The sequence below is a fragment of the Laspinema olomoucense D3b genome (assembly GCF_025370785.1).
GTDB classification, from domain to species: domain Bacteria; phylum Cyanobacteriota; class Cyanobacteriia; order Cyanobacteriales; family Laspinemataceae; genus Laspinema; species Laspinema olomoucense.
This window is the reverse complement of record NZ_JAMXFA010000040.1, coordinates 1-57671: the sequence shown is the minus strand read 5'-3', so window position 1 is coordinate 57671 and position 57671 is coordinate 1. Positions and strand designations below refer to the sequence as shown.

Sequence of the window (57671 nt, the reverse complement as noted above, 5' to 3'; positions counted from 1 at the left end):
GCTTAATAAGGCGGTTCCGGATACTCAAACTCATCCTCATACACATAAGCTTGATTCTCTCCGGGACTTGTGGGGGTTGATAAGCCCCCTTTTGGCCCTTCTACTTTCACAATTTCCTGACCAAAATCTTTATAGTCTTCAAAGGTTTCACAAACCAAATTAGACTCCTCTGAATTGGAGGGAATCATATAATCGGCTAAATTGCTGGCTGTAGGATGTTCATAATCAACCGTATCCGCCACCCATGCAGTATTGCTACCCGCGCCTTTTTCCACCGCCTCAAAGGTTGGGCAGAAAATCCCATGAGCATGAAATAGCGGGCCTTTGGGTGCAAAGGCTTGTCTGCGAAAATCTGCGTAGGCTTGTTCCAATTCAGCAGTAAATCCAGCAAGTTGTCCCATTTTTGAAGACCGATAAGCAATCCCAAATCCGGCTCCAACGGAACCACTTAAGGTCAAGCGTAAGGGCGTTTGATGAAGTAATTTTTGGTCTTGTCCCACCAAGAAAATCAGATACCGGGTGAAGGTTTTATATTTGGGGCGATCGGCTTTAAATTGTTCAGAAAAATCTGAAAATCGTCCTAAAATATCCCCACTCATCCGGTCTTTAACACAAAGCGGACCCCTGCGAACAATCAACATTCTGGGTGTCGTCGTCATCAGCAGGGTTTCGATCGCCCCCGTACTAAATTCATGTTCCACTGGCTGCCAATTTTCATCCGGTGTAAACCCCGATGCCTTGGCTTGATCCAGCTTAATGCCTAACCCGTAGGGTTTGAGTCCATCCAGATGCAAGCTGGGGTTAATCATCTGACACCAAGGCAACAATTTAGATGGGGGTGCCTTAAATTTTTCATCCTCGAAATCAAAAGTCGCAGAAGTCTTCATGGTTTTTATCATATTAATCGCTTCTCATTCAGTTTACTGGGTCTCGTCATCGTGAAAAGGGGAGAGTCTATGTCAGGGTCAACTCGCTATAGTAGAATACGGGATGAGTCAATTGGGGTTCTTGATCCAGATCGAACCGATCGGTGGAGCAGCTCTCGCATTCAACGATTGCACCCCCGTACTCGATACTCTGAAAAATTTAAGATTTTCGCGATCGCCAACGTTCATGATCAACCCCTCCCCCACCTGGACCTGTAGCCACACCCTCACCGCCCATTCTGCCGCCATCCTCGACCTGGCTTTTAGTCCCGATGGACATACCTTAGCCAGTGCCTCTCTCGATACTACTATCGTCCTGTGGAATCCCCATACCGGCGATGAAAGTCAGACCCTCATCGGTCATACGGATTTTGTCAATGCGATCGCCTTCCGCAGTGATGGCAAAGTCCTCGTCAGTGGGTCCCTGGACCAAACCCTGCGAATCTGGTCGCTTCGCACTGGGGAGGTCACCCGGATCCTAGAAGGTCATCGCAAACCTATCGAATCTGTCGCCATTTCCCCCGATGGTCAAACCTTAGCCAGTGGCAGTTGGGACCGCACGATTAAACTCTGGGATGCGAACACGGGTCAGGCTTTGCAAACGCTCAGGGGTCATGAAAAACCCACAGTTACCGTTGCATTTAGTCCCGATGGCAGGGCTTTAGTCAGTGGCAGTTGGGACCGCACGATTAAACTCTGGAACGTGGCGATCGGGGAAAGTTATCGCACCATTCAGGCTCATTCTAATCCCATTGAATGTGTCAAATTCAGCCCCGATGGAGAAATGTTAGCCAGCAGCAGTCTCGATTCAACAGTGAAAGTTTGGAATACCCAAACAGGGGAATTAATCCATACCTTGACGGGACATACCGATGGAATTCGTTCCGTGGTTTTTAGTCCCGATGGTCGCTATTTAGCCAGTGCCAGCAGCGATAAAACCATTAAGATTTGGTCAGTAGAAACCGGGGAAGAATTGGCCACATTGCGAGACCATTCTAGCTATGTCTTTGCGATCGCCTTCAGTCCCGATGGACGGACTCTAGCCACCGGCGGCGATGATAAAACTATTAAACTCTGGCGCATTCACCCCCCCTATCAGCAGCAGTAACCCTCAGTTCATCCCCCAGTTATTCCCTCGCTTTATCCCCCTTTAGTTGCTGTTCTCCTTCCGCCTCCAAGTATTCATAATTCGGATAGTCCGTGATCGGGGCCTGGGTTTGAGCCTCGATTCCCTCTTGGGTAAACAGGGTTTTCAATCCCCCCACAACCCCGGCTACTAACGCATTATAATTCCCCACAGACTGGCTCAGATTCTGGGAGTTGCGGCTGTTCCAATATCCCCCCTCATCATGAACCGATTCTAAAATTCCCAGTTCCTGAGCTATATCTAACATTTGAATGACCAATCCGTGACATTTAAGAAAATTTTTCATTCCTCCATATTCCGGATTGCTGGCATACTGAGTTTTGCAAAAATTCGACCAAGACCAAGGGGGCAAATTCGTGGGTATAGTAAGAATCTCTACTTTCGTCTCATCTATTTTTCCCGTTCTTTTTTCTTCAATACTTCTTTGAAAATCCTCCCAACCCCAGGGTTTTATCTCCTGTCGTCCTGCACCGGGTTCAGGTTTTCTCAGTTTCACTTCCGTCGTTTCTGGAAACAGGGCGAGTCCAAAATTAGCACATTCGCATCCCTGTCCCGGCCACACCGTAAAGGCAATCAACTGCACTGCATCTACAAAAAAGTAGGCGTTTTCGTATTCTATTCCCCGTGCCGCCTCTAATTTTAAAAACCGATGGATATCCTCGGGTTTATTCCGCTGATATCGGCATTCCTCCCCTACTAATTCTACCACTTCACTTACTTTCTCGAAGGGTAAATTAACAGCAGCTTGGTGCAAGGCGTGGATTTTTTCCCGGGCGAGTTCAATGGAGTTGATCCCTAAATTAAAATCATAACTGATAGTTAGCCCCATAATGTTAAGTCCTGATTGATAAAAAGGTCAAGGGTCCTCAATCTGATTTGTTAATTGTAGGCGATCGCCCTCTATTTTGCCCAATCCGGGACCCGTCTCTCCCTTGCCTTTACTCCCAGATCATCTTACCCCTTCTCCCACAGCTCAATTGTCAGGGTAATTTAAACTTACCCTGACAATGCGGCTGTGGGATTGTGGAGTCTATTTCTACAAACTCCCCCGGATTTATCGAATCAATTTAAGCTGTTGATTCACTTCATCGAGTTGAAATACTTCCGGGTCAAAATCTTCCTTCACCCATTCGCGGGTTTCTGCATAGTCTGGATCTTCAGGATTTTTGAGGATTTCTAACACCTCCCCATACCCGCGAATGCCGCCACATTCTTCAGGAGGGCAAGCGCGATCGCCCGCCACACACCGGGGATAATGTACCCCAGGAGTCGGTTCCAGAATTTTTTCGACTGTAATTTCATGCATCCAGCTATCATCTAAATTATATTCATAGAGAAAGCTGGCATTCTCTTCCGGCACTAATTCATCTAATCTCGCCCTGCGCTCGGTTTTCATTTCTAAACCATATTCCGGGTGAGATTGACCGTAACAAGTTCCATCAATGGTGAACTGATGCAAATGGGTATTTCCCCATCCCATCACCACTTGTAAAATCCGCTGGAGTTTATACAGGGTAATGTGACTGCGAACCTGAATTTCCCTCCAAATCGGAGGTTCACTTTCTTTGATGGTGACTTTTAACTGATAAATTGACTCATGCTCGTTGGGTTTTGTCTGGTTCATGGCGATACAACCGGGTTAACTTTTAATTAGGCATCGTTTGCGTGCTGTTAACCGATAATCATAAAGAGCCGTCGCTCTAAAACGTTAAAATAGCAACAAACACTTGTCCTCTAATATATTATCATGATCATCCAATCCGACTTCATTCAAATTGTTAAGTTTTAAGAAATCAACCCACTGACCAAACTAATTGAGAAACATTTTTTAAAACCCTCTCCCCATTAGCGCCCAATCAGGCCCAAAAACCGGGTTTGGGGTCCTCTGACCCTAATTCCCACCCCCGTCTGAAATAATGACGATATGTCTGTATCTGCGATCGCCTCCTAAAATCCTCATGGAAACCCAACCCTCAACCCCCACCCGTCCCCATCTCGCCGTCACCCTAGGAGACCCTGCCGGAATCGGTCCGGAAGTCATCCTCAAAGCCCTTGCAGACCCCGAAATCGCCCAAAATTGTCAAATCACCCTCGTCGGCAGTCGGAAACTGCTGCACGCGTGTTATCAACAACTCAAACCCCAGACTGCGATCGCCGACCCTGAAGCATTTCCGATCCTAGATATTGACCTAAACGAAGAGGCGATCGCCGTTGGGACCGGCAATGCCGCATCTGGTGGCGCGAGTTTTGCTTATATGAAAGAGGCGATCGCCCGAACCCTTGCCGGAGACTACCAGGCGATCGTCACCGGACCCATCGCCAAAACCTGCTGGAAAGCAGCCGGACATCCCTATCCCGGACAAACCGAACTCCTCGCCGAAAGCGCCCAAATCAAACGCTTCGGAATGCTATTCGTCGCCAAATCCCCCCACAGCGGCTGGACCCTGCGCACCCTCCTCGCCACCACCCACATTCCCCTGCGCCAAGTCCCCGACGCCCTCACCCCGGAACTTCTTACCTGGAAACTAGACCTATTAATCGAATGCCTGCGCCAAGACTTCGGCATAGAAAACCCCCGCATTGCCATCTCCGGACTCAACCCCCACAGCGGAGAAAATGGACAACTTGGAACCGAAGAAAAAGACTGGTTAATTCCCTGGATTAAACAACAACAAAACATCCATCCTCAAGCCATAATCGATGGACCAATCCCCCCAGATACCCTCTGGGTAAACCCGGGCCAAGCCTGGTTTGGAACCGCTACAAACGCCCATGATGCCTATCTCGCCCTCTACCATGACCAAGGCTTAATTCCCGTCAAATTAATGGCCTTCGATAAAGCCGTCAACACCACCATCGGTTTACCCTTTATCCGCACCTCCCCCGACCACGGCACCGCCTTCGATATCGCCGGAAAAGGCATCGCCGATTCTGCTAGTATGAAATCAGCTTTATGGTTAGCTGCTGAGTTAGGAAGTCAGAGAATGAATGGGGGTCAAAGATAAACCTTAGACACAAAATGATGCTATCTTGTCATATTGATTGAGGGTTCCTCTATTGGCAATTATTCACCCCTAATAATCGGCTGCTTACAATGGAACCTGGACGAATCTGGACTAACCAGCGATCGGATGTCCCGATGAGCTGAATCAGCTATTGCTGTACATGGCAAAAAAAGTTAACCAACTCCACCCGAGACTTTTCTCAAGTCTCGGCCAAAGGGAAAGAGGGCGATCGCCACTAATTTTATATGCGGTTGGGCAAAGGGTAACCCCTGATTTCATGGATTTTTAACCACTGATTTCACGGATTTTCACTGAGGGATTGCTGGATTTTTCTTTTTTTACAAAAATTTACAGAATTTTGCTAAAAAAGGGCAGATTGGACTAGACAAGGGGGATTGACTTTGTTAAAATTCATTTTATAATGGGAATCTGTGCAAAAATATTATTGAAGTCACTATCCCATTGTGAATATAATATCGAATTAAGTCAAGAAATACAACCCCCTGGGCGAACTTTTTTTGGCCGCGCCGGTTGGGGTGATAGTAATTAAGGAAATAAAACTATGAATAAACCAGCGATCGCCCTGTTGGGAATAGCCCTGATTGCAGTAATCGGAATTGCAGTGGTTCTCGGCAACCCAGAAAATTCTAACTCTGTGACTCCAGGACAAGGTAGTGAGATTGTGCAAATGGAGGGGACTCAGAACCAGTCTGGGCCGATCGCTGAGTTACCGGAAGGAATTAGGGAGAAAGTCTTAGATGCAGTGGCCGAACAAAGCGGGGAAGAGCGATCGCAATTTGAAATTGTGGCAGCGCAGCGACGCAGTTGGCCCGATGGCTGTTTAGGACTGACGGAACCGGGGAGTTTTTGCACCCAAATCGTCGTGTCTGGGTGGGAAGTCACGGTGAGCAAGGCCAAAGAAACTTGGGTGTATCGGACTGATAGGAATGGGTCCCAGGTGATGCTAGATACCGCAGCCAGTAGCGGTTACAAGTGAAGAGAACCCTAACCAATTTTGATGGGACTAGGCCCAGGAGAGGCAAAAATCCGCCAACTTATGCTACTGTATCTCGGACAAGGGATGCGGTCCATCGTATTTTAGAGGCAAGAGTTGGGAATCCTCCCAAATCCGGTTGTCAAAACTCGGTTTTCTCTTTTAGCCTGCGTAGGCAGGCTTCGTCCGTATAGCCCCACCCTTCAGGGTGCGGGTTTGTAAAAACCGATGATTACCGGATGGGGAATCCAGGCATGGATTGCCACTCTAACGGCTAAAATCACCAAGGTTAAAAGGGGTCAACAATGGCTAAGTTGCGGGTGGGATTATTATTTGGCGGTCGTTCCGGAGAACATGAGGTCTCCATCATTTCGGCAAGGGCGATCGCCAAGGCATTGGCAGGGGAATCGAATGCTCAGAAATACGAAACTCTGCCCTTTTATATCGACAAGGACGGGTTATGGCACTCCCCAGCAGTGGCGCAACAGGTGCTAGATGCGGGAGTTCCCCGGAATGAGGGGGGAGAGACTGGCGATCGGGCCAAATTGTGGCAATTTCCAGCAGAAGCGGGGACTGTCGAGGTGTGGTTTCCGATTCTGCATGGTCCGAATGGGGAAGATGGAACAATTCAAGGTTTGCTGACATTAATGCAGGTCCCCTTTGTCGGGACTGGGGTGATGGGGTCCGCCGTGGGGATGGACAAATTGGCGATGAAAACGGCGTTTAGTCGGGCAGATTTGCCCCAGGTGAAGTATATGGCCGTCACGCGATCGCAGGTTTGGTCCAACCCTTGTGTGTTTCCGAAACTCTGTGATGAAATTGAGCAAAATTTGGGTTATCCCTGCTTTGTGAAACCGGCTAATTTAGGCTCATCTGTGGGCATTTCCAAGGTGCGATCGCGCAGTGAATTAGAGGCCGCTTTGGATAGTGCCGCCAGTTACGATCGCCGTCTGATTGTAGAGGCGGGAGTTGTAGCGCGGGAAGTGGAATGTGCAGTTTTAGGGAATGATAATGCCAAGGCTTCTGTGGTTGGAGAAATTACTTATGAAAGTGATTTTTACGACTATGAAACCAAATACACCGACGGCAAAGCCTCCTTGTTCATTCCGGCTGAATTACCCGAGTCAGTCGCCACTCAAGTACAGGAAATGGCAATTCGAGCCTTTGAAGCCGTTGATGGGGCTGGATTGAGTCGGGTAGACTTTTTCTATGTGGAAGCAACCGGCGAGATTTTTATTAATGAAATTAATACCTTACCCGGTTTTACAGCCTTGAGTATGTACCCGCAACTCTGGGCCAAAACCGGGGTTTCTTTTACGGAATTAGTAGACCGCTTGATTGAGTTAGCCATAGAGCGGCATACTGATAAAAGTAAGGAATAAGGTTGCTTGATTAAAGGGAATGGGCGGCAACCAGAACTCACTCAGGTTGGGGATTCGAGGAGCATTGTATGAGTTCGAGACTATTTAAACCGTTTACGGTATCGGATCGGCGACAGATTAATCGGTTACGCGCTTTTATGCCAAACCGGGAGAGTCAGTTGGCCCGATTGCGAGAGTTAAGCGGGACTCAGGATGCTCATCTGGATTATTTGAGGCGGTTGAGGGAACAAGGCCCTGGCCCCCTGTTGCCCCAGGGGCAGGGGTCGGGGAGTCATCTGCCCCAGGTACGCCCGGTGAGGAAACAATCGGCTTCTGAGTCTCTGGTGCGATTCCTACAGAGGCAGCCCTGGGTATTGGGACTTTTGGCCTGGGTGCTGTTGATGGGGATGGCTTGGAGTTCTTGGAAGGTGTTGGTCAGTCCTGGGTTTACAGAGGTTCCAGAAGTTCAGGAGAACGAGTGATTTGGAATGGGGATGCGGTTCTGGGGGAAGATGTTTGTAGAGACGCGAGATTTTGCGTCTTTACGAAGTGAAGATAACGACTTCAGTTGTTACTAAGAAATGAAAAGAACCACTGAAGCCGTTACTACCTTTCCTCTCCTGTTCAGCCTGCCTTCCCAGGCTTCGTCGGTGTAGTCCCACCCTTGAGGGTGTGGGTTTTTATAGACTTTAGGACTATGGGGATTGCTCTGGCGTCATGAGGAGCGATCGCCAATCTTCTAGGGCGGATTCGGGCCACATCCAGTCGGTTGCTAGGGCGTCGGGTTGGAAACCCAAGGGATCGGCGTTGAGGACGATTTTGCGCAGTTTAATCGCTTTACTCAGGACTTGAGCCCGATCGCCTGGGGGTAAGTCCGATGCAGAACGACTCAGAACTAGGGAAAATCCCGCATAGGCTGTGAGTGCATCATAACTTTCCAGGGGAGCAGTTTCTGGAGTGGTGGAATTTTTTGCCCCCATTACAGGCATTTTTTCGAGTATTTTTAACGATTCCATCCAAGCATCTTCGGCTTTTTTGAAGTTGCCATCGGCGTAGTAGGCAAATCCTAGAGCATTGTAGTAGGTGGGATTATTGGGTTCTTGTTGGACAGCGCGAGTCCAATAGCGGCGCACATCATCCAAACTATATTTAGGATTGCCCGAGAGCACCGCTTGCCACGCGAGGCGACCCCATAAGAAGGTGATGCTGGAGTCAAATTTATGAGGTTCGGGAACGCCACTGAGGACCGCTTCGGCATAATTGAGGGCGCTGCGTTGGGGTTGGAGGAGTTCTTCAACCGCTTTTTGACCGGCGATCGCATCCCCTTCGTTAAAATAAGCAAAGGCTAATTTACCCACTTCTGGGGTTTGTAATTGACTAAAATTGGCCTGATTGCCAGGAGATAAAGGAGACTCCACGGCGATCGAAGCCGTGGGGGGAAATACGGCCCCCGGTCCTGGAGTGGTGGCGGAAAAGCGAGTTTGCCCGGTCCAGAATCCGGCCCCGGCAATGGCGATCGCCACGGCTGCGCCGATCGCCACACGCCATTTATACCCAAAAGATTTGACGGCGCTTAACGTCTTATGCCGTGGGGGTTGACTCAGAGGCGCATCCGTTGCCGGTAACGGCCAATTTTCGGCGGTGTAAGGGGGAATCTTAGCGGTTGGGGGTAATTCCTCCTCCGTGAGCGTTTCTTCGAGGATATCAAACGCCTTTTGGACTTGGCTGTTCTGACGATGCACCGCATCAGCTTCGGGGTCCGTCTCACCTACCATTTCTCGGAACAACTCCGACACCACGGAGACGGCCTCATCCTCATCGAGTTCGTCATACATGATATCTTCATATACCCCTTCCAGGTCTCCCTCATCGAACAACTCGGCCTCATCCTCGGCAAAAGCGTTGGGCACCGTTATTGTTCCCGTGCGGGAGGGGGGGATGGTGCTGAAATCGATCGCCTCGCGGGTGTGAGAATTGCTCGGAGGGGAGAAGGCGGCTAGGGAACTGGCAGCAGCGATTTCCTGGGGAATCGGGGAAGTTTGACGGGGAAGGGGGCGATCGCCCACCGTGGTGCGCGGATTCCCGGTGGTTTCTGGGTTTGATGTGAGATATCCATCAAATTCCGGATGGAGATACAGCACCGGCAGTGCCCAGTAGAGTTCGTGAGAACCATAAGCCGACATCAACCCCTGTCTAGCGCGATTCAGGCTGAGGTCTACGGGATAACCTTGTTTGATGTTGTAATAAAATAACCGGGTCAGGGTCAAGGCCACATCATCGGTAATCCGTTCCGCCATTGCCAGAACCCCAGGGACACCCCGCTTGACCAGGACCTCGGCTAGAGACCGTCTGCCGGTGGCATCGGTGGGGTCAGAACTGGCAGTATAGGCCCCGCGACAGGAGTTAAAGACGGCCATACGAATTCCGGCATTGACTAACAATCCGGCGAGGTCATTGCCCGTGAGAACTTCGCTTAAGCCGGTTTTCCGGTTGACGAGATACAGTTCACCGCCACCGGCACCCACATCGCTATGGCCGGAGTAATGTAAGACTTGGTAATGATTTTGTTCTAAGGCGCGGGTGAGTTCTTCTCGGTTAGGTTGTTCCAGGATATCCAGTTGGATTTGTGGGGGTTTGCCGGTGACGGGAGTGCCACTACGCCACCGCGCTTTGAGGTCTTCCTGGAGGTGAACCGCTTCCCGTTTCAGGGCGAGATTTTCTCGGTCTGTCGGTGCAGCCAAAACCATTAAAATTTTAACCCGATCTCCCGTATTTCCGGGGAGGGCGACGGGGGCGAGGGTGGGTTGATAGCGGGAGAATACCAGGTCTTTCCCCGTGGCGATCGCCCGGGTATCTTCATGAATCACCTCCCAAGGTAAACGAGGCAGGTGAGGGCCTTTAAGTCCCAGGCGTAATCGCAGCACATTCCCTTGGTTATGGGCGATCGCTTGGGCCGAAGTCAGGCGATCGAGTAAGCTGCCTTGAAACAACGCCTGATACAGTTCCTGACCCAGTTCTACTAAGTTTCCTAACGTAATCCGTTCTGAATTGCCCCTTGGGGAGTCCGAGGAAGAATGGGGTTGATCATTTAAGCGCATCAACATCAATAAAGGATCTTCCATCAGCTTAGTAGCTTGGCTCAACCATCCCTCTACCGGCCAGACAACTTGTTCCTCAGCCGGTAGCACACCTTTTGGTGCTTGTTCGGTCCGTACCAGATACTTATCGTCCCCAACTGGGGTTACAGAAATATGTAATTCTTCAAATTTCTGGCTCACAGTTTCACTGCACTCCTGCTCACTGTTTATATTTAATCTTTGGGGCTGACCTGCGGTTAGGTTGAGGCTGGCCCCCTTTATTTTTAACTCTACTTTTAAGGGGATAAAGTGGATAACTGGCTAGAAAATTTTACAAGAAATCGCCAGATATTTGCTCAGTTTCCCGGTTTCCTTTCCCTCAGTTTATCCCCTGTTTAAATCGTAACTTTATAGATGAACCCTCAACTTTTTCCCCGAGTTAGAGGAATGTTAGTATAGAGTCTTTCCGGATAGACGAACCGGCTCTGGAAAAGTTACCCGACGCAAGAAACTTTTTCATTCTCCAATCAAAATTGGCTGTTAACCCCCTAAACAAGCACTGCAAAAAATTTCCGAGGAAATGCTGGCAACTGTCCGGAATGCATCAGCTCTATCGAGAACAATAGAGTGGTAGATGCACCCTGATGGATATATCCCGGCACCAAAACGCCGGGAATTTTTTAAGCTTTTGGCCATTAAGTTGCTGACTATTGAGACATTCCCCGGTGCGATCGGCTTAAAACAAAGAGAGAATCAGCCCGCTCAAATTGCGGACTGTTTACCTCAAGCCTTCAACCCCAATCAATATTAAACGGGTTACAGATATCCTTTCCCTTGATCCGGTTAAGCTGAAAAATAGGAGAAAGAGCAAGTATAGATGCACTCAAAAGTCGATCCCTAGTTGTTAGGAGCTAGGGATTTTTTTAATGGTTTGTGGAGGAGCGATCGCCCGGATGGGGATCCTTCAGATGCACCGCTGAATCGCTCCTGAAAGCCGAATCCCTTCCCCTGATTGACGGGACAGACACATAACAGAACCCGATGGGCCGGAGAGGAACGCACCCTAATTGACGTTTCCTCTCCCTTGCAAATGTAGTGACAGCCTGATGGCGCAGGTTCGATTTGTGCCTGCTTAGTCTCTAGTTTAGCAATAATTTTCCGGATTGCAGGAGTCTTTCCAGAAGAAAGCAAAGGTAGATGCACCCTGATTGACGTTTCCCGGCTCTTTTGAGCCGGTTTTTTTTTCTCAAAATTTTTGACCCACCCTAGTCCGAGGGTAACCCAGGTGTTAGAAACTGGGTTTCTTTACAAAATTTCTGGTTATTATCGTAAATCTGGGTCAGAAACCCGGTTTCTTGCGCCGGTGACGGTGTACCCCTGGCGTTAGAAACCGGGTTTCTTTACAAAATTTCTGGTTATTATCGTAAATCTGGGTCAGAAACCGGGTTTCTTCTGCCTGAAATCGATGAAAAAGGCGCACAATCTAATTGTGCGCCTTTTTTAGATGAATTGTCCAGTTAATCTAATCGGAGGCGATCGCCTCAAAAGATTTCACCTCTAAAACCGGGCCAATCATTGCCATTGTCATCACATCATCGCGGACCTGACCTTTGACTTTGACCTTCTGACCCGCTTTTAACAAATCCGCCGGTGCACCTTGATAAATCTCGTAGGTTTCACCGCTATCAGAAACCAATGCCCAAGCACCCGGTCCGATATTTTTGCGTTCGATTGTCCCTTTTACATTAATACTCATGCAATTTGTCCCTCATCCTTCATCGCTAGACGGGCAAGTGCCAAGCACAAGAAGGCATTCACCAGTAAAAAGGCCCTCGCACCGATGCCACTGCCAATCCATAATAAGGTGGGGGCCGGTGCTAAGACTGCACTAATTCCTAGACAGGTTGCCACCCCAATAGTGGAACCGATCGCAAACCATTTCCAGTGGGGATGTCCCAACAGCAACAGAACCAGGACCGCAGGAATCGCCACACTGGCAAAAATGGGATTGAAGGCGCTACTTCCAGAGATCGAAGTTCCCAGTTCCGGAATCGAACTGCCCAGGATCCGGAAGGGCCACTGCGGTAAGTCATAGATATAGAATCCACGGAAGACGAATAATCCAGAACTTCCGGCAACCAATCCACTCGCCAGACTCCAAGTCCAACTGAAGGGGAAATACATCTTCAGTAACCAGGCAATCAGGTAGGACCCGACAACCATTAAGACTTTGGGTAACAAGGCGTAGACGCCGCCATCAATCCAGAAACGCGGGTTGAGATAGCCGTTATCGCGCAACCAGCGGAAGAAGTCACTAAAAAAGTGACCAAAATCAAATTGACCGGCTTTAGCTAGGGCTACGGCACTAGCAGCATCCAAATGACCGGCCCCAAAGTGGTTGAGGGGGTCTTCTTTCACCTGCCGCGCTGATTCTTTGAGGATGGCGGTAATTTTTTCGGGGTCGGTGACGCCAGAGGCTTTAATCAAGGCAGCGACACCGGCAACATGAGGGGCCGCCATACTGGTGCCTTGATAGGCGCGGAAGGCAAAACCGGGGAGATTCGTATCGGGGTCAAAGGAGAGGGTTTCTTGGAGGATACCGCCTTCATCACCGTTGGTGGTATCGCCACCGGGGGCGGAAATATCCACACCGGCCCCAAAGTTAGAATAGGGGGCTTTTTGTCCGTTGGCATCAATCGCCGCCACGCCGATGACGTGGGCATAGCGGGCAGGATAGGAGGCACTGTTGCGTTGTTCGTTTCCAGCAGCCGCAATAATTACCACACCTTTGCTATGGGCATAGGCGACTGCCTCTTTCATGGCGCTACTTTCACCAGCCCCACCCAAGCTCATGTTAATGATATCGGCCCCGTTATCGGCTGCAAATTTAATCGCTTCTGCGATATCGGCAACGTTGCCCCCGCCACTGGCGCTTAAGACTTTCAGGGGCATGATGTTGGCTTCATAAGCGACCCCAGCGACGCCGTAGCCATTATTGGTGGTTTGGGCGATGGTTCCAGCAACGTGGGTACCATGTCCGTTATCATCATCGGCGATTTCGCGATTATTGACGAAATCGTATCCTTTGACAAATTTGGTATTTTTTAAGTCGGGAACGCGACTGACTCCGGTATCAATCACTGCTACAGTGATGCCACTGCCTTTGGTGTCACTCCACGCTTTTTCTACGTTGATGCTACGGAGATTCCACTGTTGGGCGTAGAATGGGTCGTTAGGAATATCTAGGGTGTGATATTCGTAAGCTGGCTCAATGTATTCTGTGTATTGAGAAACCTCAGATTTTTTGAGGGTCTTGAGCAGTTGGCGATCGCCGTTGACGATATAGAAGTGATCATCCACGGAAAACTCGGAGTTGAGACGGGGGGAAACCCCATACTCCGAGGCGATCGCCTTGATTTGTTGGTTGACCTGAACTAAGGGAAGATCATCCCGAAAGTCGAGGACAATGGACTCGAAAGTGCCTTGATTGGCCAAACCCTTGAAGTTAAACAGGGCAAAGCTCAAACCCACTATAAATAAGGAGAGGAGCAGAAGTTTTTTCATAGAACTTTCCAGCGTAGCGCCAGTTATCTCACCACGATAACTCATCATTATCCAATTTTGGGGAAATGTTTCAGGATTTTAATAGACTCCAAGGGAAAGGGACCCAGGTTAAGTGGCGATCGCCGAACCTCTGGAACCCCTAAACCCTGGGGTTTCGTCGCCGTTAAACATTTGACTTCGGACTCCCTAAATCACCGGGTATTTTCCCCTAGACTCTCCGCTGGCCGGGTTCCCCATCTATGGCATTATGTAAACTGTTCCCTAGTTTTGTTCGATATCATGATCATGGCAAGTTACCCAGCCCAAAGTTTATTTCCTGGCTTTTTCCGAAGGATAATTGCAGCGGTAATTGATTTTATTTTAATTGCCCTGGTTTGGTTTGGCCTAGGGTTGGGAATTGATTTTTTGCCGATTCCCGGTGAAAACAGTATTACATTTGTCGCCGTAGATTTATCTAAAGTTTTTATTGTATTTTTAGCTTTTCTCGGATATTTTACCCTCTTAGAAGCGCTGTTCGGTTGGACCCTCGGTAAGCTGATTTTTCAACAAGAAGTGGTGACGGTTAGGGGACGCCGACCCACTCTAGTCCAAGCCCTGATTAGAACTCTTTTCAAACCGCTGGATATGTTGTTGCTCCTATCTCCCCTGTTAATGTCGCCCAAAAACCAAACTTTGGGCGATCGCTATGCCAGAACCCTTGTGATTAATCGGGATGCGGGGGTTCCGGGCATCATTGTGGAAGATCGATATATTTTTAGCTTTAAAAAAATCATCGGCATCCTGTTGCTCCTATTGAGTTTAGCGGGGTTGGGGGGCGGCTTTTATTTTGTAAAAACTTATTTGCCTGAAATCCGGTCTGTGAATCAAGCGGCCCATGCCCATTTTATGCGTTTAGAAAAAGGCAAACAACTGAAGAACAATTATCAGGCGGCTTATGAAAATGCTTCGCGACAAGTTCGGGAACAGGAGACTTTAGAAGAGTATCAGCAAAAGTTAGAAGGAAATCCGGTACTAGATTTGGTGTTGGAGAAACGAAATAATATTAAATTTAATAAATGGATTTTTCAAGGAAAAAATGAGCGGGCAGCAGCGGTGGTGTACGGCCAGCTAGAAAATATTTATGATTTGGAAATTAAGCTGGCGAAAGAAGAGAATCAATGGAAATTTGTATCGGGGCAATTTATTCTAATCGGCCCTTGATCCGCAAAAGGGCGATCGCCACTCCACCCAGAGGCGATCGCTCTTTTTAAGGCAATTGGGCCGCAAGAATGGCGCGAACTAACTGGCAAAACCCCTCAGATTCGGGTAAATCCGTGAGGTAGGCGGGGTGATGGGTGAGGATATCAAAGTATTCAGCAATATTGGCAACTCCCACGGACAAGGGAAACAGGGTGGGGTTGAATAAAGTCTCATCATTGGGACTATCCCCGACCGTCACCAGGCGATCGCTGCTGTAGTCGGGAAAGCGATCGCGCAAAACCTCCATTAGGGCCACCGCTTTATCCTGATTCGGGGGTTTAATATGACAATGAACTGTACTAAAGGTAAACCCCCAGCCCATTTCTGTACAGAGGAACCTCAATCGCTGCAAATTCTCTGAGGTGAGTCCCGCTACCTCAAAGGTCCAATCTGTCACCCGAAAGGGATTATCTGAAGTCTCTTGCAGTTGGGGAAATTCAGCCAACAGATGAGCAAACCCTGCCGCCAGTTGCTGCCGATGAGTCTTTAAATCGGCGATCGCACTTAACAGGACGGGAGTCCCGTTGCTGGGGTAAAAAATCCCACCATTTTCGGCGATCGCCCCCACCACGGGCAGATAACTGACTAACCCACTCACCCATCCAGCGGATCGTCCCGTGACGATCACCACCGCTACAGATGCTGCCGCTAATGCCTCCAATGCTTGTAACAAACCTGGGGTAAATTTCCCCTGGTGAGTCAGTGTCCCATCCAGATCCGTTGCCACTACAGCTACCCGTTGCAGGGTATGATGGGTCTGAAGTTGAGATAACGGTAAAGATTTCATAAATTTCTGAGGGTGCCATTCCATCACTGTGGGTTTTCCTTTAACATGAGACCAAGGGAAAGAAAAGGAGTCAACCCTTGGGGATGAATTCTTTGGCAGCGGTTAGTCCAGCCGAAAAGGGGGTGAAAATCACTGTGATATTTCGGTTGATTCCAATGGGAATTCCTGAGAAGTTACTGTTGTTAATTCCGGGCAATCATTCCCTGTAAATGACTTTAACCGCTTCAATTCAATGGTCGAAGCTGCCGGGAACAAGGCAGGGGTTGACAACCCCCAGTTGCATTCGTCACTTGAAAGGGACCGACTGCCGGACCTCCACAGTTTGGGGCGATCGCACAGAATCCCCGGTTTTGGACACAGCTTTTCATCGCGGAGCAATTGCCCTAAACTACAGTAGAGTTCGCCATCAGAATCAGGTATAGCCCGGTTTCGTCGGTCTGGGGCATCATACAGAAGTCGCGGGATCGTCTAGGAGTTGGGGTGTGTTCTCTTCCGGGGGTGTAGACAGTTGTGACGCCAGGGTCGCTTTCTTGGCCGATTCAGGAGTCCCCAGCTTGGGGAAAATTGCCGCCTTAGATCCAGCCTGTAAGCGGATAGTTAAGATAAGGTAAGGGTGTTGCGATCGATTCGCTTGATTTTGAGTCTCCAGCAGTTTGCCGCAAAACTGACGAACATCTCCTAACCTTACCTTCTCTTTGAACTCTCAAGAGACAGACCCAACATCCTACCCGACTTGACAACTCTCATCAGAGGCATCTGAATCTATGAGAGGGAGTGAAAAACGTACAGGATGAATATCAAAGATGCCGTCGGGGGAACTCTATCAAAAAGTGCCGTTGTACCAGGGAAAGTCTATGTCAAGTCCTATTATCCTTGTCCAGCCTACCTTAGCTCAAGCGCCTGCAGCAAATGACTCCAAATTTCCCCTTTCCTCGGATCAACTGTGGATGTCAGTATCCGGTGGCCTTCTGCTGTTACTGATAGCATCTTTTGTGTTTCAAAAGGTGCAACTGGAGCAGCTCAAGAAAAAGGTGAAATTTGATGAATTTAAAAATAAAGAGCTACAGAAGAAGCTAAAACTGTCCCTCGAAACCATCACCAAGATGGAAAAAAATCCCGATTTGATTCACTCGCGAGAGTTTAACTTAGACTATCTGCGAATGAGGATGGAAGAAGAAAACTTCCACTTTGCCGTTGTGAATCAAATTAAAGTCAAGGTGAAAGAAAAAATATCCGTTGCCCTACGTCCGAATGCAGAAACCCGAGGTTCCGGGCGACAAGTGGATGAAATATTTGACGTAGAATATCATCTGGGTGATGTGGCTAAATCGAAGAAACGAGTTTTGTTTCGCATTCAAATCAAGTTAACCAAATTACCCACCCAGGCCACTTCAAAAACGATTAGCCAAATTATTGACTGTCTGGAAACCTATCTCAGTGCCAGGGATGATCACGATACCTGGCAACCGACGATTCAAGGTAGGGTAGCTTACATCCACTGGGATCAAAAAGCTAAACCCACTCCATTGTTAGTCCTGGAACAATCAAATGAAGGGGTGAACGTGACGTTCCGGACGACAACTGCACGCCGGGTCTCGGGCTCAGACACATCAGATACAGGCGCGATGACAGGGGCAACCTCGATTACGGACGCCACCACGCGCCGGGGGAAAACCGGAACCAAGACGAAAACTCCCGGAAATGGGGCCAAAAAACCGCGTCGTTAAAGGTGAGGGATGCAAGGATGAGGTATATCCTGTTGTGCCACACTGTGTTCGGGGGATGAGTTCCAGGGTGTGTGATGGTAGCGATCAAAATTCCTCGGTGCGATCGCTCGGTTTAGGGGGTGAGGAGAGGGCCGTCATCTGCGGGTTACCCGCCTATCCCTTGCCTTCCTTGAGTCGTCCATCTTCCATGTGAACGAGGCGATCGGCAACGTCTAAAATCCGGGGGTCATGAGTCACTAACAAGATAGTACAACCTTGTTCTTTGGCTAAACGCTGCATCAGTTCTACCACATCTCGACCGGATTTACTATCGAGTGCAGCAGTGGGTTCATCAGCTAAAACCAGTTGAGGATGACTCGCTAATGCCCGGGCGATCGCTACCCGTTGTTTTTGCCCCCCGGAGAGGTTTTCAGGATAATAATCCACCCATTCCTTTAATCCCACGGATTCTAACATCGCCGTCGCTTTCCCTTTCATTTTGCTCTCTTCCCCGGGTTGAGAATGCAAATCTAGGGACATTTGCACATTTTGCTTGGCGGTTAAACATTTTAACAAGTTATGAGCTTGAAAAATATACCCAATATTCCGGCGAACTTGCACCAATTTCTTCTGACTCGCCCCACAGAGTTGTTGATTGCACACTTTGAGACTCCCTTCTTGGGTTGAGCGCAACCCTCCCATTAAGGTTAATAAAGTGGTTTTCCCTGAACCCGAGGGTCCGGTCATTAACACAATTTCTCCCGGATAAATCGTTAATTTAATATCAAATAAAATCTGTTTCCGCAGAGAGCCTTTCCCAAAATAATGATTAACGTTTTCAATTTCTACCACCGGAGAGGGCCGAGAAGAAACTGTTGGAGAGTTGAGACTGGAGGCGGGATGAGCATTCATAATCACTTAAATTTTTAGATGTTATAATTAGGGATAATTCAGGGACGACCAACCCAGGACCCGGAACTCGGTTTCTCCCCCAGATGCAGGGGGAAGTATGATTAAAAAATATCCGCAGGGTCTGCTTCGTTCAGTTTTCGCAAGGCGACAGCCCCGGAGATGGCGCACATGATTAATGTAAGAACTAGAACCAGAACTGCCCGTTCGGGGGTCATGACAAGGGGTAAACTGGTGGCATTGCGGGTTAAAGTATATAATACAAAATTGGCGATCGCAAAGGCAGGAATATACCCCAAAATAGCTAAAATCACCGCTGCCTGTAATACGAGTCCCACAAAGTACAAATCGGCATATCCCATCGCCTTGAGGGTAGCATATTCCGCCAAATGACTGGCGACATCGGTATATAAAATCTGATAAACGATCGCAATTCCTACCATAAATCCCATAATCGTCCCCAGGGTAAACACGAAACCAATCGGCGTCCGAGTCCTCCAATAGTCCTTTTCCCGCTCAATAAACCCTTCATGACTCAGGACGATCACATCCGGGGGTAAGCGAGACTGAATTTGGGCGATCGCCTCTTCCACATTGGCCCCGGGTTTCAGATGAATTAACCCCACATCCACCTCACTGATGGTCCGCTGTTTAAACAATCTTAAAAACGTTAATTCACTGGTAATCAAAGTCCCATCCGCCGCAAAAGAAGCCCCTAAACTAAACAATCCCCGGACTTCAATTCTCTGCCCGCCTACTTCAGTTTTCACCCCCGCACTTTCTTGCAAAAGTTGGGGAATTGGCCCAAATTCAGGACGAGAATCACGGTCAAATAGCCCAATATCTAAGCGTTTAATTTCATCGAGATTCGCATTAACCTCGGACATTTTAAATGCTGATTTAGTCGGGTCAATCCCCAATACTAAAATTGAGTCATCGCTTTTAGTCAGGGGATTTTTCCAATTTCCGAGCGACAAATATAAAGGACTGACTGATTGCACTTCGGGGACTGCCAAAGTTTGGTAGAGGCGACGTCGAGAAAAAGACTGCATGGAAATTAATGCTTTTGATTGCGGACTGATTAATATGATATCGGACGACAAATTCTGCTGCAACCGAGTCGAACTATCAAACAGTGCATCTCGAAATCCCAACTGCATAAACATCAAAATATCTGCAAAAGCAATCCCGGCGATCGCCACCAACAGGCGACTTTTTTCCCGAGACAATTGTAACCAAGCTAAAGGTATTTTTCGGAACATTATGATTGTCTCAGTTTACTCAGGAGTGCTGACGGGTGGCTCTACAGGACCAGAAGGGCTGGGGGGAACTGTTGGGGATAACATTGTGGCCAGGATCACCTCCACTTGTAAATTTGTTAACCCTGAAACCCGTTGGCTGTCCTGGGGGTCGAGGCGAATTTTTACCTCCACCACTCGCACATCGGTAGCAGCAGTCGGGTCTGTATCTAAAACATCTTTTTTGCCAATTTGTAACCCGATGTGATCCACAGTCCCCAACAACTCTCCATCCACCGCATTACTCGTAATTGTCGCCCGTTGACCGAGGCGCACATAGCGAATATCGGTTTCATAAACCTCAGCCACGACGAACATTCGGTCCGTTTGACCGATCTCAACAATGCCTTGATCTTGAGCAATGCTTTCCCCGGGTCGGGTGTGAATGGCGATCGCTTGACCATCAATGGGTGAGCGCACGTAGGCTTCATCCAGATGCGCCTGAGCTTCGGCTTCAGCGGCGATCGCACTATCTACCTCTGCTTCTGCCAGTTGTACATCCACGGTTCGCACTTCGGCAATACTCTCTAAAATCGATTGTGCTTCCTGGATTTGCTGTTCCCCCGTCGCCCGAATTCGATCGCGGGTAACAACTGCTTCATTGAGTTGTTCCCGACCTGTGCGCTGGAGTTGTTGCTCCTTAACTTGTGCCTCACTCAGTTCCGCTTGCCCTGTGCGATCCAGTTGAGTTAGCACGGCTTGTTCTTCCTGCAATTGTTCCGCTGCAGTGGCCTGGACTCGTTGCAAATTGGTCTGGGCTTCCTCAATTTCCTTGCCTACAGTTCCCTCAATTTTAGTGAGAGTGGCCCGGGCTTCTTCCAGAAGTTTCGCCCCGGTTTCATTAATTTTTTCTAGGGTGGCGACGGCTTCTAACTGTTCCTGACGCGTGGTGCGATCGAGTTCTTCCAGTCTCGCTTTCGCCGCTTTCACTTCTTGCAGCGCAACTTCCACATCCAGGCGTTTCGTATCATAAACCGAGGCACTAATCCCGCCTTCTTGGTAAAGTTGCTCGTAGCGTTGAAACTCTACCCCGGCATTTTGTAATTTCGCCTGCAATTGGGAAATGAGAGCTTGTTGTCCGGCGATTCTCTCGTCGCGTTCGGCTTGCAAGCGGGCAATTGTGGCTTGTTGTGCCCTGCGATCGCCTTGAATTTGAGCTTCTAAGCGAGAAAGGGTCGCTTGTTGGGCTGATCTTTGACCTGTAAGTTCCGCCTGTAACCGGGCGATCGCCGCCTCTTGAGTCCGAATTTGACCTTGGAGTTCTGCCTGTAGGCGAGAAATTCCGGCCTCCTTAGCGGTGACATTCCCCTCTAATTGCGCACTAAAACGGTCAATGGTTGCGTCTTGTGCTGCCAGATCCCCTTCTACCTGCGCACGCAGGCGAGCAATAGTGGCATCCTGAACCGCCAGGTCCCGGGGAATCTGGGCCTGTAAGCGGGCGATCGCTGCTTCTTGGGCGGCAATATCACCCGTTTTGGCCCCGGCTTTGACTTGTTCTAATTTAGCTTGGGCAATTTTTACCTGTTGTTTGGCTTGTTCCAATTGTGCCGCAAGGCGATCGCGACTGTCTAAAATGGCGATCGTTTGACCTGCACGCACGCGATCGCCTTCCTCCACTAATAATTGTCCCACTCGGTCTCCCTGCATGGCGTTGGGTGCAGAGATTTGAATCACTTGGGAACCGGGTTCTAATCGTCCCAAGGCACTCACATATTGCAGCGAGGGAGGCGTTTCAATCGGGGTAGGAGTTTCGCTTTCGGTACTCGCAGGTCGGGTCTGTAATAAAGTGTAAATCGAATATCCCCCAATGGCGATCGCCGCCATAACTAGGATAAAGGTCACCCAGGGAGGAAGGAACCCAACTCGTTCTAATGGGGTCCTCGCCGCCTTGGCTTGAGTCTTCAAGGAGGCATCAGGGACCGGAACAGAAGGCGCAGCAAATTGGCGATCGGGTTTTTTATCCCTGTCTTGGACAGACTCGTGACCCATAATGACTTAATAACACCGATTTAGGCTGAGGGTTGAGAGGCAAACCGCTCTTTATAGATTAATTGTATAGGATTTTGACTCCGCAGTGACAAGCAATCTGCTGGCCTGAACGCCCCAGGAACCCTTTTGCCTAATTGGTGAACATCCCCAGTTTTACCCTTGACATTTAACCCAATCTGTTGCCCTAACAACGCTTAAAACCCGGTTTCCAGGCTGAAACCGGGTGTGCGATCGCCCTCAATTTTCTCCGGGGATAAAATTAAGCACTCAATTGCGCGATCGCCTTGCCAATTGTTACTAATGCTTCATCTATTTCTGACTCAGTAACAATCAAAGGCGGAACAAACCGCACCACTTTCGGTCCTGCCGGAACCAGTAATAATCCGGCTGTCATTGCGGCTTTGACAATCTCAATCGAAGTCATTTCCGTCTCGGCAGACAACTCCAGACCATTAATCAGTCCCCATCCCCGCACCTCAGCAATGAGATTGGGATATTCTGTGGCGATCGCCTGTAATCCCTGGCGTAATTGTTCCCCCCGTTGTGCTACATTGGCTAACAAATTCTCTTGTTCCAGGGTTTGACAGACCGTGAGGGCCACCCCACAGGCGAAGGGATTCCCGCCATAAGTGCTGGCATGATCTCCCGGTTGGAAGACATTACAACTGGATTTACATAATGTTGCCCCAATCGGGATTCCACCGCCTAATCCTTTGGCTGAGGTAAAGATATCCGGTTCAATGCCGAGGTTTTCATATCCCCACAGCTTCCCAGACCGGCCCATTCCCACCTGTACTTCGTCTAAAATCAGTAAAATGCCTAAGTCATCGCAAATTTGCCGGACGGCTTGGAAGTAACTCACATCCCCAGGACAGACGCCGCCTTCTCCCTGTAGCGGTTCGAGGAGAATTGCGGCAACTCGGCGCTTTTCGCCCCCATCCCATTCGGCGATCGCGGCTTTGATGGCCTCAATATCATTAAACGGCACATAAGCAAACCCGGGTACTAAGGGGTCGAAATTCTTCTGATATTTGGGTTGACCCGTGGCGGTAATTGTGGCGAGGGTGCGTCCGTGGAAACTGGCATGGGCGGTTAAAATTACCGGATCATCGATCTGTAATACGGTGTGAGCATATTTGCGGGCGAGTTTGATGGCACCTTCATTCGCTTCTGCACCGGAATTACAGAAAAACACGCGATCGGCACAGGAATGATCCACTAACCACTGCGCTAACGCCCCCTGTTCGGGAATATAGTACAAGTTAGAAACATGATGCAGTTTTTGGATCTGTTCTGTCACTGCCTTGACCATTGCCGGATGGGCGTGTCCGAGGGTACAAGTGGCAATCCCAGCTACAAAATCCAGGTAGGATCGCCCTTCGGTATCCCAAACACGGCATCCCTGACCCCGTTCTAGGGCCAGGGGAAAGCGTCCGTAGGTGGTCATCACCGCTGCATCAAACTCCGCAGGGTCAAAAACAGACGGGTTCGTTTCGAGGGGGGGCTGGGAAATGAGGGTTTCTGGACTCACTACTTTCTCCTATATTCCTGAGTTTTTACGCGGGTTGGCTGCGACCCGCCTAGAATTACATTTTATCCTAGCTAACTCCTCATCCTTTTTCAGCTAAGAAGATTAAAGTTTTTTCTCCGGTTCCCCTACTCAATTCGTGAAGAGGCTTTTACAAAGATTCCTCAAAATGGGCTTGACTTTTGGAGGAATTCTTGTTAATTTTATCTTGGGAAAATATGCCGCCCTATTATAGGTAAATTGGGAAAGAAAAGTCACTGAGAATCGAACGAGGAAGGCAGGAACGGTCATCAGGAATCAACGGTATCCCTAGGGTTCTGATTCAGTAATATTTTTCCAAAATTTAGCGATCGCCTGGGCAATCCGTGAGATGACGGGGGGTCCCTTTGGGTGGGGCAAATCCCGAAGGGTAGCCAAATGTCAGGATTCCCTGACTCCTCGTGGGAGAGAGGGGAAGTGCGATCGGTTTAGAACATCATAATGGACCCCTCGCTGGTCCCTTGGGTTGAGAGGCGATCGATCCAGTGACTCTCATCACTGATGATTCCTCACGACCGGAGGAGTTTTCAAGGGTATGGTACAGTATTCAAGACCCTACCCTCTAGGTTTCCATCGGGGTTTTAGTAGCGATCGCCAGCTTCCCCCAATTGTCCATGAGTTTCATTCAAATCGTGATGGGATTAATGATTAACAGCCCCCTTTTTCCAACGCTTCTTTCCCAAGTAGAATCGGGGACATCCGTTCAATCCGGACGAGTAGAGGAATTAGCGATCATCCTGATTATTCTGTTATTAGTGGCCACTTTTGTGGCAATTTTTTCCCGGCGATTTAAAGTTCCGTATGTAGCGGGTTTGGTCTTAGCCGGTTTAGCAATTACAGAATTTTTACCGGGAAATATTGGTTTAGATTCTTCTTTAGTTTTAAACCTATTCTTACCTATTTTAGTCTTTGAAGCATCTATTAATACGGATATTACGCGCTTACGCAGCACAATCGTTCCCATTTCTGTATTAGCTGGTCCGGGACTAATCGTTTCTTTTTGCGTTACCGGACTGGTGGTTAGATTGGGATTAGGATTAGAGTGGATACCGGCCTTATTAGTAGGCGTGATTTTAGCCGTCACCGATACGGTGTCAGTCATTGCTGTATTTAAAGAAGTTTCGGTTCCCAGTCGATTATCGACCATCGTCAATGGCGAGAGTCTGTTTAATGATGGGGTAGCCTTGGTGATATTCACCCTGTTGGTGGATGTTCAAATTATGGGTAATTTTTCCTTCATTCATGGACTTCAACAACTCTTTATTGTCATCATGGGTGGGACCCTAATTGGGGTAATAGTGGGCTATTTAAGTAGTGGATTATTGACCCGTTATGATGATGGCTTGACCAGTATTTTACTCAGTGTCGCTGTGGCTTTGGGGACCTTTCAACTGGGACACTTACTCGAAGTCTCTGGGGTAGTTGCCGTTGTGGTTGCCGGTTTGATAGTGGGCAATATTGGGATAAAACAGACCGCTTCAGCCTCCAATCGGATTGCTTTATATAGTTTCTGGGAATATGCGGGATTTGGGGTAAATACCTTTATTTTTTTGCTGATTGGCTTAGAAATCAATCCCCTCACCCTCTGGAATATTTTACCTGCTGTCCTGTTAGCCATTTTCGCTTACCAACTGGGGCGGCTACTATCTGTTTATCCTTTATTAGCCATCCTTCAATGGTTTGATCGCCCCATTCCTTGGCGGTGGAAGCACGTTTTATTTCTAGGAAATATTAAAGGGTCTTTATCAATGGTGATGGCGTTGACGTTACCGGCGACATTAGAGGGAAGGTCCCAATTAATTGCCCTGTTGTTCGGGGTAGTTTTACTCTCTTTGGTGGGACAGGGATTGAGTTTACCCTGGTTGGTCAAACAGTTGAATATTCAGGAAGTTTCAGCTTTTCGACAAAAAATACAGGAATTACAAGCGCAACTAATGGCGGCTAAAGCGGCCCAAGAAGAATTGAATAATCTCCTGAAGGCGGGGGTTTTGCCCAAGTCAATTTATGAAGAAATGCGGGCTTCATATCAGGTCAAAATTGCCGGGGCTGAGAAGCAATTGCGGGATATTTATAATATTCGGCCCGAGGAGGGAGATGGAGGAAATCGCGGAAGATTTGATGCAGTTTTGCGGCAAGTATTGCTGGCGGAGAAAAGCGCTTTAAATGACGCCCTCCGCAAGCAAATTTTGTCGGAAGAAATTGTTCAGAATCAAGTGAATGATTTGGACAAACAATTATTAAAATTAGAAGATGATTAAACAGGCCCTTTCATGAAATCAATCATTTTGTGGAGACAATTTTGTTTGGTTACAATGAGGATAGTCGAGTGCAGTTCAATCACGGTACTCCCGTTGGGAATGACTAAATCACTATGGGGATAAGGTTGATAGCCAATAATCAGAGACCCTTGGGGAAAGCGGGGGTCACGGGCAATCTCCGCCAAACTCCGCCCGATCGCCTGGGAATTATCCGGAATCGAAAGTTTGAGCACTTCAATTTGCCCTTGTTCAAAATGCATCATCGATTCAACTTCTGGATACTCGATCGCATTCGCCATCGTGGTCACCGCCAGTTCCACTGTACTGACAATATGGGTAGCCCCCGCAATCCGATAGGGTTCTTGAAAATCCCGATGACGCATTCGCACAAGAATTTCCCGAACCCCATAATATTTAGCCAAAGCAACCGTTGCTAAATTCAGGGCATCATTCCGCAACATCGCCGCTACCGCATCTGCTTTCCGAATCCCCGCTTCTAATAGCAACTCCGTACTCACCGTACTGCCTTCAAAAGCCATCACCCCGAGTTGTTCACGAGCATAATTACAGGCAGTTGGATCAACATCGATCAGGGCGATAGTATGTCCGAGTTCTATCAATCTTTCCGCTAAATTGAGTCCGAGCAACCCGGCGCCCCCGATAATAATGTACATCAGTCTATCTCCCCCGTTTGAATAGAATTCATCTTCAGCATGAGCGAGATTTAACCCGGTTGTCAATGCTCACCCTTGATTTGAACTTCATCCCTGAGTTTAGTTATAAAAAATGCGGTTAGTTCTGTGCAGTCAAAGCAATTTATTAATTTCAGCAACGAAATCAATCAAAAATATCGACGCATTCGCCAAGAATTAATCGGGGGTGCAGTCGCCCTCGTCCTTGTCCTGTTAATCGGGATCCTCTGGTATCGACTGGTGGAGGGATGGCGGTGGATAGATAGCGTCTATATGACGGCGATTACCCTGTCTACGGTGGGATTTATGGAAGTTCAACCGTTGGGCGATCGCGGACGCTTATTTACCATTTCCTTAATTGCAATGGGGTTGATCAGCATCGGCTATATCGTCAACCGCTTTACAGAAGCTATCATTGAAGGATATTTCCAAGATGAAATCAAAAGTAGAAGACAGCGCCGCTTGATAGAAACATTATCTGAACATTACATTATTTGTGGATTTGGTCGCACGGGTCGGCAGATTGCATACGAGTTCAACGCCGAAAACATTCCCTTCTTGGTGATTGACGCATCAGCCGATATCGTTCAACAGGCGCAACAACTGGGCTATATCGCCATTGTAGGGGATGCGACAGTGGATGCAACGTTGTTAGAGGTGGGCATCGAACGGGCAATCTGTTTGGTGACGGCGATGCCATCGGATGCAGAAAATCTCTATACCTTGATTTCTGCTAAGACATTAAACCCTAAAATTCGCGCAATTTCCCGCGCCAATAGCGAGGAAGCGGTGCAAAAATTACAACGCAGTGGTGCCGATGCCGTGGTTTCTCCCTATATTACTGGGGGTCGGCGGATGGCAGCCGCCGCGTTGCGACCCCAGGTGATGGATTTTGTGGATGGGATTATTGCCGGTGCCGATCGCACCTTTTATTTAGAAGAATTTCTGATTGATTCCGAGACTTGTCCCTTAGTCGGAGACAGTTTGCATGATGCCAAACTGCGATCGCGTTCCGGTGCACTGGTTCTCGCCATTCGCCGCGCCGATGGACATCTCATCGGGGGTCCCACCGCTGATACCGTTCTGATGGTGGGAGATACCCTGATCTGCATGGGAACCACGGAACAACTCCGCCTCCTCAACCAAATCCTCAGTCCCCTTAAGTTGAAATCACCTCGTATTCGTAAGCATCCGCCGATTTGGGAGTAGGGATCGGGAGGATGGGGAGGATCGGGAGGATGGGGAGGATGAGGAAGATGGGGAGAGTAAACGACAGCAAGTCGTGAGCTTGAAAGGCAGATAACGACTTCAATCAGTCTCCCCTATCTCCCCCATTTCCCCTATCTCCCCTATCCTCCCTATCTTCCCCATCCCCCTCATGCCAATTTCAACGCACTAACCGGGACTTCCTCCCAGGAGTCTACCGTTCGCATTTTGACCGTCCAACCTCTGGTTCTTTGTTCGTCAGAGAGGTTTTTTAGAAAGGAGTCGTGACAGGATTGTGCTTGGGTTTCATCGCAGCAGGCAATGCAAGCATAAACCAGTCCCGAGGGATCGATTTGTTCGTTTACCCAAATAGTCATGATAAAATCCTTTGTTTTCGGGATAAGAGTGATTTCTTATTCTTACCGCCTAATGGACTGACAATGCAAGAAACTAAAATAGGTTTTCTCAATGCTTTCCATTATTAAGGTCCAAACAGTTGTAGGAATTGAGAAAAATTATGACCCGGAGTCGTTGCCGGATGATTTTGGGGAAAGAGGCATCACAGGAGGCGGGGAAATAGGCCGATCGCCTCCTTCAACCTGCGGTTAAGAAGCGGTTTGTTCGAGTCGATCCTGGGCTTGTTGTCGATAGGCGATCGCCGGGGAGTCGCTGGGATTGATTTCGATCGCCCGATCAAAGGAGCCGATCGCCTCTAAAAATCGTTGGCTGCTCATCAAGGTTAAACCTCGATTCACCCAGGCTTCAAAGTTATTGGGTTGCAGAGAAATGACCCGATCAAAGGAGGCGATCGCCTCTTCCGGTTGGCTATTTGCTGCCAAAGCTAATCCTCGATTAAACCAGGCTTCAGCCCGATCGCTTTGCAATTCTATAGAGCGATCGTAACTGGTCACTGCATCTTCATAGCGGGTTAATTTGAATAACGCATTCCCGCGACTATTCCAAGCTTCCCCAAAATCTGGCTTAAGTTGAATCGCCTGCTCGAAACAGCGAACGGCTTCTTGATGCTGTTCCAAATGCATCAAATCAACTCCGCGATTTTGCCATGCTACCACTAAATCCGGCTGAAGTTGTAGGGCTTTTTCATAAGCATCAATCGCCTCCGAGGGACGATTTAATAAGGAGAGAGTAAAGCCGCGATTAAACCATAAACTAGCATTTTCACTTTGCAGGGCCAAGGCGCGATCGAACACTTCCAAGGCTTCTGCATACTGTTGAGAATAGAACAGAACTGCCCCCAAATTACTCCAGCCTTCCAAATAATCGGGTTTGAGTTTCACAGCTTCTTGATAAGCAGCGATCGCCCCGGGCCAATCTCCCGCATTCAGTTTGGCATTTCCTTCCGCAAACCAAGCTTGGGCATCTTGGGGCGGAGTTGGGGCCGGGGGTGGGGCAGTAGGCGCAGGCATTTGGCGCTGCATTAACCCGGTCCCAATGTTCAGGGCTACTTGGCTGAATTCTCCACAACCTAGGCGTCCCAACTGCACTAAACGCACCCCCCATTCTGGGTTCGGATTTTCCTGGGCGAGGAGGCGATCGCCAAAGCGTCGCAACCAATCCGCCCACAAGTGAAGATCCCCACGCCAACTGAGTGCCCCTAAAAATTCTTGGACGCGATCGCGGTCCCAACCCAGGCGCAACCCTTCCACAATCTGGGTAAAGAGCAATTCATAATCCTCATCTTCCAGCGGCGGCAGTGACGAAGCCGATTCTTCGGGTTCTTGGAGTTCTGGACTGCTGCGTTCTTCTCCCAATAACCCTCTCAGGCTTTGCCAAATTTCCCTGACCATCTTCGCGCTAACCTCCCGTCGTATTTCTCTTTCCTATTTTATTGTGCTGAGAAGCTTCCGGATCTTAAAGGGCCTAGTATTCCCTCGGTTTGCTCTCTCCATCCCCGATGGTCCCCGAATCAGGGGAATCTCAGAATCTAGCGCTATTTTCCGCTTGTTCTGTAACGGTTTGCTCCATTTCCCCCTATTTTATTGCATCCTCTGCGGTTCACTTAGTCCAGTCTTGCCCGGTGAGCAATCCAGGACTACTGTAGTTGTTCTTACAATGCCTTGTTACACTCAAGACCATCCTTTTGGTAGAAGGAAGATTACCCTGAAATAGCATACTGTACAAATATGAAAAACTAAAAGCAGACCTCTGAATTTCTGGAAGAAAGGCTAGTTCTGGCTTTTTTAAACTTAAATTTTCGGGTTATATCTGGCCCCTACAATCTTTTTTCTTTATCAATCTCTTCTCTTTATTTATCATGAAAAATCGTTCTGATTATTCCTACGCACCACAATTAAGCCCCTTAGATACCCCCGTCTCAATTTCATTACCCAAGATGGAATCTCAACGCTTGCCGAGACACTGTTGCGTTTCTCAAGCAGCGCGATCGCCTCAAATGCCAACCCTGAATTGATTGAAAACCTGGTCAATTTCCCCCTCAGGTCACCGCCTCCTTTGACCCTTTAAGGACCTTATGAGTAGCCCTTTGGAACATCCAGAAAAATTACACTATGCTGAATCCAGCCATCCGCTTTGTGAGGATAACTTTCTTCCCCAACTGATGGTAGATCAATCGAATTTACGAAAGTTTGGTCAAAAAGTTTCAGTTATACGAGAATTAGAAATGAAAGGAGAACTGTCGAGATTTGAAAGTTCTCAGGAAATCAAGCGGCTGTGGAATCATCTCCAACAAAACGCCGAATTTTAGGCCGAGGTGGCGATAATTTTGGCGTTAATACATACTATTTAACCAATTTTAGGTTTTGATTCCTTTAATTGATAAAATAGCCCTCCGTAAAAATAGCGGTTCCTGGACCCATGTGTCTAGGAACCGCTATTTTTATTTTAAATAAATAATTTCTATTTTTCGGGAAAATCTCTCTGAGGAAAGAAGTAAAATTTTCCATTATTGGGGCGAAAATCTGCCGGAATTATCGGGTTTATTTTGAGCTGGTGTTCATCTAATAATGTATTAATCCGTACCGGGAAAGTTAATAAAAATTCCCTGCTTTAGATAGAAGTCCAGATTATTTTCCCAGAATAAACTGAGAATAACCTAACATCCAGAAACTTCTGGGAATTCCAAACGCGGTTCAAAATGGACAAGAGACTATCCTATTAATAGTCAAATTCATTTTGTGTGCTTTCATCTTGGCAATTCCCAGTTTTTCTCTTTCCTCTTTGCTCTTTTTAGGTCAACTATTGCCGCAAAATTAAAGAACGCCGAATCTCTAAGCGATAGAAGACTCGACGTTCTTTTTTTTTATGCTGTTGATTGTCTAAAACCGGAACTCGGTTTTAGCGGTCTCAAGTCGGAGCGGCGGGATTCGAACCCACGACCCCTACCACCCCAAGGTAGTGCGCTACCAAGCTGCGCTACGCCCCGACGACGCTTTACTATCTTAGCATGAACTTTTTTGGGACGCAAGAGGGAAATTAAAAAATTTTTAACACCCTTGCCGCCTCGACCAGTCCGGGGACTGCGGATGCAGGCCAACTGAACTCGCAGCGCCGTCCTGTACTGAGGATAACATGAAGAAGATAGGCATGGGGATAGCCTTCCACCTCCATCCATAAGATATCGCTTTCGGCTTCACAGGCGAGTCGTTCTGAGTCCATCAACTCCGATGCCATTTGAGTCATCGTCGTTGCCAATTGCGCCAATAATCGGCAAAAGTCATGGAACTCGCCCTCGGTGAGTTCGATCGCCCAGTCATCTCCCCCCACTAAACCCTGATAGCGTTCCCCTTGAGGGTCCCAGCCGATGCGCCACCCGGCACCACTTTTAATCCGTCGTTCTGCGTTAGGAACGGTTTGAGGAGACATCAACCCCGGACCCCTCTACAATTTCAATAAATCCGCATCCCCGGATTGCGGCAAGGGTGGAGGTCCTACCGGAGTTCGGGGGGGTGGGGGAGTTGCCTGGGGAGTTGTCTGGCGGGTTGGCCCTTGGATGTTGTGGTAGTTGGGATTAAATAGGGTGACGAGAACCTCGATTAACTCTTCTCGTTGTTGGCGGTTGAGTTGGGAGAGGATTTCGCGATCGCCTACCATTGGATTCTCTTGCAAGACCCCATTCCCGGGATAGGCACTCTCGTCTAGTTCCTCCAGAACGCCCAGATAGTCCGCTAGGGTCAGCTTCCAGTCCAGACGAAACATCGGCAGACGATTTTTCACATAGAGGTGATAGGAAATCAACCGACTCGCTAGGGTGTTTTCCGGGTCCACCTCTCCTGTCTCAGCGCTGATGTATTGATTTTCTAAGGGGAAATCGGGCAGGCGTTCATAGACTTGCCGCCACAGTTGCCGGGGGTCTACCCGTTGTCTGCCTTGAGGGGGTGAAACCTCTTGGGCGGCGGCCCTAGGCAAAACTTCAGGTAAATCCCCCTGGGGAGGTATTCCTAAAGATAGACCTAGACTTAACCCGACCCCGATCCAGGCGACTGCTTGCCCTTTGCGCTGCCATTGCATCATCGTTTGTCTTCCTGCCACAGAACCCAATTTCCCCTACAAACCGTTAATTAATCGCCGATGATTTCCGGTTGCGCCAGTTCATCAGACATTTCGACGATCGCCCGAATCACGGGTTTCATTGTCGGTTCTTCCATGCTGTCGAAATCTTCATAGCGACGACGCTTGGCACGATTAGCGACTTGGACGGTAATCCGATAGCGATTTGAGGCAGCACTCACCAGGTCCTCAGCGCGGCGCATCAAATGCTCTGTATCGATAGTCGCCCGTTTGTGGGGGGCAAACAATGCTCGGCGGGAAAAACTTTCGATTTTGTCTGTACTGAAGTTAGAACGCTTACTTTTTTCTGGATTGCCCGATCCACTATTCATGATTCTGTACCTTTAGGTAATTATGTTAATTTTAGCCAATGATGTAGATTGTTATCGATGTGTAAAGATTTTATAAGTACGAGGTCCCATCGCTTATGCAAGTTTTATCAGCATCTTCTAATCGTTCCTATCGCGCAACCGTGCATCCTCTGAAAATAGTAGCCCTTGGAGACAGTCTGGTTTATGGATTTGGCGATCCCGTGGGAGGGGGTTGGGTCGAACGACTCAGACGCGAGTGGATGCTGCCCTCAAGCGCGGGTCATGTACTGTACAATCTTGGCGTGCGAGGCGATCGCGTTATTCAAGTCTCCCAACGACTCGAAAACGAGTTTCGCTATCGGGGAGAACTGAAAAATTGCGTCCCTGATGCCATCATTCTCTCTGTGGGAGTGAATGATTCCGCCCGCCTAGGACGTCCCAATGGACGCAATTTCACTGACTTTAACACCTTTACTACAGAAATTGCTCAACTTCTGGATTGCGCCCAAGCACTCTGTCGAGTCTTTTTCGTCGGCATGGTCCCGGTGAATGAGACTCAGATGCCTTTTTCGGATTGCCTTTATTTTAACCATGCGGACCAATATCGCTACAAGGAAGTAACTAGACAAGGGTGCGAACAGAGGCAGATTCCCTATTTAGACTTATTTGAGTTATGGGGCGATCGCGGTGACGCCTGGAGGCAAGCGCATTTATGCGATGATGGTCTCCATCCTAATGTAGCTGGTTATCAATCCTTATTGCAAGATATTCTAAACTGGGATGTTTTCACCTCGTTTACTTCCCTCTCCCAAGCTTGGAGAAATACCGCCTGATCAGCAGGAGAAATCGGGAATTTTTCGTGGTTACTGCCACAATTTATTGACGTTTTTGGGTTGGTTTTAAGTAAAATTTTCTGTAGATTAAGTTGGATATGACAACGATCTGTTGTTTCTGAGGTGGTCTTTTCTGAGAGATTTTAGCAGCAACAACCGGCGGGGGGTTGCACCCTCGCCTTTGTTTTGGGTTGATGAGGAACTTAAGAAACGACCGCCATTCGTGCTCCCGAATCTCAGCCAACTACTCAAGCTGTTATTACCAACTTAAGAAAGGACGGAAGTTGTTATTAGGGACGTGAGGCCGATCGCTTCTTTTGCTGAGACGAGGATCCACAGGCAGGCTAGAACTACGGCAATTGTCAGGATGAATAGGCGCTTTAACATAATATTTTTACTTTCTTAACTCCCTACATCTAACTTTATTCAGCCCAATATCTCTCTTTAAAACTCACCGCATCTTCTCCAATTCTCAGTGTAATTTCTGACTCCAAATCGCCTAATGAACTCGATTGAAACTGGGCCGTTGGCAAGAGGGTTTTTAGGGTAGTGGCAGCCGTGATATCTCCAGTTTGGATAATAATTTGGGTCTGCCGTTGGGGGTCGGGCCAGTCAGAAATGGGGTAAACATTTCGATATCCTCGGGATTTTAATTCCGCCAACATTTGCCCGAGAATTAAGGGATTGCCGGAAGCATTTTGCAGGGCAATTTTTAGGGTTCGGGGTGAGTTGGGACTCAGAGCGCGATCGCGTTGGGCTCCGGGGTTGAGTTCCTGGTCAAAATAGTGGTACATGACCCGATCGCGTCCGGTGGTATCGATATTCCAATAGGGAGTTGGGGCTGATCGCCGGGTGGTAAATTCTCCGGGAAGTAGGACCATTTTCAACCCATCGGGCGATCGGTGTTGGAGGAGATTAACTAACCCGAAGAATTCTTCGAGGGTGAGATTGGTATCGATATATTCATGCATCAGTTGCACGATTCGCGGCAATTGGGACCCGAGGGTGGGACTGGCAAGGCGATCGCCTACAGATTGCAGAATCATTTGCTGGCGGTGGATACTACTGCGATCCGCTTCCTTTTTCTGGAAGCGAGCAAAACCGAGGGTTTCTTCCCCTTTTAAGGTTTGCCAACCCGGTTGTAAGTTAACGGAGATCCCCTGGGTGGAATCCTGATAAGAGACGGACTCAGGCACAAATAATTCCACTCCCCCCAGCAAGTCGATGAAACTGCGAAAGGTGGCAGCATCAGCGCGAATATAACGGTCAATGGGGATAGAATTGAGGGTTTGACTCAAGACTCGGGAGGTGAGGGTAACCCCGCCCATGCTGTGCGCACTGGCGATCGGATTGCGTCCGCGATCGGGGATTTCCACCCGAGTTTGAGGAGGAATCAACAACACACTCACGGCATTTTTAACCGGATCAAACCGCATTAACCATAGGGTTTCAGCGGGTTTCGGTAAACTAGATTGACTGCCGGTTGTGGGAGTGACCCCCTCCTCAATTCCTAGAACCAAAAGATTAAGTGTTCGAGATAACCGCAGGGAAGGCAAAGGGGAATCCGTTTGTACCCAAGACTGTCGCCAGTCCGGGACTGTATCCGTGACTTTGGCATCAAACACCGCTATGATGGCCCCTAGGGTGAGGGAGAGAGTCGCTATCAACAGCAGAGTAAAGCTACCAAATAGCAACCTCGCCAGTCGCAGGGTTAAGGGTAGCGGAGGAATCGAAATTTTCGAGGTGCGATTAGAACGATTGCGTTTTGATAGGGGTGATTTTTTTTTCGGCTTTTGCGGAGGAATGGGTAAATTTTTATAGAGTTCTATGACTTCTAACACAATGTTTTAAGGGAGTTTTTACAGGGGAAAGGCTTTAGCTCTATTATAGAGCGAGTTTTAAGGGGCTGAATCGGGAAAATTCCTCAATTTTCCAAACGGGAACCGGGGAACAGACCCTCTGATTATTACCAGGGATTTGGCCCGGGGATACAGGGATGAGCGCTTCTTTAGGACCGCCCAAAGCTCGGGGAATCCTCCGGGGAAACAAGGAATTCTCTCTCTCAGGATGTAAATTTTTGTTAATTATATTTTAAAGGAGGCAGTAGGGGTATAATTAAAGAACCCATAAAAATTTAAGTGTACCTCGGTTGGGTTAGGCAAATTAGGGAGTTTCCTCACACAGACTATACTGCATTAACTCCTGGATATTAGCAGCAAAATCCTGGAGTTATGCCCCTTAATAAAGCTCCTCTTTGAGCGCTAACTTTGCCCAAATCGGGTGAGCTAATCTAGCAGGAATGGGTTAAGAGTTTCCTATTCCTGCCCATTTTAAAGGACAACTTCATCGGTTGATGTGCAGTAGGATTTGCCGCAGCCAATCCCATTCATTTGTTACCAAATTAGCCTCAATTGATAGCTTAACGAGCAGGGGAAATCGCGGGGGAGGGATTTTAGACCGAGGCAACGAACAGTATTTAGCACAAGGTCTAAACCTCTTGTTGGTTTCTCCAACGAAGCACCGAGGTTATTAACCCAGGGCATAAAGGGTTCGCACTTCTTCAGGAGGAGGTGAAATAGGCTAATAGGGGATTTAATGACGGAGGAGAACCTCTCGCAATTTTCGGCCCAAAAACCAACCCGAGTATCGAGAAAAACCTGAACTTGATTCTTTGTAAGGAGAGACCCTGAGTGCTGGGCACACCAAAGAGGGCAGGAGAACGGAACGGAAAATCCATAGGGCCGGCCTCACAAGAGACGGAGTGAGAGGAGAACCCATTCGGGGGAAGTTGTCGGTTGCTGATCATAGAGATGGAAAGATGAGTCATAAAAATTGGGCTAACCAATCCAGGCAAGAGTTAATCCGCGAAATTGAAGAACGGGGCCAAAAACTGAATCGGGCAAAACTCCGATTGCAGGAGATTCACAGTGCCAAATCCAACCACCGAGGCATCGATGCCTTCCGCAGGAGTCCGGATGAGGGACCGGGGGACGATGGAAGGGAGGGGTTGCGGAACCCAGAGGAATGGCTAAGGCTGGCGTTGGATGTGGCACAAATGGCAATTTGTGAATGGGATATTCCCTGCGATCGCATCACTGGAACCCCGGGTTATGAACTGTTATGGGGTCGAGATTCGGGTAGCTTCAACGGCACTTTTGCCGAATTCCTCGCCTGCATTCATCCCGATGACCGAGGCGCCATTAACGAAACCTTGGAGAAAGCCCACCAAGGTTGTGGGAATTATCACGTGAAATTTCGGGTTATATGGCCCGATCGCAGTACCCATTGGATTGAAAGCCAAGGTAAATTTTTCTACAGCGATCGCCACGAAGCAGTTCGGGCCGTCGGAACCCTGCTCAATATTGACCACCGGGTGACCGTCGAAACCCAATTGCGCCAGCAAAAGCGCGCCCTCAGCGCCGTCAGCGCCAGCAATCACATCATTATTCACGGCAAACAAGAACTCGACATCTTGCAGCAAATCTGCGAAATGATCACCGCCATCGGGGGTTATGAATCTGCCTGGGTGGGATATGTGGACGAAAATGACCCCAAACGGATCATCCCCGTGGCCCTGGCGGGAGAAAACGTAGCCGAATCCCTCCAGTCCGGCCAAATCCTGGGGTCTGACTTAAACTTAGTGCCCCTAGTCCCCTTAATGCAAACTGGAGGGTCCCTCCGAGGTCAACATCCTTATCCCGAGACCGAGAGTGCCAGCGGGCCAAGGCCCCTCTGGGACGGCAGTTATACTTCTGCGATCGCCCTGCCCCTACTCAATGAAGGCCAGCTATTTGGCACCCTGAATCTGCGGGCCACTCAACCCGATGCCTTCGACCCCGAGGAAGTACAGTTACTCATTGAACTCACCCATGACCTTGCCTATGGCATCATCGCCCTGCGACGTCAGCAAGAACACGCCGCTGCGGAATCCGCCTTGCGAGGGAGTGAAGAAAAATTGCGCCTCGCCTTACAAGCGTCCAATATGGGAACTTGGCAATGGGAAATTTGCGGCGATCGCACCGGAGGCGATCGCATCCGTGTAACCTGTTCCGTAGAATGCCTGCACCTCTTCGGCATCGATCCGGCCACCTTTGACAACAGCTACACCACCTTTGACGCCTGCATTCATCCCCAGGACCGCACCCTAGTCTATGAAACCGTAGAAGAAGCGATCGCTACAGGGCAACCCTTCGAGCTCGAATATCGCGTTATATGGGGCGATCGTTCCATTCACTGGCTCAAAAGCCAGGGCAACGCCTTCTGGGACCCCACCGGCCAACCCCTGGGAACCCTCGGCATCGTCATGGATATCACCGATCGCAAACGGGCTGAACTCCAAATCCAACAACTCCTCGCCACAGAACGAGTCGCCCATACCGCCGCCCAACTCGCCGGAGAGCAACTCTCCAACATCCTAGAAAGCATTACCGACGGCTTTATCGCCCTGGATAGCCAGGGACAGTACATCTACGTCAACCAAAAAGCCGCCCAACTCCTGCAAAAACGCCGGGAAGACCTACTGGGCCAGAAAATCTCCACCGAAATTCCCGAAGTGACCCGAGTGCAATTTTATCAAGCCTGCCAGCAAGCCCTAGAGGAACAAACCTCCATTTACCTCGAAGAATATTATCCCCCCTACGATTGCTGGTTTGAAAACTATATCTACCCCGCCAAAGATGGACTCTCGATTTTTTTCCGAGACACCACAGAACGCAAACGCTCACAACAAGCCTTACAACAAGCCAAACAGGACCTCGAAAGCCAGGTCCGAGCCAGGACGGAGCAATTACGCAAAGCCAACGAACGCCTAGAGAACGAACTCCAACACCGCCAGCGCGTTGAACAAGTCTTACAACGAGCCTATCAGCGCTTGCAGTTCCATGTGGAAAATACCCCCCTGGCGGTCATCGAATGGAACCGGGAATGGCGCATTTTAAATTGGTCCCCCCAAGCGGAAAAAATCTTTGGTTGGCACGCGGAGGAAGTCTTTGGCAAATCCGATATGGACTATGCCTTGATTTACGAAGCGGACCTGGAAGCGGTTACCCAACGTCGCAACCTGCTGGTTTCCGGACAACAACCGCGAACGGTCTGCTGCAATCGCAACTACACCAAAGACGGACGGGTAATTGATTGTGAATGGTATTATTCCGCCATGTTCGCCCCAACGGGGGAGTTAATTTCCGTCTTGTCTCTGGTCCTGGATGTGAGCGATCGCACTGAAGCCTTATCCGCCTTACATTCCAGTGAAGCGCGGTTTCGTAATGCCTTTGACTATGCCACCATCGGCATGGCACTGGTAGCCCCCGATGGTCATTGGTTAAAAGTCAATCGCGCCTTATGCGAGATTCTCGGCTATGACGAAGGGGAATTGCTGGAAAAAACATTTCACGATGTCACCCATCCCGACGATCGAGACATGGACTGGCAGCCCCTCCAGGACTTACTCGCCGGGGAGATTCCCTCCTATCAGACGGAGAAGCGCTACTGTCACAAACAAGGACAGGTGGTTTGGGTTCAGTTGTCTGCATCCTTAGTCCGGGATTCCAAAGAACGCCCCCTCTATTTAATTGCCCAGATTCAAGATATCACGGCCCGGAAACGAGCCAGGGAGGAGTTGCACTCTTCTCGGGCGAGGATCGCGGCGATTCTGGAATTGGCTGGGGATGCCATTATCTCCATTGATAACTATCAGCGGATTACCCTATTTAATCAAGCGGCAGAGCGAATTTTTGGATATAGTGCGGCTCAATTGCTGGGGCAACCCCTGGATCAATTATTGCCGTTGTGCTTAGATAGCACTGGGGAATCTGCGGTGAGTGGAGAGGGATGCTCGGCCACTCTCGCCCGGATGATGGACCAGTCTGGGGAAATTATTGGGTTGCGCCAAGATGGCACGGAGTTTCCCGCAGAAGTCTCTATTTCAGAGGTGGAAATTGCCGGGGAACAGGTGTTTACTTTGTGTTTGCGGGACATTACTGAGCGCAAACGAGCAGAAGCGGAACGAGCGAAGTTAATTGAGATTCTGGAGGCGACTCCGGATTTTATTCTCTCAGCGAGTGTGGATGGGACGGTTTTTTATTTAAACAAGGCGGCGCGCACCGTTCTGGGGGTCCCTCTGGAGTGTCCCTTAGAAACGCTTCAGATTTTCCGGTCTCATACTGCCTCAGCGAATGACATTATTCAACATGAGGGAATTCCCACGGCGATCGCCCAGGGGACTTGGATTGGAGAAACGGCCCTGAGCACTCTAGAAGGGGTGGAAATTACCCTTTCGGAGTTGATTATCGCCCACAAATCTCCCGCTGGGGCGGTGACGATGTTCTCTAGTATTGCCCGCGATATTACGAAACAAAAGGAAATCGAAGCAACAGTCCGCGAATCGGAACGACGCTGGCGCAGGTTGTTGGAAACGGTGCAGTTAGCGGTTGTGGGACTCGATCGCCGGGGTGGGATTGAATATGCCAATCCGTTTTTCCTGGAGTTGGTGGGGTATGCGCTTTCAGAAATTCAGGGTAAGGATTGGTTTGAGCTATTTATTCCTACCCATCAGCAGCGGAGGCACTCGGAACGGTTGGAGGAGTTGCGAACCCCAGATTTTTATTCTCACCCTCAGAGTATTATTGTTACCCGGTCTGGACAGGAGAAAATTATTGCTTGGAATAATACGGTGTTGCACGATTTGCGTGGGGTGGAAATAGGGACTCTGAGTATCGGGGAGGATATTACGGAACGAGATGCGATCGAACGGATGAAGGATGAGTTTATTTCGGTAGTCAGTCATGAACTTCGCACCCCTTTAGCTTCGATTCACGGGGCCTTGAATTTGATTTCCAGCGGGTTGATTGACCCCACGGGAGAGAAGGGGCAACGGGTGATGGCGATCGCGGCAGAAAGTGCCGATCGCCTAGTGCGCTTGGTCAATGATATTCTAGATCTCGAACGGTTAACTTCAGGCAAAATTGCCCTCGTCAAGGAACGGCATTCCCCCCGGGATTTGATTGAAAAGGCGATCGAAACCATGCAAGTTATGGCAAATCGCGCCGAGGTCTATTTTCAGATCGAATGCGACCCCAGTTTGGAATTATGGATTGATGGCGATCGCATCATTCAAGTGCTCACTAATCTCTTAAGCAATGCCATCAAATTTTCCCCCCCAGCTTCTACAGTTGGTATTTCCGTACAAGCGCGAACCCTTGCTCATAACAAGCTGGGAAAACTTGAGGGCGACCCCTCGCCATCCATGATTTTATTTGCGGTTCACGATCAAGGTCGGGGCATTCCCGAAAATAAAATGGAAAGTATTTTTGAACGCTTCCATCAAGTTGATGCCTCCGATTCCCGTAAAAAAGGAGGAACCGGATTAGGATTGGCGATTTGTCGCAGTATCATCCAGCAACATGGCGGTAGAATTTGGGTGGAAAGCGTTCTCAATGAAGGCAGTACCTTTTATTTTACCTTACCTGAAATTACACCGGAAACTTCTCCAGAGGATGCCAACCATGAACAAACGAATTTTAGTCATTGATGATGAAGATGGCTTACGGGAAATTATTCAATTTTCCTTGGAAGTTGTGGCTGGGTGGGAGGTGCTTACCGCCAGTTCCGGACGGGAAGGGATTGCTTTAGCTCAAGCGAAACAACCCGACGCCATTTTACTGGATGTAATGATGCCCGAGATGGATGGACCCAGTACCTTTCGGGAACTAAAAAACCATGCGGCTACGGAACAAATTCCCACGATTTGGTTAACAGCTAAGGCTCAAATTCGGGAACAAAAAGAACTGATTGAATTAGGGGGTGCTGGGGCAATTCTTAAGCCTTTTAAAGCGGAAACTTTAGCTCATGATGTGCGAAAAATTTTGCAATGGAGTGAATGAATGCCGTTTTTTTATCAAAAAATTACCTAAAAGACTCTGATGATTTAATGGGCCTGACCCTTACCGCGAAACCGGCATGGAACTCATCTAAAGATTAGCGATCGCCACTGTTAAGGATCCGTAAATACGGTAGTTTATAAAATTTCCCGATTTCCGACCAATAGGCGAGTTTTTTCCGGGTTCAACAGTTGAGTTTTCGGGGAAGCCACCCGTGGAGTTTTCTCCAGGCTTGGTTTAGCATTCTTAAAGCGAAGGGAGTCCGATAAACTAACCACATGGGGATAGCGATTGGGTTCGCGATTCCATCGGGGCTCGGTGGTAACCAAGTCTACTTGATTGTGGAATTGATTCAGAGTCTGGGAGGAACTGAGGGGCTCAGAAAAATCGGGCATGAATTGCCAACAATGTTGACAAAACCAATCAACCTGGCTACGGCGAATATGGCGCAAGAGTGGATAAGAGCAACAAGGACAAGAACTCATAATGTAACACCCAGTTCATGCTTTTGAGGGAAACCAACAACCGATTAAGCTAAATCCGACCCGTCTGGCGAAAAATTTCTGTAAAATGCAGAGCCTTTAGGGGCGTTCCGGGGAATGAGCTGATTCAGTCATCGACCTACACCCTAAGCAGAGATTGTGAATTACTGGTGAATTGTGAGGGATTTTTAACAAAACGCAATAAATCCCCAACCCCTTGACTGGTTTTGAACCGAACAGTGCCCTTCACAAATAATTCACTTTTTTTTTCTACTGTTTCAGAACAGGTCAACTTATAATCAATTCCACGGCAGCCCCGAATTTTACAGATTTAGGCTATTGTTGGGAGTTCAAACTTGTTCCGGGCAGACCACCCTAACGAGGAACAGTGCCCCGACACCTGGATCTCTATTCTTAGTGGGATTGACCGCAGACTAAGCCGCTCATTTATAAAAAAAACCCAACGATTAGCCATGTTACAAACCCTTAACCCCTGTGGGGCCAAGGAAAGGACGGTATTAATGTCTCCTTTAAAAAGTGTCAAAAGTGACCCGAAGGAAAGGCTACATACAGAAGTAGCCCTGGATGTTTTCAAGGCGAGGAATCCTGCTTTAGTGATTGCAGTGAAAAACTTTTTGAAGGTGTTACCCACCCCTCAAGCGATCGAAGAAGTTCTAAAAGAAGCAACTTATGAACTGGCGGAAGTTGATCCCGATGCTTGTCGGTGGCTAATTCAGAATTCATTAATCCTGATGCCGGAACTGGATTTAAGGGCGGAAGCTTGTGCTTTTGCGGTGCAGAAATTAAAAGCTAGTGGATTTGAGGAAGGTCAAGATTTTCATCAGGAATCCCGCAGGCGGTTACAGTTAAGTGAGGCGGCTAAGTCTCAGTTACAGGTGGGTAACTCGGTGTTAGAGAGTCTGATGTTAGAAGAACTGTTACAAGTGGGCTAATTGGGTGTCTTTTACCGCATTAGCCGTCCTTTCGCAAAGCCCCCAGCCTGAACGGTTATAATAAGGCAAACCCTATAACCGTTAAGAAAAATTGTCCATGATACCCGTAATTCTGGCTGGGGGGAAAGGGGAACGCTTTTGGCCCCTGAGTCGCCGATCGCGACCCAAGCAGTTTCTAAGTTTAGATGGCAGTGGCATCAGTCTACTCCAAGCCACCGCCAATCGGTTGCTGGCAGTCGCCGGAGGTTGGGAAGGATTGTGGGTTGTCACAAATGCCCAAATTGCCGATGGCATCAAGGAACAGTTACCCCAACTCCCGGAAAAAAATATCCTGATTGAACCCGAGGGACGGGATACTGCACCGGCGGTGGCATGGGCGGCGATCGAAATTGAGCGTCGGGAGGGTCCCGAGGCAGTGGTGGGGTTTTTCCCGGCGGATCACTGGATTGGTGATGAGGAGGCTTACGGAAAAACCCTAGCAGCAGCGAGTCAACTGGCAACGGAAAAACCGGCGATCGTCACCTTGGGGATTGAACCCACGGAACCCTCCACAGGTTACGGTTATATCGAACAAGCTGAGGCAGTCGCCCCTTATCAGGGATTAAATGCTTACCGGGTCAGCCGTTTTACAGAAAAACCCGATCGCGCCAAAGCCGAGGAATTTATCGCTACAGGCCGCTATACCTGGAATAGCGGAATGTTTATTTTTCGGGCTGGAGTGGTCATTGAGGAGCTAAAAACCCATGCTCCTGAGATTTTTGAACCCCTAGCCCAAAAAGGGGTAGCGGCTTATGCAGACCTGCCGAAAAAGAGTATTGATTATGCGTTAATGGAAAAAACTCAGTTAGCTTATGTGATTCCTGCTGCTTTTGGGTGGGATGATTTAGGCGACTGGAACGCCTTAGAAAGACTCCTCAAGGGCGATCGAACCAATGTGGAACTGGCAAACCATATCGGACTGGACACCCAGGGCGCAATCCTCTATGCCAGTAGCGACGATGAGCGGATTGTCACCATTGGATTAGAGGATATCGTCATTGTGCGCGATCGCAATGTCACCCTGATTGTCAAAAAAGACCGCACTCAGGATATTAAACAAGTCCTCAAACAGTTGGAAAACGACCCGCGATTTAGCTCGGAATTATAATATAGCACCCAGAGGACTGATGAGGGACCGATGAAGTCGGGAACTATATCTCATCACTGGGGAAACCGTTATATAGCGTTTCTCTTGTTGGTGAAGTACATTCACCGATCCCCCTAAATCCCCCTTGACAAGGGGGACTTTCCAGGTCCCCCCCTTGTTAAGGGGGGCTAGGGGGGATCGATATAGATGTACCTCATGGATGTGAAAATTGCTATATTTGCTCAGGGCGATCGGCCATCGGATGCATCTCAATCCACTTGAATCTCAAGGAAATATAAATCCATGACAGAAACCAAAAACCCCACCGAATTAGAACCCGTGAACGCCTCCGATAGCGGACTTCATACCGAAGAGAGATTTTGGGGAACTGCCACCGTCTTAGAAACCGGAGAACGGTATCGCATCTCCCGAGTTGAAGTCAAACCCGGACATCGGATGAAAACCCAAATCCATTATCACCGTAGTGAACATTGGATCGTTGTTTCCGGTACCGCCAAAATCATCTGTGGGGAAAAAGAATCCCTGCTGATTCAAAACCAGTCTAGCTACGTTCCGGTCTGTACCCCCCATCGCCTCGAAAATCCAGGGGTGATTCCCCTCGTCTTAATTGAAGTGCAAAATGGAGAATTTTTGGGGGACGAAGATATAATCCGTCTCGAAGAAGATGACAAAGAAGGGTAAACGAGAAAAGATCGAGACAAAGTAAGAAGAGAACGGGAAGAATTTCTGGATTCTCCGTCAAAACGGGACTATTTTTAGGAGTCTCTAACCCCTCCCCTGTGCCTTGGGGAGGGTCAGGGACGGGTCTGGTAACCTTAAACAGCGGGATACCCTCCGGTCAATTGTGTGGAATTCTTGATTTTTCCCGGTTCTTGATTCTTCTAATATACCTCTAACTGTTGAGAGTTCAAATGTGGTCAAACCTTACTCAATCTAGCGCCCGTCAACGGGAGATTTTTGAAGTCGTCCTGCGTAATGGTTGGGACTACATGAGACGGTTGTTGACGGGAGGCAAAACCGACGAACCGAAATTGCCACCACCGGCAGTATTACGGAACATATTCGTAGACCTCGGGCCAGTCTATGTGAAAGTGGGCCAACTGCTGAGTACCCGTCCGGACCTTTTACCCCAAGAATATATTGACGAACTGACGGCATTACAAGCGGAAGTGCCTCCAGTCCCCTGGGAAGATGTGGAGGTAACTATCCGCCAACAATTGCGACAACCGATTGAGGATGTTTTTGCCACCCTGAATACTGAACCTGTTGCGGCGGGTTCGATCGCCCAAACCCATCGGGCCACCCTGAAAAATGGACAGGAAGTGGCGGTTAAGGTGCAACGTCCCGGACTGGAAAAAATCATAGAACAAGATATTAGTTTGTTGACGGGATTAGCCGAATTAGTCTCGATCGCAGAGTTTGGGGACTCTTATGATTTAGTCGGTTTGGCGGAGGAATTTGGGACCGCCTTGCGTGGGGAGTTAAATTTTACAGAAGAAGGGGCGAATGGAGATAAACTGCGGCGCAATTTAGCCCAAAGTCGCTGGTTTGAACCGAAAAAAATTGCGATTCCCGAAATTTATTGGAATTTAACCACAGAAAAATTGCTGGTGATGGAGTGGGTGGATGGAGACCCAATTTTGCTGGCAAAATATGATGGAATGCCGGGGATTGATAGAGTGGCCCAACGGAAGGCGATCGCCAATTTATTGACGCGGGTATTTTTCCAACAAATTTGTTTAGATGGATTTTTCCATGCTGACCCGCATCCAGGGAATTTGTTTTATTTAAGGGATGGACGAGTTGCCTTAATTGATTGTGGGATGGTGGGACGGATGGACCCGAGAACCCAACAATTGCTCATCGAGATGTTGTTGGCAATGGTGAATTTAGACGCCCAACGATGCAGTCAACTGGCGATCGATATGGCGGGTTCGACGAGTAAGACGGTGAATATATCAAATCTGGAAAGTGATTACGATCGCCTCTTGCGCCGCTATTATAACATGAGCCTGTCTGAACTGAGTTTTAGCCAGTTGTTCTACGAAGTGCTAGAAGTCTCCCGCAACAATCGCTTGCGGATGCCTGCGAATATGGGACTTTGTGCCAAGGCGATCGCCAACCTAGAGGGAATTGCCCGTAATCTTGACCCAGAGTACAACTTTGCCGACCAAATCAAACCCTTAATGACCGATTTATTCGGACGGCAATTAATTGGGGAAGCACCATTACAGGGATTACTCAGAACTGCCCTCGATATCAAAAATCTCTCTTTGCAGTCCCCGAGACAATTTGAGGTATTACTCGATCGAGTAACCTCAGAAAGTTTAATTTGGAACGTCGCCATGAAAGACGTAGAGGCCCTACGTCGCACGTTGGATTCTGCCGCCAATAGGCTTTCTTTTAGTATATTGGTAGGTTCTCTGATTATGGGGGCAGCAGTGGTTTCTTCCCAAGCCGCAGTGAGTAATGTCTACTATTTAAGTGATATCCTGTTTGCAGCAGCGAGTTTGATTGGGTTATGGTTGATAATTAGTATCTTGCGATCGGGCAGATTGCGGTAATGGCTGCGGCAGGAGTCCGGCGGGGGTTCAAACCCTCTGATAATAGCTAAAGTAAGGTTTTAACAGACTGAAAAGCAATCAAAGGGTTTTAGTCCTTATCTTTTCTTATGGCGCTTCTCGGACTCATGGAGTGCGAGCATCTTGCTTTCTTTTGCTGATATGTTTTAGCCCGCTCAGGCGGGCTAAAATTTTCAAGCTTACCACCTTTATTGTGGTGGTTTTCGGACAATTATCCCACGGATTTTTTACCCCATTTACGCTTGGCAAAAATCAGTAGTCCAGTCGCCCCCATCATCCCCACCCATTGATGGGGTTCGGGTACTGGCACACTCATCATATCCTGCGGTTGCTGCAATTGTTCGGTTCCATCTTCGATTTCCCGATTAAAGCGATCGCTGCGGGATTCTGCCTCTTTTAACTCCCGCTTTTGCTCTTCGTTGACGAGTACGATCGCTGAGGAATAAGGGGAGACAATTTCATAGTGTTTGGCGATGGCATGAATCGCGTCTAAATCGGCTATACTTGCCGCATCCATCTGTTTAGATAAGGCCAGAATCAGTTGCCTTGCGGCTAACGGTTCTACTCCTGCTTTGTCTGGAACCGTTGCTGTGGTTAGGGTTTTCGGTAAAGTGGCGAGCGAAGCTTTCGCAGGTTTCTCTACAAACCAGCTATATCCATCGACTACACTTACCGCAGATTGGCCTAATTTGGCAGTGGTGGCGATGCGCTGTAATACCTCCTCTAGGTCCGTAGAAACGCCCCCGCCCGTGCCTTGAATTGCTTGTAAGGTTCCGTCATCATACGCCCGGGGTAATCCCCCTAAATGGACCATCCATAAGGGACGGGAAAGGGTGAGCAAATCGGGGCTATCTTTGGCTAATTCATAACTGCCGCGATCGCTAATCAAGGCGACTGCATCATAAGTCGTTTCCCCTTGCAATTCCTGGAACTGCTGCAACATTTCCCGATAGTTGAGACTCCCATAATAGTTGATTTGGGTCGGATTCAACTCACCGAGATTGTCCAGACGCAAGGGTTTCGCACCAGGTGAGGCGGTTAAATAGAGGTCCGCATCGTTGTTATCAAAACGGTTATCGGCAAATCCGTTTTGTTTTAGCCAATTTACGGTTTGGGTGACTTCTTGGGCGTGCGATCGCATACTATAAGAGCGATCGAGGATGACAGCAATCCGTTTACCTTGGGGTAAGATATAATCCTTCTCCGTTAGGGGTTTCGCGGAAATCTGGTAATCTCCCGGTAAAGTGACCTGATGTGCGGTTCCGGAAGGGGAATCAGTTGCCGGTAGAAACTCTGGCATCCAAGCATCACCGAGGCGTTTTACCCTTTCTCCGTTATACTGGCGTTGGGTTTTGCGGTTCCAAAAAACGTTACGTTTTTCCGCCAGTTGTGGCATTGCCCAACCTTGGGCACTTTGCATGACTTTATACGTTAACCAGAGGTGCTGTTTTGGCTGTTCTTGGCGGTTAGTATTGTCAAAGGAAGTGAGGCGGGCGGGGATGGGAAACACTCGCAGGCGATATTGTCGCGGTCCGACTTGTTCCAATAGCGCTGGATCAATACTGCGGCGCACTTGTTCATTATACACCTCTTGGGCTGCACCCCGGGGGGAAATTTGGAAGACGTAGCGATCGCTGCGATCGGCGGTTTCATTTAACCAGACTCCGGTTAATACCGCACTTTCGGGCAAGGAAAAATAATAGAAAACTTCCTCATCTTGAGGAGTTTGATTTTCATACACCTCATACAATTCTACATCGGCCCAATCTCCCCGTTCTGTGACGGTAATCTCCTGTTGCTTCAGCAAAACTCGTTGTTCATTAATATTCAGTAATCCCGCTTTGGCTTCTTCTCGATTAAAGGTGGATTGCGCCGCGTGTAAAATTGTTTTGGCTTCCCCTTTTTGGATGGGCATATCAAAAAATTCCGCATAAAGGGTGGCGGCTTTTTCGCGATCTTCTCGCGACCCTTGGTACAAAAAGGGTGACATTAATCCATTATACCAATTTTGCAAAACTTGCGCGGCAGATTCCTCCATTCCCAGGAGGTCCTGGTACATGAACCGGATGTGGTTATTATCTTTGTGGGTACTCAGATAGCGATATGAGAGTAAATAAGCGTTGAGCAGTCCTTGGCGAATTGAGTCAGATTTGGCTAACAATTCTTGCCGTTCTCGATCCGTTGATACTGGGTTTTCTAAACTTTTAAAAGCTTGAATTTGAGGTTGTTGCTGAAATGACAGAAATAGCACCATCCAGGCTGTCACTAAGAAGCCTGACCCAAATATTGCCCACTTTCGTCCATACTGGGTGGCAAACTGTTGGATAATTTTGTAGCCAGAATAAATGTGAAAAGTCGCTAGGGCTGATGGCATGGCAATGAATAAGGTGGCACTGAATCCCCACAAGAAAAATGAGAACGGGACCCACCAGATAACATTCCAGGAGCTATACCGGAATATATTAATGATTGCCTGTACCCAATCCAAACTGACAAGGTAGGTGGCAAAAAAGACGGTGAAAGGAACAACATAAAAGAGTAATAATGAGCCTAGATAGAGGCCCATTAATAACATTAAACTGTGAGTAGCCAGTTGTAGCCAAGCTAACTTACGATCGCGGTTGGCATAGCCATAGAATAATTCTAGGGCAAAAGCAGCCATTGCCAGCAGCGCGGTTCCGATGATCAGGTTACTGGCGGCGGTCATTTCTCGCAGCATGAATAACCGGACCAGGCACAGGGTAAATAAGGGCGCTTCGACGCCATAAAAGAGGCGAATCAGTTGTAAGGGATATTTGCGTAACTTCATCCCAATTCCCGTACAAACCGTGGGAATGGCGATCGCCCCGGTTACCGCTAGGGTAAATTCTAGGGGAATGATTCCCTCAACGGTTGCCTGAATTAAGGGGATTGCTACCCAAGGTAAGAGGCCCAAGTAAACAATGCCTAAAAAAGTGAGATTCCATAGCCAAAAAATGACAGAAAACAAACCGTGCAGCCAGACTTTCATACTGAACTCCGGAAGTCAAAGGGATAGAGGGGAACCAGAGAAGGGATCGACGTTTTGGGCGATCGCATCGCTACCGTTGAGCTTAGGGACCCGATGCCTCAACCCCTGGGAATAGAACAGTCCCAGGCGTGATTATCAGCAACGAACCCATCTCTCTTTCCCTATTGAATCCACGAAAATTCAAAACGTCAAGGCACAATCACAAGCGGTTCAAAACCCTTGGGGGTAGAAACGGGAAAACCGGCGGGTGCAACCCTGCCGGTTTTCGCAAGGGGTGCAACATCGTTAACGCACCCTTCATCCCTGATCTATCCCTACATTTTCCAGGTTGCCACGGCTAAACAGCCCCAACCGAGTAAAAAGGCTGCGCCCCCAATGGGTGTAATCGCACCTAACCACTTGATCCCCGATAAACTGAGGGTATATAAGCTACCGGAAAAGATAAAGACTCCGGCGATGAAGGCGAATCCAGCAACTCGCAGCCAGATAGAGGGGATTTCCGTCTGAGTTACCATAAGTCCCACGAACAACAGGGCCAAAGCGTGATACATTTGATACCGTGCGCCCGTCTCGAAAATTTCGATCGCCCTCTCACTGAGTTGGGGTTTCAAGGCGTGAGAGGCGAAAGCCCCGGCAGCGACGGAGAGTCCCGCCAAAATTGAGGCTGTCACCATAAAAAGTTGCGCCATCGATATCACTCCTGATTGCAGGTATTGTTGCTAAATTCCGGATGGGGTTTTATCCAAAATTAAACGAGTAGTAAATTTCACCGCGATCGCTGACTTCAAAATCAGCATCAAACTCTACGGCTTTTTCATCTAAAAATTTTCGGGCTTTTTTCACGGATAATCCGGCTTCCATTGCTAACCGCATGACCGTAATTTTGCCATCATGAGCCTGGATTACTTGATAAAAAATCGACTGAATGCGATCGCGTTCCTGTTTAACCTGCAAATGATAGCCCAACTTATTATCCCGGTACAATCCCCAAGCCATTGCCCCTCCTTGAAGGGTAAAAGGGAAGCCCAGTAAAAGAATGCAGGCTTTCAGTTCCTCTCTATCTTGGGCGGGGGTATCCGGATTGTTTAACTTTTCCGTAGCCACTCCTAAAACGGAGAGTCCCAGGAGCATAAATAATGCTGATGCTGATTTTTTAACCCGTTTCATACTTTCAATCTAATCGGTTTTATAGGTTGGTATTTTTGATAAACTATCTGTTCCCCCTTCCTTCATTCTTCCCCACTTTAAACCCGGAATTCCTCCCGGATTAAGAGATTTTCTTTAGACTTTAAATCGATAGACCACATCTCCGCGATCGCTCACCTCAAAATCTGCATTAAACTCTTTAGCTTGTTCTTCTAAATATTGCTTGGCTTGATGAGCAGAAAGCTGCGTTTCCATCGCGAAGTGCAGGGCCGTAATTTGACCATTGCGTTCCCGGATCATTTGGAAAAAGATCCCCTGGAGGCGATCGCTTTCCTCCTTATCCAAAGCCAGCTTTTTATTTTTGCCCTCACGATAGAGACCCCAGGCTAACCATCCACCCACCCCTATTGCTGGAATTCCAATCCCGAATCCTGCGATCGCTATATCTCTGCCTTCTGCTTGCTGCTTGGGATCAGTTTCCACTAACCCCGAGACAGCCATAATCAGACAAAAAAATCCAAAAGCCAGTAACAAACCCGCCGCCACCGTTTTAATCGGTTTCATAAACTCCACAGGACTTTGTAAAATTTCCCGAAATTCTAGCCTACTGTCTTGACCCTTGTCATCTGGTGGCTGGGAGGGATTTTTCCTCAGTTAGCGCCGAATTGCTTCCAAAAGGCGAGAATAATAAAACCGAGTGCTGGTCATTTCTTGGCGAGCGATCGCAAAGCCATTTTTAGCCAAAATCGCGACAATATCTGCCTCTCGATGTTGGTAAGCCCGAGTAGTTTTACTCGGACCTGGGAATAATTCCCCAACCTTTTTCAATGCACTGAGGGCAACAGTTTTCGGGGCGAAACTCAGAATCACCCGTTCCTGCGCTAAAGAACACAGATGGCCGATCATCTCTGCCGCCTTATCCTGGGGATAATGAATCAGCACATCCAGACAAATCACCGTATGATAGCGCCCACTTAAAGATTCTAAATCCTGGGCTGCAAAAGAAATCGTATTGCTAGGACCGAACAGCGTCTTAGCCCGTTGGTATGCTTCAGCCACCATTTTTTCAGAAATATCGCTGCCATAAACCATTGCACCGGCTTGTCCCAAAGGAATGCTCAGACTACCGACGCCGCAACCGGCATCACAAATTGATAACCCCTGCAAATTGCCATCGGCTTGTAGCCACGCCAGGACGCGATCGACCGTTTGCTGATGTCCTTTGCGGATATCTAACTGAACTTTATTGACCTCTTCCGTGCCGTAAATTCTGCGCCAGCGATCGAACCCGGTGGCATTAAAATACTCCCTGACTACGGTTTTATCATCTACTGCGTTCATTGCGCTGCCTGTTGCTGTGTTGTGTCCAGCCTCTTAACTTACCACATTCTTTCAAATGAAAAAGTAGGCAATTCCCTACCTTTTCCCGTTTCCGATGCAGGGGATCAAGCAGGGGACAAACTGGGCATGATTGCTTCTGCCGTCGCCAGATTCGTTGCCAGGGGGGTTTGTTGGAGGTTGCAAATTCGCAGGAGTGCTTGAATATCCGGTTCGTGGGGTTGAGCAAACAGGGGATCAATCAGGAAAATTACGGCTGTAACCCCCCCGGCGACGACTTGGGCAGCAATTTGAGAATCTCCCCCCATCGGTCCGGATTGCATGAGTTGGACTTCGAGTCCCGTGGCTTGATTAATTCGGGCCCCCGTGGTTCCGGTGGCAATCAGATGATAGTGGGACAGGATAGCTGAATGCTTTTGAGCAAAGGCGACCATTTCATCTTTTTTGCGATCGTGGGCGATTAAGGCAATGATTGAGGACATGAGATTAAATCCAGTTGGCGCTTTGAAGTTGCCCCAGAGCGAGTCTGTACCGCTAGTCCAGGGGTCCCAGTCGCTCCCAGGTTAACAAATTTTCTGATTCATCGAGATGCCAGCGCAGTAGAGAAGCCGGTTGACCAATGTTTAACTGGGGTAAGCCGATCGCCCATCGCGGGGATTTCGTTGCCAAGGCGATCGCATCTCCCACTTCACAGAGTCCCCACTTAACTAAATTCTGCACCCCAGTAAGTAGCGGCAAGGTGGTTCCGGCGAGGGTGCCATCTTCTAAGCGGGCGGTCCCATTGATCACTTCGATTTGGCGACTATCCCAGGGATATTTCCCATCGGGGAGTCCCAAGGGAGAGAGCGCATCACTGACGAGAAAGATGCCCTTGTAGTAGTGGCTGGCGCGCAGCAGCAACTCAATGGTAATCGGAGAAATGTGTTCGCCATCGGCAATTAAGCCACATTTGACCTCCGGATGGACGATCGCCGCCCCTAATAAACCCGGTTGCCGGTGATGAATCGGCGGCATGGCATTAAACGCATGAGTCACCATCCTCGCACCGCGATTAAAGGCGGCGGTAGCTTGTTCAGCGGTGGCAAGGGAGTGACCCAAACTAATGGTAATTCCCAGGGAGTGGAGATAGTCTAGGGTTTCACCACTGGGGTCTAATTCTGGTGCCAGGGTGATAATTTTGACCAGTTGGGCATAGTCTCCTAAAACGCGCTTGACATTTTCTAGCGTGAGGGGGAGGAGATATTCCCCAGGATGCGCGCCGCGTTTATCTGGATTGAGGAAGGGGCCTTCTAAGTGGACGCCGCCAATTTTAGCTGTTCGTTGATTGTCGGGACAGGAATATTCAGGATTGTTGATAAATGAGGACAAGGTAGCGAGCGATCGCTGAATATTTTCTACCGAAGTAGTGACGAGGGTGGGTAGAAAAACATCTACCCCTTCCTGCCAGAGAAATTGACAAATGTCCTGGAGTTTATCAAAATCCGCCAATTCTAGATCGGGAAAGGCGAGTCCTAAAGCGCCATTAATTTGGAGATCGACCCCGCCCAAGGAAACCCAGTCCCCTTCTACATCGAGTAAGGCGATGTGCTGTAAATTTTCCACAGAGGGAAGGGGGGGCTTCTCAGTTTTCATGGGTTGAATCACCGCGATCGCACCCTGTTGATCAATTCGCAGCCAGTGCAGGTCCTCATAACCGGGTAGTTGAGCATTGATAATATCCAAGTTGGTGCAACCCGAGATGGGTAGAAGAGTACGGAGGCGTGATAGTGGAGTCATCGAGGTTGTTATCAAACAAAAAGGTCAGTAGGAATCTAAAAGAGATTAGGAGCGTTTAGCCCAGGGATTTGGGAGGTAAATTTTTAGGGAGGAATGAGGGTTTTTCTGATTTACAGTCTTTTTTGAGGGGTGAATTCGGGTTAATTGACCCTCGCAACTTGAGGCTCGGTTCCCGAGGGTTCGCCCTCCCAGAAGGCGCTTCATCTGAAATCTCCCACATTACCTTAATTTTTAACTTTTAAATTTAAAATTTAAACCTTCAAATTTAACGTTTTCCCTATAAAATTTTAAATTTCCAATCTAAAATATCAAAACATCCCATGAGTCAACCCCAAATCGGCATTATTATGGGCAGCGATTCGGATCTGCCGACGATGAAAGAGGCGATCGCCATCTGTGAGGAATTTCAGGTTCCCGTAGAAGTGGCGATCGTCTCCGCCCATCGTACCCCGGAACGGATGGTGCAGTATGCGTCCCAGGCGCATCATCGCGGACTGAAAGTGATTATTGCTGGTGCAGGAGGGGCCGCCCATCTTCCGGGAATGGTGGCGGCACTGACCCCTTTACCCGTGATTGGGGTTCCAGTATCAACTCGGCACCTTCAGGGTGTGGACTCTCTTTACTCTATTGTACAAATGCCCGGAGGAATTCCCGTGGCAACCGTGGCGATCGGGAATGCCAAAAATGCTGGATTGTTAGCGGTGCAAATTTTAGCTACCCATCAGCCGCACTTGCTTGATCTCGTGCAACAGTACCGACAAAGCCTCAACGACTCGGTGATGGAAAAGCAGGGACGTTTAGAGCAATTGGGTTATCAAGAATACTTAACGCAGATGCCCTGATTTCCAGAGGGGCCTAGGGCTGCCGACCCTTGGAAATCGAGAGGTTTGAGGCATCAAAAGCAGCCCGTTGGGGACAATGCCCGAAATTTTTCTCTCCGGCAATGGAAACAAGCGCCTCAAGAAATGTAAAGTCTGATACAGAATCAATTTCCTAGAATTGGTGCAATCATTGTGACTCGGAGCATGGAGATCCGTCGGCTTTTTCCGAAAATAGGGGCGGTTGCGTCAGGTTCCGGCGCTCATCCGAGGTCCCTGTAGCCTAAGTCATGTTAGAAAATCGCCAGATCCGAAGTCTGGAACTTGCAAATCGGGGACAACCTACGACCAATCAGACGTAGGCGACTGCCCCAGCTTTCCAGTTCAAAAGCACCCACTTGCTCTTTGCAATTCCCTGTGCTTAACCCATTCACCGCAAAGTCCGACAATGACCTTTAAACTAAACTTCAGCCAGAACTCAAAACCCAAATATCGTAGGCGGCGGTCTTCCCTTCGGAATGCCCCTCAACGCCCGGAGAACTCGATTTTTGAAAAATTGTCCTCTGCTATTGGCAGACTCTCCCCCTCCTGGAAAGCGTGCATTCCTTTAGCCAGCATCATTTTGCTGCTATCGGCTTATTCTGCGGTGGCCCAAGCTCCTCCAGCGGCCCTACCGGAAACCTTAACGGACACCGAAGAACTCCGCATCGCTCTGGATACCATGTGGGTGGTCATCGCCTCCATCTTGGTCATCTTTATGAACGCCGGGTTCGGGATGTTAGAAACAGGCTTTTGCCGTCAAAAAAATGCGGTCAACATCCTCTCCAAAAACCTGATCGTATTCGCCCTAGCCACGGTAGCATTCTGGGCGATCGGATTTGGCTTGATGTTTGGGGATGGTAACCCCTTCATCGGCTTTAGCGGATTTTTCCTTGCCGGACCAGACAACAGTCCCGCGATGGGAGAAGCTTACGCGGGAGTGTTCGATTCTCTAAACTGGACCGGAGTCCCCCTCGCGGCCAAGTTTTTATTCCAAGTCGCCTTTGCCGGTACGGCAGCCACCATTGTTTCGGGTGCTGTTGCTGAACGGATTAAGTTTGTGGACTTTTTAATCTTCAGTCTCTTACTGGTGGGAATTGCCTATCCCCTGACCGGACATTGGGTCTGGGGTGGGGGCTGGCTTTCGACTTTAGGCTTTATAGACTTTGCAGGCTGCACCGCAGTTCACTCCGTGGGGGGTTGGGCTGCCCTGATGGGGGCTGCTTTCGTAGGGCCACGTCTCGGGAAATATCAAGATGGACGTCCCGTGGCATTACCGGGACATAACATGAGTATCGCCACCTTGGGATGCTTGATCCTGTGGGTCTGCTGGTTTGGCTTTAACCCGGGTTCGACGATGGCAGCTAACCACACCATCGCCCACATTGCTGTAGTCACTAACATTGGCGCTGCGATGGGTGGCATTTCTGCGACCATCGTGGCTTGGATGTACCTAGGCAAACCTGACCTCTCTATGATTATCAACGGTATTCTCGCCGGACTGGTGGCGGTTACTGCCGGTTGTAATGGGTTCACCGTATTTGGCGCTGCCATTATCGGGACCATCGGTGGCATTTTGGTGGTGTTCGCTGTCACCTTCTTTGACAATATCCACATTGATGACCCCGTAGGGGCGACCTCAGTTCACCTCGTCAATGGAATCTGGGGAACCTTAGCCGTCGGTCTGTTTAATGTAGAAAAGGGTTTATTCTATACAGGGAGTCTGACCCAACTGGGAGTCCAATTCCTTGGGGTGGTCTCCGTTGGCGGGATGACGGTCCTGCTGAGCACTATTTTCTGGCTCGTGCTTAAATCTTTACTGGGTATCCGAGTCACCGAGGACGAAGAGTTGAAAGGCTTAGATATTGCCGAACATGGGATGGAAGCTTACAGTGGCTTCCTCAAGGATAATCGCGGGATGGCAGGCGGAGGTCCCTAGGTTAGTAGTGCAGTTTGCTCCCTCAAATTTTTATCATTCGCTATATTTGCGGTCTTAGGAGGATTTTTAATACACTGGAAGTATCTCCTGACCGCATTTTTTTTGCCCGCAGGTGCGACGAGTAGGGATAAGCTTCCGGGCAAGGTCCGCTTGAAGGTGCAGAGTAGGTCGGGAATTTATTGTTGCGTAGCGATCGACGGCATTGCGTTTAAATTTGCGTTCAAACCCGGTTCTGTCTAAACTCGCGGTCATATCCTGGTCAACGATACCACCCTGGGCGTTGTTATCCCTGGCCACGAATGGGATCTTGTTGCTCACGGTCATTTTACTGATTGTCCGCGCTGAAAGTTCCTCCTCCGATCTGCAAAATTTATCGGAATTACAGGGGAATGGTTCGAGTGCCATTGAGAATGCCTCGGGTTCAGAAAACCCAGGCATGGAGCCTGAGTTAGGTCCACGTCATCAGTGGAATTATGAGCAATGGTTGGCTCAGTTACAGCGGGAGGCGGAGGCGATCGCCGCTAATCCCCCGGAACGCCTCGGGGTTCTTGCTGGAGATTCCATTAGTCTGTGGTTCCCCCCAGAACTGTTGCCTCCCCAACGCACTTGGCTCAATCAAGGGATTTCTGGAGAAGTCTCCTCAGGGTTGTTGAAACGGTTATCGCTATTTGACAAGAGCAACCCCGAGGTGATTTTTGTGATGATTGGCATTAATGACCTGATTCGCGGCATTTCACCGTCCGAGGTTGTCGAAAATCAACGGGCGATTATTCAAGATCTGATCTGGGTTCATCCCGACTCCCGGATCGTTCTGCAATCGATTTTACCTCACAGTGGGTCCGGTTCCAGTTGGGAAGGACGCGATCGCCTCCTCCAAATCCCTAACGATCGCATCCGCGACATCAATCGCCAACTCGCCGCGATCGCCTCCGAGGAAGGGGTCGAGTTCTTGGACCTCTACCCCCTCTTCGCCGACTCTCAAGGCAATCTCCGCCTCGATTTAACCACCGACGGGTTACATCTCAATGACCAAGGTTACTTAGTCTGGCGAACCGCGTTGATGGTGTTCGATCCGATTTGAGGATGGGGGAATGGGGAGGATGGGGAGGATGGGGAGGATGGGGAGGATGGGGAGGATGGGGAGGATGGGGAGGATGGGGAGGATGGG

Annotated in this window: 49 protein-coding genes and 1 tRNA gene; 23 read left to right on the top strand and 27 right to left on the bottom strand. The window is 48.8% G+C overall.

Annotated elements, in window-relative coordinates; translation table 11 throughout:
- Positions 1–2: 2 nt before the first annotated feature.
- Positions 3–887, bottom strand: coding sequence for a DUF5895 domain-containing protein (locus NG792_RS23350; RefSeq protein ID WP_261236975.1), 885 nt, complete (start codon positions 885–887; stop codon positions 3–5).
- Between the two features lie 103 nt (positions 888–990).
- Between NG792_RS23350 and NG792_RS23345 the strand changes: the two genes are divergently transcribed.
- Positions 991–2034 (top strand): WD40 repeat domain-containing protein, encoded by a 1044-nt coding sequence (locus NG792_RS23345; protein ID WP_261201038.1) that lies wholly within the window; start codon positions 991–993, stop codon positions 2032–2034.
- Positions 2035–2053: 19 nt separating this feature from the next.
- Here the strand turns inward: NG792_RS23345 and NG792_RS23340 are convergent, their stop codons facing one another.
- Together NG792_RS23340 and NG792_RS23335 are read right to left on the bottom strand one after the other, a co-directional pair.
- Positions 2054–2902: a hypothetical protein gene (locus NG792_RS23340; RefSeq protein WP_261201039.1), complete on the bottom strand. Its 849-nt coding sequence runs from the start codon at positions 2900–2902 to the stop codon at positions 2054–2056.
- A 225-nt stretch (positions 2903–3127) separates the two neighbouring features.
- A complete protein-coding gene (locus NG792_RS23335; protein WP_261201040.1) occupies positions 3128–3697 on the bottom strand; it encodes a plasmid pRiA4b ORF-3 family protein in 570 nt (189 codons plus the stop codon).
- Between the two features lie 334 nt (positions 3698–4031).
- Here NG792_RS23335 and pdxA point away from each other — a divergent pair, with 334 nt between their 5' ends.
- The 4 genes from pdxA to NG792_RS23315 all read left to right on the top strand — a co-directional run bounded on the left by pdxA (position 4032) and on the right by NG792_RS23315 (position 7915).
- Entirely contained in the window at positions 4032–5078 is a 1047-nt protein-coding gene (gene pdxA / locus NG792_RS23330) for a 4-hydroxythreonine-4-phosphate dehydrogenase PdxA (RefSeq protein ID WP_261236981.1), read from the top strand.
- A 562-nt stretch (positions 5079–5640) separates the two neighbouring features.
- The gene (locus NG792_RS23325) at positions 5641–6075 is read left to right on the top strand and encodes a DUF8738 domain-containing protein (protein WP_261236974.1); all 435 of its coding nucleotides are present in this window, start codon (positions 5641–5643) and stop codon (positions 6073–6075) included.
- Positions 6076–6377: 302 nt separating this feature from the next.
- Positions 6378–7454, top strand: coding sequence for a D-alanine--D-alanine ligase family protein (locus NG792_RS23320; protein WP_261236973.1), 1077 nt, complete (start codon positions 6378–6380; stop codon positions 7452–7454).
- Positions 7455–7522: 68 nt separating this feature from the next.
- Positions 7523–7915, top strand: coding sequence for a hypothetical protein (locus NG792_RS23315; protein ID WP_261236972.1), 393 nt, complete (start codon positions 7523–7525; stop codon positions 7913–7915).
- A 213-nt stretch (positions 7916–8128) separates the two neighbouring features.
- On the opposite strand, the gene NG792_RS23310 is transcribed toward NG792_RS23315, so the two are convergent.
- A complete protein-coding gene (locus NG792_RS23310) occupies positions 8129–10711 on the bottom strand; it encodes a CHAT domain-containing protein (RefSeq protein ID WP_261236971.1) in 2583 nt (860 codons plus the stop codon).
- A gap of 433 nt (positions 10712–11144) precedes the next feature.
- Between NG792_RS23310 and NG792_RS23305 the strand changes: the two genes are divergently transcribed.
- Positions 11145–11321 (top strand): hypothetical protein, encoded by a 177-nt coding sequence (locus tag NG792_RS23305; protein ID WP_261236970.1) that lies wholly within the window; start codon positions 11145–11147, stop codon positions 11319–11321.
- A gap of 711 nt (positions 11322–12032) precedes the next feature.
- On the opposite strand, the gene NG792_RS23300 is transcribed toward NG792_RS23305, so the two are convergent.
- Positions 12033–12266, bottom strand: a complete 234-nt coding sequence (locus NG792_RS23300; protein ID WP_015150504.1) for a hypothetical protein — start codon at positions 12264–12266, stop codon at positions 12033–12035.
- Positions 12263–14074 carry a S8 family peptidase gene (locus NG792_RS23295; RefSeq protein ID WP_261236969.1) on the bottom strand — a complete coding sequence of 604 codons (1812 nt, stop codon included), beginning with the start codon at positions 14072–14074 and terminating at the stop codon, positions 12263–12265. The genes NG792_RS23300 and NG792_RS23295 overlap by 4 nt, the downstream gene beginning before the upstream one ends.
- Before the next feature lie 285 nt (positions 14075–14359).
- Here NG792_RS23295 and NG792_RS23290 point away from each other — a divergent pair, with 285 nt between their 5' ends.
- Positions 14360–15274 (top strand): RDD family protein, encoded by a 915-nt coding sequence (locus NG792_RS23290; protein WP_261236968.1) that lies wholly within the window; start codon positions 14360–14362, stop codon positions 15272–15274.
- A gap of 46 nt (positions 15275–15320) precedes the next feature.
- Here NG792_RS23290 and NG792_RS23285 read toward each other — a convergent pair whose 3' ends face one another.
- The gene (locus tag NG792_RS23285) at positions 15321–16100 is read right to left on the bottom strand and encodes an HAD-IIB family hydrolase (RefSeq protein WP_261236967.1); all 780 of its coding nucleotides are present in this window, start codon (positions 16098–16100) and stop codon (positions 15321–15323) included.
- An 854-nt stretch (positions 16101–16954) separates the two neighbouring features.
- Here NG792_RS23285 and NG792_RS23280 point away from each other — a divergent pair.
- The gene (locus tag NG792_RS23280; protein WP_261201052.1) at positions 16955–17827 is read left to right on the top strand and encodes a hypothetical protein; all 873 of its coding nucleotides are present in this window, start codon (positions 16955–16957) and stop codon (positions 17825–17827) included.
- A gap of 153 nt (positions 17828–17980) precedes the next feature.
- Here NG792_RS23280 and NG792_RS23275 read toward each other — a convergent pair whose 3' ends face one another.
- From NG792_RS23275 to NG792_RS23260, 4 genes are all read right to left on the bottom strand, one after another.
- A complete protein-coding gene (locus tag NG792_RS23275) occupies positions 17981–18718 on the bottom strand; it encodes a DevA family ABC transporter ATP-binding protein (RefSeq protein WP_261201053.1) in 738 nt (245 codons plus the stop codon).
- A gap of 101 nt (positions 18719–18819) precedes the next feature.
- On the bottom strand, positions 18820–19977 hold the full coding sequence (gene devC, locus NG792_RS23270) for an ABC transporter permease DevC (RefSeq protein WP_261236966.1): 1158 nt from the start codon (positions 19975–19977) through the stop codon (positions 18820–18822).
- 15 nt (positions 19978–19992) lie between these two features.
- Positions 19993–22002, bottom strand: coding sequence for an HlyD family efflux transporter periplasmic adaptor subunit (locus tag NG792_RS23265; RefSeq protein WP_261236965.1), 2010 nt, complete (start codon positions 22000–22002; stop codon positions 19993–19995).
- 259 nt (positions 22003–22261) lie between these two features.
- Entirely contained in the window at positions 22262–23533 is a 1272-nt protein-coding gene (locus NG792_RS23260) for an aspartate aminotransferase family protein (protein ID WP_261236964.1), read from the bottom strand.
- 650 nt (positions 23534–24183) lie between these two features.
- Here NG792_RS23260 and NG792_RS23255 point away from each other — a divergent pair.
- The gene (locus tag NG792_RS23255) at positions 24184–25827 is read left to right on the top strand and encodes a cation:proton antiporter (RefSeq protein ID WP_261201057.1); all 1644 of its coding nucleotides are present in this window, start codon (positions 24184–24186) and stop codon (positions 25825–25827) included.
- Here NG792_RS23255 and NG792_RS23250 read toward each other — a convergent pair.
- A complete protein-coding gene (locus NG792_RS23250; protein ID WP_261236963.1) occupies positions 25824–26501 on the bottom strand; it encodes a potassium channel family protein in 678 nt (225 codons plus the stop codon). The two genes, NG792_RS23255 and NG792_RS23250, sit on opposite strands and share 4 nt — an antisense overlap.
- A gap of 126 nt (positions 26502–26627) precedes the next feature.
- Here NG792_RS23250 and NG792_RS23245 point away from each other — a divergent pair, with 126 nt between their 5' ends.
- Positions 26628–27728, top strand: a complete 1101-nt coding sequence (locus NG792_RS23245) for a potassium channel family protein (protein ID WP_261236962.1) — start codon at positions 26628–26630, stop codon at positions 27726–27728.
- A 167-nt stretch (positions 27729–27895) separates the two neighbouring features.
- Here NG792_RS23245 and NG792_RS23240 read toward each other — a convergent pair whose 3' ends face one another.
- Positions 27896–28102 carry a glycogen debranching protein gene (locus tag NG792_RS23240; RefSeq protein WP_261201060.1) on the bottom strand — a complete coding sequence of 69 codons (207 nt, stop codon included), beginning with the start codon at positions 28100–28102 and terminating at the stop codon, positions 27896–27898.
- 91 nt (positions 28103–28193) lie between these two features.
- On the opposite strand from NG792_RS23240, the gene NG792_RS23235 reads away from it, so the two are divergent.
- The gene (locus tag NG792_RS23235; protein ID WP_261236961.1) at positions 28194–28334 is read left to right on the top strand and encodes a hypothetical protein; all 141 of its coding nucleotides are present in this window, start codon (positions 28194–28196) and stop codon (positions 28332–28334) included.
- Here the strand turns inward: NG792_RS23235 and NG792_RS23230 are convergent.
- On the bottom strand, positions 28331–29533 hold the full coding sequence (locus tag NG792_RS23230) for a tetratricopeptide repeat protein (RefSeq protein WP_261236960.1): 1203 nt from the start codon (positions 29531–29533) through the stop codon (positions 28331–28333). The two genes, NG792_RS23235 and NG792_RS23230, sit on opposite strands and share 4 nt — an antisense overlap.
- 467 nt (positions 29534–30000) lie before the next feature.
- On the opposite strand from NG792_RS23230, the gene NG792_RS23225 reads away from it, so the two are divergent.
- Positions 30001–30156, top strand: a complete 156-nt coding sequence (locus NG792_RS23225; protein WP_261201063.1) for a hypothetical protein — start codon at positions 30001–30003, stop codon at positions 30154–30156.
- A gap of 60 nt (positions 30157–30216) precedes the next feature.
- The gene (locus NG792_RS23220) at positions 30217–30450 is read left to right on the top strand and encodes a DUF7219 family protein (protein WP_261201064.1); all 234 of its coding nucleotides are present in this window, start codon (positions 30217–30219) and stop codon (positions 30448–30450) included.
- Between the two features lie 604 nt (positions 30451–31054).
- Here NG792_RS23220 and NG792_RS23215 read toward each other — a convergent pair.
- The 4 genes from NG792_RS23215 to NG792_RS23200 all read right to left on the bottom strand — a co-directional run bounded on the left by NG792_RS23215 (position 31055) and on the right by NG792_RS23200 (position 32500).
- Positions 31055–31128: transfer RNA gene (locus NG792_RS23215), tRNA-Pro, on the bottom strand.
- 50 nt (positions 31129–31178) lie between these two features.
- The gene (locus NG792_RS23210) at positions 31179–31568 is read right to left on the bottom strand and encodes a DUF1818 family protein (RefSeq protein WP_261236959.1); all 390 of its coding nucleotides are present in this window, start codon (positions 31566–31568) and stop codon (positions 31179–31181) included.
- A gap of 15 nt (positions 31569–31583) precedes the next feature.
- On the bottom strand, positions 31584–32234 hold the full coding sequence (locus tag NG792_RS23205; protein ID WP_261201066.1) for a hypothetical protein: 651 nt from the start codon (positions 32232–32234) through the stop codon (positions 31584–31586).
- Between the two features lie 29 nt (positions 32235–32263).
- Entirely contained in the window at positions 32264–32500 is a 237-nt protein-coding gene (locus NG792_RS23200) for a DNA-directed RNA polymerase subunit omega (RefSeq protein ID WP_256556155.1), read from the bottom strand.
- A gap of 179 nt (positions 32501–32679) precedes the next feature.
- On the opposite strand from NG792_RS23200, the gene NG792_RS23195 reads away from it, so the two are divergent.
- Positions 32680–33396: a GDSL-type esterase/lipase family protein gene (locus NG792_RS23195; protein ID WP_261201067.1), complete on the top strand. Its 717-nt coding sequence runs from the start codon at positions 32680–32682 to the stop codon at positions 33394–33396.
- 422 nt (positions 33397–33818) lie between these two features.
- Here the strand turns inward: NG792_RS23195 and NG792_RS23190 are convergent, their stop codons facing one another.
- Positions 33819–35237 (bottom strand): LCP family protein, encoded by a 1419-nt coding sequence (locus NG792_RS23190; RefSeq protein WP_261236958.1) that lies wholly within the window; start codon positions 35235–35237, stop codon positions 33819–33821.
- A 977-nt stretch (positions 35238–36214) separates the two neighbouring features.
- Here NG792_RS23190 and NG792_RS23185 point away from each other — a divergent pair.
- Positions 36215–40924, top strand: coding sequence for a PAS domain S-box protein (locus NG792_RS23185; protein ID WP_261236957.1), 4710 nt, complete (start codon positions 36215–36217; stop codon positions 40922–40924).
- Positions 40899–41276, top strand: a complete 378-nt coding sequence (locus tag NG792_RS23180) for a response regulator (protein ID WP_261236956.1) — start codon at positions 40899–40901, stop codon at positions 41274–41276. The genes NG792_RS23185 and NG792_RS23180 overlap by 26 nt, the downstream gene beginning before the upstream one ends.
- 134 nt (positions 41277–41410) lie before the next feature.
- On the opposite strand, the gene NG792_RS23175 is transcribed toward NG792_RS23180, so the two are convergent.
- Positions 41411–41668 (bottom strand): hypothetical protein, encoded by a 258-nt coding sequence (locus tag NG792_RS23175; protein ID WP_261201071.1) that lies wholly within the window; start codon positions 41666–41668, stop codon positions 41411–41413.
- A gap of 608 nt (positions 41669–42276) precedes the next feature.
- Here NG792_RS23175 and NG792_RS23170 point away from each other — a divergent pair.
- From NG792_RS23170 to NG792_RS23155, 4 genes are all read left to right on the top strand, one after another.
- A complete protein-coding gene (locus NG792_RS23170; RefSeq protein ID WP_261236955.1) occupies positions 42277–42708 on the top strand; it encodes a hypothetical protein in 432 nt (143 codons plus the stop codon).
- A 97-nt stretch (positions 42709–42805) separates the two neighbouring features.
- Complete coding sequence (locus NG792_RS23165; RefSeq protein WP_261236954.1) at positions 42806–43855, top strand: mannose-1-phosphate guanylyltransferase; 1050 nt, start codon at positions 42806–42808, stop codon at positions 43853–43855.
- A 282-nt stretch (positions 43856–44137) separates the two neighbouring features.
- Complete coding sequence (locus NG792_RS23160) at positions 44138–44536, top strand: cupin domain-containing protein (RefSeq protein WP_261201074.1); 399 nt, start codon at positions 44138–44140, stop codon at positions 44534–44536.
- A 230-nt stretch (positions 44537–44766) separates the two neighbouring features.
- Positions 44767–46419, top strand: a complete 1653-nt coding sequence (locus tag NG792_RS23155) for an ABC1 kinase family protein (RefSeq protein WP_261236953.1) — start codon at positions 44767–44769, stop codon at positions 46417–46419.
- Between the two features lie 229 nt (positions 46420–46648).
- Here NG792_RS23155 and NG792_RS23150 read toward each other — a convergent pair whose 3' ends face one another.
- The 7 genes from NG792_RS23150 to nagA form a co-directional block, all read right to left on the bottom strand.
- On the bottom strand, positions 46649–49447 hold the full coding sequence (locus tag NG792_RS23150) for a TIGR02921 family PEP-CTERM protein (RefSeq protein WP_261236952.1): 2799 nt from the start codon (positions 49445–49447) through the stop codon (positions 46649–46651).
- 314 nt (positions 49448–49761) lie between these two features.
- Positions 49762–50136: a DUF423 domain-containing protein gene (locus NG792_RS23145; protein WP_261201077.1), complete on the bottom strand. Its 375-nt coding sequence runs from the start codon at positions 50134–50136 to the stop codon at positions 49762–49764.
- Between the two features lie 49 nt (positions 50137–50185).
- On the bottom strand, positions 50186–50614 hold the full coding sequence (locus tag NG792_RS23140; protein WP_261201078.1) for a hypothetical protein: 429 nt from the start codon (positions 50612–50614) through the stop codon (positions 50186–50188).
- Between the two features lie 114 nt (positions 50615–50728).
- On the bottom strand, positions 50729–51157 hold the full coding sequence (locus NG792_RS23135; RefSeq protein ID WP_261236951.1) for a hypothetical protein: 429 nt from the start codon (positions 51155–51157) through the stop codon (positions 50729–50731).
- 90 nt (positions 51158–51247) lie between these two features.
- Entirely contained in the window at positions 51248–51934 is a 687-nt protein-coding gene (gene bchM, locus NG792_RS23130) for a magnesium protoporphyrin IX methyltransferase (RefSeq protein WP_261201080.1), read from the bottom strand.
- 104 nt (positions 51935–52038) lie between these two features.
- Positions 52039–52413 carry a methylglyoxal synthase gene (mgsA, locus tag NG792_RS23125; protein WP_261236950.1) on the bottom strand — a complete coding sequence of 125 codons (375 nt, stop codon included), beginning with the start codon at positions 52411–52413 and terminating at the stop codon, positions 52039–52041.
- A gap of 52 nt (positions 52414–52465) precedes the next feature.
- The gene (gene nagA, locus NG792_RS23120; RefSeq protein WP_261236949.1) at positions 52466–53707 is read right to left on the bottom strand and encodes an N-acetylglucosamine-6-phosphate deacetylase; all 1242 of its coding nucleotides are present in this window, start codon (positions 53705–53707) and stop codon (positions 52466–52468) included.
- Positions 53708–54027: 320 nt separating this feature from the next.
- On the opposite strand from nagA, the gene purE reads away from it, so the two are divergent.
- From purE to NG792_RS23105, 3 genes are all read left to right on the top strand, one after another.
- Positions 54028–54549 (top strand): 5-(carboxyamino)imidazole ribonucleotide mutase, encoded by a 522-nt coding sequence (gene purE, locus NG792_RS23115; RefSeq protein WP_261236948.1) that lies wholly within the window; start codon positions 54028–54030, stop codon positions 54547–54549.
- Positions 54550–54973: 424 nt separating this feature from the next.
- The gene (locus NG792_RS23110) at positions 54974–56503 is read left to right on the top strand and encodes an ammonium transporter (RefSeq protein WP_261236947.1); all 1530 of its coding nucleotides are present in this window, start codon (positions 54974–54976) and stop codon (positions 56501–56503) included.
- A 280-nt stretch (positions 56504–56783) separates the two neighbouring features.
- A complete protein-coding gene (locus tag NG792_RS23105) occupies positions 56784–57584 on the top strand; it encodes an SGNH/GDSL hydrolase family protein (protein ID WP_435387607.1) in 801 nt (266 codons plus the stop codon).
- Positions 57585–57671: the final 87 nt, after the last annotated feature.

Coding starts and splice junctions, on each gene's coding strand:
- devC (WP_261236966.1), bottom strand. CDS start 19,977: ATGTTCCGAAAAATACCTTTAGCTTGGTTACAATTGTCTCGGGAAAAA.
- NG792_RS23230 (WP_261236960.1), bottom strand. CDS start 29,533: ATGGTCAGGGAAATTTGGCAAAGCCTGAGAGGGTTATTGGGAGAAGAA.
- NG792_RS23220 (WP_261201064.1), top strand. CDS start 30,217: ATGAGTAGCCCTTTGGAACATCCAGAAAAATTACACTATGCTGAATCC.
- NG792_RS23315 (WP_261236972.1), top strand. CDS start 7,523: ATGAGTTCGAGACTATTTAAACCGTTTACGGTATCGGATCGGCGACAG.
- NG792_RS23340 (WP_261201039.1), bottom strand. CDS start 2,902: ATGGGGCTAACTATCAGTTATGATTTTAATTTAGGGATCAACTCCATT.
- NG792_RS23320 (WP_261236973.1), top strand. CDS start 6,378: ATGGCTAAGTTGCGGGTGGGATTATTATTTGGCGGTCGTTCCGGAGAA.
- NG792_RS23325 (WP_261236974.1), top strand. CDS start 5,641: ATGAATAAACCAGCGATCGCCCTGTTGGGAATAGCCCTGATTGCAGTA.
- NG792_RS23165 (WP_261236954.1), top strand. CDS start 42,806: ATGATACCCGTAATTCTGGCTGGGGGGAAAGGGGAACGCTTTTGGCCC.
- NG792_RS23305 (WP_261236970.1), top strand. CDS start 11,145: ATGCACCCTGATGGATATATCCCGGCACCAAAACGCCGGGAATTTTTT.
- NG792_RS23290 (WP_261236968.1), top strand. CDS start 14,360: ATGGCAAGTTACCCAGCCCAAAGTTTATTTCCTGGCTTTTTCCGAAGG.
- NG792_RS23300 (WP_015150504.1), bottom strand. CDS start 12,266: ATGAGTATTAATGTAAAAGGGACAATCGAACGCAAAAATATCGGACCG.
- NG792_RS23335 (WP_261201040.1), bottom strand. CDS start 3,697: ATGAACCAGACAAAACCCAACGAGCATGAGTCAATTTATCAGTTAAAA.
- NG792_RS23170 (WP_261236955.1), top strand. CDS start 42,277: ATGTCTCCTTTAAAAAGTGTCAAAAGTGACCCGAAGGAAAGGCTACAT.
- NG792_RS23150 (WP_261236952.1), bottom strand. CDS start 49,447: ATGAAAGTCTGGCTGCACGGTTTGTTTTCTGTCATTTTTTGGCTATGG.
- NG792_RS23140 (WP_261201078.1), bottom strand. CDS start 50,614: ATGAAACGGGTTAAAAAATCAGCATCAGCATTATTTATGCTCCTGGGA.
- NG792_RS23350 (WP_261236975.1), bottom strand. CDS start 887: ATGAAGACTTCTGCGACTTTTGATTTCGAGGATGAAAAATTTAAGGCA.
- NG792_RS23235 (WP_261236961.1), top strand. CDS start 28,194: ATGCTTTCCATTATTAAGGTCCAAACAGTTGTAGGAATTGAGAAAAAT.
- NG792_RS23275 (WP_261201053.1), bottom strand. CDS start 18,718: ATGAATGCTCATCCCGCCTCCAGTCTCAACTCTCCAACAGTTTCTTCT.
- NG792_RS23240 (WP_261201060.1), bottom strand. CDS start 28,102: ATGACTATTTGGGTAAACGAACAAATCGATCCCTCGGGACTGGTTTAT.
- NG792_RS23145 (WP_261201077.1), bottom strand. CDS start 50,136: ATGGCGCAACTTTTTATGGTGACAGCCTCAATTTTGGCGGGACTCTCC.
- NG792_RS23135 (WP_261236951.1), bottom strand. CDS start 51,157: ATGAAACCGATTAAAACGGTGGCGGCGGGTTTGTTACTGGCTTTTGGA.
- mgsA (WP_261236950.1), bottom strand. CDS start 52,413: ATGTCCTCAATCATTGCCTTAATCGCCCACGATCGCAAAAAAGATGAA.
- NG792_RS23295 (WP_261236969.1), bottom strand. CDS start 14,074: ATGAAAAAACTTCTGCTCCTCTCCTTATTTATAGTGGGTTTGAGCTTT.
- nagA (WP_261236949.1), bottom strand. CDS start 53,707: ATGACTCCACTATCACGCCTCCGTACTCTTCTACCCATCTCGGGTTGC.
- NG792_RS23285 (WP_261236967.1), bottom strand. CDS start 16,100: ATGAAATCTTTACCGTTATCTCAACTTCAGACCCATCATACCCTGCAA.
- NG792_RS23155 (WP_261236953.1), top strand. CDS start 44,767: ATGTGGTCAAACCTTACTCAATCTAGCGCCCGTCAACGGGAGATTTTT.
- NG792_RS23225 (WP_261201063.1), top strand. CDS start 30,001: ATGAAAAATCGTTCTGATTATTCCTACGCACCACAATTAAGCCCCTTA.
- NG792_RS23160 (WP_261201074.1), top strand. CDS start 44,138: ATGACAGAAACCAAAAACCCCACCGAATTAGAACCCGTGAACGCCTCC.
- NG792_RS23195 (WP_261201067.1), top strand. CDS start 32,680: ATGCAAGTTTTATCAGCATCTTCTAATCGTTCCTATCGCGCAACCGTG.
- NG792_RS23175 (WP_261201071.1), bottom strand. CDS start 41,668: ATGCCCGATTTTTCTGAGCCCCTCAGTTCCTCCCAGACTCTGAATCAA.
- NG792_RS23265 (WP_261236965.1), bottom strand. CDS start 22,002: ATGGGTCACGAGTCTGTCCAAGACAGGGATAAAAAACCCGATCGCCAA.
- NG792_RS23110 (WP_261236947.1), top strand. CDS start 54,974: ATGACCTTTAAACTAAACTTCAGCCAGAACTCAAAACCCAAATATCGT.
- NG792_RS23210 (WP_261236959.1), bottom strand. CDS start 31,568: ATGTCTCCTCAAACCGTTCCTAACGCAGAACGACGGATTAAAAGTGGT.
- NG792_RS23180 (WP_261236956.1), top strand. CDS start 40,899: ATGAACAAACGAATTTTAGTCATTGATGATGAAGATGGCTTACGGGAA.
- NG792_RS23185 (WP_261236957.1), top strand. CDS start 36,215: ATGAGTCATAAAAATTGGGCTAACCAATCCAGGCAAGAGTTAATCCGC.
- NG792_RS23345 (WP_261201038.1), top strand. CDS start 991: ATGAGTCAATTGGGGTTCTTGATCCAGATCGAACCGATCGGTGGAGCA.
- NG792_RS23250 (WP_261236963.1), bottom strand. CDS start 26,501: ATGTACATTATTATCGGGGGCGCCGGGTTGCTCGGACTCAATTTAGCG.
- NG792_RS23255 (WP_261201057.1), top strand. CDS start 24,184: ATGAGTTTCATTCAAATCGTGATGGGATTAATGATTAACAGCCCCCTT.
- bchM (WP_261201080.1), bottom strand. CDS start 51,934: ATGAACGCAGTAGATGATAAAACCGTAGTCAGGGAGTATTTTAATGCC.
- pdxA (WP_261236981.1), top strand. CDS start 4,032: ATGGAAACCCAACCCTCAACCCCCACCCGTCCCCATCTCGCCGTCACC.
- purE (WP_261236948.1), top strand. CDS start 54,028: ATGAGTCAACCCCAAATCGGCATTATTATGGGCAGCGATTCGGATCTG.
- NG792_RS23280 (WP_261201052.1), top strand. CDS start 16,955: ATGTCAAGTCCTATTATCCTTGTCCAGCCTACCTTAGCTCAAGCGCCT.